We start from the raw sequence: 55,874 nt of genomic DNA, 5'->3' as shown, positions 1-55,874 counted from the left end.
CCACTAACCCCGTATTGCATCCATAAGCCGGCGATCATGACTGCCGTTATTAACAATACTTCCACCAGGATCGAGATATACTTGGAAACAAGCAAATAAGTTCGGGGGACAGGAAGAACCAATAATTGATAAATCGAATGCTGCTTCCACTCGTCACGCCATGAAGAAAAGCAGTGCAGAAACGGAATAAGCAACACGGTGGCGAACACCATAATATTCAAAAACATAATGAAACCAAGCCCGTTCTCAGGAAGCTGCATTTGAAGGGGCAGTATGGCAACCGCCACATTCAGAAGAGCCATTGTCCCGAGCGTAACCCAAATCGTACTTCTTCGATTCCGTAAATCCGTTAGCACCAACCTTCTAAATGCGTGCATGATCGTACACCTCTTTCAAAATTTCCATTAATGACAAGTTTCTTTCAAGTTTTAATGTCTCTACATTACCGCTAAGTAGCAGTTTTCCTTCGTGAATAAACATTACCTCATCGAGCATGGCTTCCACTTCGGATAGCTCGTGCGTAGTTATGATGATGGTTTGACCCTCCTCCACAAAATCCTCCACAATCGCTTGAGCAATCTGCTGTCTCGCGAATGGATCGATTCCCGATAAAGGTTCGTCCAGGAACAAATATTTGGCTTGCCGGCTAAGCGCCAGCAACAGCTTCATCTTAGCTCGCGTCCCTTTGGACGCCTCTCGAATCGACGATTCGGGCAATAATTCGAAAAAATCAAGCAAGTGACGAGCCTTATTATCGTCCCAATCCCAATATATGTCTTTAATATATTGCATGGCGTCGGATAATTTCATCCATGGATACCATACATCCTCGTCGGGAAGGTAAGTTAGCATTCCCCTTGTAGACAAACACGGCGATTTACCGTCCATAGTAATTTTGCCTCGATCCAGATGGAGCAGTCCGACCATCGCTTTGAGCATCGTTGATTTGCCTGCGCCGTTCGTACCCAGCAATCCGACGATTCGCCCCTCCCCGGCGGAGAAGGATATACCGTCCAACGCTTTTTTACTTCCGAACGTCTTTACGGCATGTTCCACTCTGATCATTGAGATTCTCCCCTTTCATATACTTTTTCATCGTATCCAGAATCTCCTCATCCGATTTCCCGAAAGAACGAAGCATTTCGATGCTTTGGCTAACCGCGGCGTTCAACGTTTCTTCCCTTAATGCTTCCAAAATTTTCGTATCGCCGGTCATAAAGCTTCCCTGCCCTCTTACCGTTACAATCAATCTCATGTCCTCCATTTCCCTGTAGGCTCTCTGGATCGTATTCGGGTTGACCCCCAGTCTTTTGGAAAGCTCGCGCCGTGAGGGAATTTCCTGACCCGATTGATACGTTCCGTTGATGAACTTTATTTTGATGTCATCGATAATTTGGGTATAAATTGGTTCCTTCTGATTGAATTCCATCGCAGCCTCCACCAATCCCATTTCAGTGTTACTGTATTAATTAATTAATACAGTAACAACAACCAAATGCGAAGTCAATAGATATTTCAAAAAAGAACAAGCGCCACTCTCCTGACTCTAGGCTTTGGCCCAAACGGCTTTAGGCATCCATTCATGCACGATAATAAGGTTGAACTTGTAATAACGTAGTTGCAGTAACGATCATGAAGCAGGTTGCAACGAGCAGCCTGCTTCATGACAATAACAAATATGTAGGAGACCGTTAGATCTGATCCTTAGGGGCGGTTAACTGCGGATTATACTCTCCCTTGAACGTAAATGCATAGTCATTCGCAATGCGGACAAATCCGGATATCTTGCTCCATCTGTCTCTTCGAATAAGAGCCGATTGATTCTTATTGTCCTTATTTCCTTCAGCGACAAGCAGTTCATCCTCATCGCAGGCCAGCACAATGCCAATATGATCGTGAGATTGTTCGGATAACAGCTTTTCGTAGATGAGAATGTCACCTCTCTGAGGGGTGAAATCCTTATCTTGGCTGCTATGGAAGTATTGAATCTCTGGAAGCTGAGCCCATTCCTGCCAAGCCGCCACACCTGCGAATCGACATACTCCGATCGGATAGCGAATAGGGAGCTTGAAGCCAACTTGCCTGCAGCAATGGTACACGAAGGCAGCGCACCAACTATCCATCAGAACGATATAGATGTTAGAATCCGGCCAATACTGACATATTTCACGATACAACGGTTCAGCAGGAATGCCCACTATCCCTTTACTTGCAAGGCTTTCCGCCAAATCAGCTAGAGCTGCCCGCTTATCCTGAGGTTCACTTGCTGAGACGACCAGCTCCATCTCTTCTACGACCTCTACAAACTCCTCATCATACGGAATCGCCAATTCCGTCAAAACCCGTCTTAATCGATCTGTAGGATTCCTCAGCCTAACCTGCTGGTCCAAATTGTGAACGTATCCCTGAAGCAGTTCCGCATCCTTAATAAGCTCGTCGTACGGTCCATGGACACTACACTTATCACTATGATAAAAAATAGCACGTAACAGGGTTCTCTGTTCCTCTACAGAGAATATCCCCATATCCCTTAATATCGGTCTTACCGCTTCTGCCCCATTCTGGTCATGAAAGTCCTCAATTCCGGTAGTGAACAAGTAATAATCATGAAGCAAGCCAGCAATGGCGGCCATTTCCTGATCAAGCCCTCTCCTCTTGGCCAGCAAGGTCGCATAGCTGGATACGCCGTACAGGTGCACAATCGCGTCCCGCCTGATATCTGCATTGTTCAAGGCTAGCAGTTTTTCATCAACAACCATTCTAATACTTTCCAGTCTGCCGCGGTTATCCAAAGTATGAAGTTCATCTCACTTAGAATTGATTTCAGATAATTCCTGTATTACGATAGTAGCTTATGTGGATGACCAATTGGCAGGAAAAATCATCTATAATCATTCCCCCCCTCTGTTCGTTCACTTGGGAAAAACCCCGCAAGCGGCCGGTTCCTTGGTGGTTGAGTTAAGTTGTGCATAGATTTCCTTGTAAGCTGCTCTCAAGAGTTCTTACGGACACTGAATCCGTTATTCGTCCGTTTCACCCCTTTTAAAGGGTATTTGCGGACACAGAGGCCGTTATTCCCTTACAACTAGCTATTTTGCCGCTTTCCACGACAAATAGCGTCATCTGTGTCCGTTAGGTCTGTCTATACCTGCCTATTTCACAAAATAGCGACTCTCAGGTCCACAACGAATGTTTTACAACAAAAAAAACACCCGCTCCTTGTAGGGAGAATCGGGTGTTCGTTTTCACACTTTATGCGGCTATCCAGCATCAGCAGGATTAGTTCGCGTGTACTTCTGGCATTTCCTCTTCGAAGAACAGGTCGTCCAGCGAGCTGAGCGTACCGTCTTCCTCCACTTGATACACGGACATCTTCTCGCCGTTCACCGTCAATTCGATGAAGCAGCCCCAGCAATAAAATTGATGAGAGCCGATTTTGCCGATGTCTTTGGAGTTGCAATTCGGACATTTTAACATAAGATCACCTTATTTCACTGAAATGTTGGAATTTCTTGCAGTTGGGATTCGCAGTCGACGGCGACGATAATGGCATCTTCCCCGAACTTAGCACTGTCGGGAGCCGGAAGCCATTTGCGTCCGTCCTTCAAATCTGTCAGAAACCCTTCCGATAACTCATACCCTACTATCTTTTTGYCCCATTGTTCGCCAAAATAAACATCTTCCACCATTCCAAGTTTGTTACCACTCACGGTTATGATGGGCAATCCCTTGAGCTTGGTCGTACCGTACTCCAAATAGCTGAGCTCGATATCACTGTCTAGGCTGTCGACGGATTGTGCGTCCGGAACCGTAATGGCATCTGTTCCGAACGAAATGACATGTTCCCACTTGATATAGCGGGGAGCGGAGAACCAAGATTTCGTCTCCAAAAGCACACCTTCCAAGTTCCAATCGCGGTCGATCAAAAAGTCTTTGGCCGTCCCGATCTGCTTGCCGTTCTCAATCTCGATAACAGGCAGGCCTATGATGTCCTGTGCTTTGCGCAAAAGTTGATCCTCCTGAAACCATTACTTTCAACATACCTATATATTGTACGCCTTACGGATGTTTTATGCCGCAAAGCTAAAGTCATCCTGTTACTAATGAAACACTGATGAAACAGTTGAACATATAAGATTGAAGCTCCGGTTAAACCTATATACCTCCTTCCAAATTAGTTCACTTCCTAAAGCTTTCTATTTATTACGAACTCGCCGCAGGATGGTTCCAATTCGGCGGGAGGCTTCATCGATTTGTTGCAATTCGTTCACATTTCCGAAGCTGAACCGGATGGCGGAATGGGTCAGTTCGTCCAGTAACCCCATAGCCTGCAGTACGTGCGACACTTCCAGCGAGCCTGACGTACAGGCTGATCCACTAGCAGCAGCGATGCCATTCAGATCCAGATTCATCAGCATCGTATCGGTATCGACGCCTGGAAAGCTCACATTCACAATATGCGGCAATCGCTCGTTACAATTGCCGTTCACTACATAGTAGGACGAGCCAAGCTGCTCGGTCAGCCCCACCAACAATCGATCGCGCAGTTGCTCCAGATGGCTTACGTTCGCTGCACGGTTGGCTGTTGCCAGCTGTATCGCCTTCGCGAAGCCAACGACTCCGGGCACGTTCTCTGTTCCAGCTCGCCGCTTTCGCTCTTGAGACCCTCCATGTATAAGTGGAGTAATCGTATGGGCCTTGGAAACATAAAGTCCGCCCACACCCTTCGGTCCATATAGCTTATGAGCTGAGAAGCTCATAAGATCAACAGGCAGCTCCGTCAAGTTCAGATCAACCGCACCAAGAGCCTGCACCGCATCCACGTGGAATAATATACCGTGTTCGTGTGCCAATGCTCCAATTGCATGAATCGGTTGAATCGTCCCCACTTCGTTGTTCCCGTACATGACACTGATCAGGAATGTGTCCGGCCGAATCGCAGCTTGGACATCCTCCACCTGCACCTGTCCGGTACGGTCGACCGGCAAATAAGTAACGTCATACCCTGCCCGCTCCAATTGTTTGCAAGCATGAAGTACAGCATGATGTTCTGCTTGTGTTGTAATCATATGGCGTCTGTTGTTCGTGCCATATCGCTCGGCGGCGCCGAATATCGCCATATTGTCACTCTCGGTCCCACTACCTGTAAATATCCATTCCGCAGGAGAGCATCCTAATAATTGCGCAATCTCATCACGTGCCCGACTGATGGCAATCTTCGTCTCTCGACCGAATGCGTGCAGACTGGAAGGATTGCCATAATGGCGAGTGAAGTACGGAAGCATGACTTCCAATACGTCGGGATGAACCGGGGTTGTTGCTGCATGATCGAGATAAATAGTTTGCATGGCTGATTCTCGCCGTTCTATATGTAGAACATATAGTTATTGTTCCTACCTTCATCTTGAAACGAGATCAAGTTAGCCAAGGTAGTCGAGTCCAGCACGCCGGCAATGCTGTCCTTAATACGAATCCACAAATCCCGCTTCGCCGGATCGTCCTCTTCCGTGAAATCTACTGGACTAATCGGGCCTTCCAGTACACGGATAACGTCGCCGGAAGATATTTCCTCAGGCAACCGGGATAAGATGTAGCCGCCATAAGCGCCACGGATACTCTTAACAAGTCCTGCATTCCGCAGTGGAGCAATCAACTGCTCCAGGTAATGCTCAGAAAGCTGATGTTTCTCGGCAATGCTCTTCAGAGAGGTCGGACCTTCTCCATATTTGGAGGCCAACTCCATCATAATCGTCAGCCCGTATCTACCTTTTGTTGAAATTTTCAAAAAAGCACCTCATTTACAGTTAAAAGCAAGTAATCTATATGACTTTCATTGTGTCCAAATGGATACGAAGTTAAAAGATTAGAAGCATTATAAATTATTTATTTACATGTTAACATAGTTCTTTTCATTGTGTCATCCATATACTTGACAATCTCATGAAAAGTTTTTCAAAAATCCTATCGCATTAGGAGGAAAAAGCATCAAATGAGTAATTCGACCCACTGTTCCTTCGTTACAGGACCGAAATAAGGCGTCAAATCGACATTTTCCAACCATTCCCGGATCGCCGCTTCCTCGTACTTGAGGCCAACCAGCTTATCAGCAAACTCACCGGCATCGCTAATTCCGAAGAAATCCCCGTATATCGAAGCAATGGCAATTCGGCCCCCGACTACATTCAACCGGACATCGTATGTACCTGCTCCTTCAATTCGCTTCGTTCGTTGCACATTAAAGGAAGGGGAACGTCCATAATTCCAATCCCAACTGCGGTACCGTTCCTCGGCTAGCTTGGCTACTGCTTCCCAATCCGCTTCCGTCAACTTATATTCTTGCACTTCTGCACCTGCATATATCGAGTCCAGCAATCTGCTGCGGAATTCATTAATCGTCATCGGATGGGCCAAAAATTCAGAAATGTTCGCCACCCGGCTGCGGATCGACTTCACCCCTTTGGACTTCATCTTCTCCAAGTTAACATGCAAGGCCGAGACGACGTTCTCGATCTCTGAATCGAACATGAGCGTGCCGTGGGTGAACATACGCCCTTTTGTAGAATATTGCGCATTACCTGAGATTTTGCGCTCCCCGACTTGAATATCGTTACGACCGGTCAGCTCGGCCTCGACCCCCATTTGACGTAGTGCCTCTACAACAGGTTCGGTAAATTTACGATAGTTATGGAACGACTTCCCGTCATCATTCGTCAGGAAGCTGAAGTTCAAATTGCCCAAGTCATGGTACACCGCACCGCCGCCTGACAATCTCCGTACGACATGAATACCTTGTTCCTTGACATAGGTGGCGTTGATTTCCTCTGCTGTATTCTGATTTTTGCCAATAATAATGGAAGGTTCATTGATATAGAACAATAAATAATCTTCGTTGGCCGGAAGCCGTTTGAGGGCATACTCCTCCAATGCCAGGTTCAAGGTCGGATCGGTAATCCCGCGATTGTTGATGAATAGCATAGTTGTGTTCCCTCCAAGTAATAAGACATTCGACTGTACCAAAAGGATACCACAAAAATAAAAAATCACTCCTATCTCTTAAGCCAGACGTGTTGGACGAGCGATTTGTTCTGATTTGTGATAAAATATACTATTAAATTCAAGTAAGTACTTCCAAGAAAGAGGCGCAGTCCATGACAAACCATACCAACCTTACTCCAACCCATACCGGATCAGATCCGGATTCCATAGCAGACAACTCCAACACCCGAATCGTAGTAGGCATGTCAGGAGGAGTCGACTCTTCTGTCACCGCCCTTCTGCTCAAGCAGCAAGGTTACGATGTGATCGGGATTTTCATGAAAAATTGGGACGATACCGACGAGTTCGGCCATTGTACCGCCGAAGAAGATGCCGAGGATGTCAGAAGAGTTTGCAGCCAGATCGGCATTCCATTCTACACGGTTAATTTCGAGAAAGAGTACATGGATAAAGTGTTCTCCTACTTCCTAGACGAGTATACAAAAGGACGCACCCCCAACCCCGATGTGATGTGCAACCGTGAGATCAAATTCGGTGAATTTTTGCAAAAAGCGCTAACGCTAGGAGCCGATTATATGGCAACCGGCCATTATGCCAAGGTGGAACAGGTAGACGGTGAGTATCGACTGCTTCGCGGCGTGGATGCGGGCAAGGACCAGACGTATTTCTTGAACGCGCTCAATCAGCAGCAGCTGTCCAAGGCGATGTTCCCGATCGGGCATCTGCCCAAGGCTCAAGTACGTGAAATCGCGCTGGAAGCCGGCCTCGCAACAGCCAAGAAGAAGGATAGCACAGGTGTATGCTTTATCGGGGAGCGGAATTTCAAGGAATTCCTGAGCAGCTACTTGCCTGCCAAGTCAGGCGAGATGCGAGATCTGGACGGTACCGTGAAAGGCATGCACGACGGGCTTATGTATTACACGCTGGGGCAACGTCAAGGACTAGGCATCGGCGGTTCCGGCAGCGGCGAGCCTTGGTTCGTGGCGGGGAAAGATCTGGAACGCAACATCCTGTACGTCGTACAAGGAGAGAAGCACCCTAGCTTGTATTCCGTAAGCCTCTCGGCCACCGACTTGAACTGGATCAGTCCGGTTAGACCGAGTGATCCGTATCGCTGTACTGCGAAGTTCCGCTACCGTCAACCTGATCAAGGTGTAACTGTACAGTTCACAGGTAACTCTACATGCACAGTGACATTCGACAATCCGCAGAAGGCCGTTACTCCTGGTCAAGCTGTCGTGTTCTATGATGGCGACGTGTGCCTGGGTGGTGCAATCATCGATCAGGTGAAGCCTCTCGTGGACAGTAAGTTGACATAAGCGATAGAGAGCAAACAAGCAGGCTTGCTTCCCATGTGGGGACGCAAGCCTGCTTGTTATATAACCGATAATGCGTTAACCGCGGTCGATGATCTGGTCGCGGCGAGGGCCAACTGACACCCATCGGATCGTAACGCCGATCAACCGTTCGAGCTCGAGCACATATTGCTGTGCCGTTTGCGGAAGCTGCTCGAACGAACGAATGGCGGTGATGTCCGTCTTCCAGCCTGGCAGCGTGCGCAGGATCGGCTTGGCGCTGTCGAGCTTCGCGGACACCGGGAAGTCATCGGTCGAAACGCCGTCTACTTCGTAGGCGGTACAGACCGGGATGTCGTCCAAGTAGCCGAGGACGTCGAGATTGGTCAGCGCTACCTCGGTAGCGCCCTGCACGTGACAGCCGTAGCGGGTAGCTACCGCATCGAACCAGCCCATTCGCCGCGGCCGACCGGTCACGACGCCGAACTCGCCTGCATCTCCGCCTCGGCGGCGCAGTTCATCGGCGGCATCCCCGTCGATCTCGGTCACGAAGGGTCCAGCGCCAACGCAGCTGGAGTAGGCCTTCGTCACGGCGACGATGCGCGTGATCTCTCCTGGCGGCAAGCCTGCGCCGACTGCGGCGAATCCGGCGAGCGTCGATGACGACGTCGAGAACGGGTATATGCCGTGATCGGGGTCGCGCAAGGCGCCGAGCTGGCCTTCGGCGAGTATCAACTCGCCTCGCTTCAGCACGTCGCGCAGCAGCTTGGTCGTATCGCATACGTATGGAGCGATACGCTCGGCATCCTGCAGCAGCTGTCCGATCAACTCATCCACCGTGATCGGCGGCTTGCCGTACAGGTGCTGCAGCAGAACGTTTTTCGCTTCGAGCGCGGTTTCCAACCGGCCGCGCAGTCGCTGTTCGTTGTACAGATCGGCGACTTGTACGCCGATCTTCAAATATTTATCGGCATAGAAAGGGGCGATGCCTGTCTTCGTTGAACCGAACTGGCGAGCGCCGAGCCGCTCTTCCTCCAGTGCGTCAAACAACCGGTGATACGGAAGCACCAGCTGAGCCCGATCGGAGATGCGAATATCCGGAGCCGGTACACCTTTATCGAGCAGTTGCCCCAATTCTTTCAGAAAATCACCTGTATGGAAAGCGACTCCAGGTCCAATCACGTTCACAACTCCTGGTGCGAATACGCCAGAAGGCAATAAGTGCAACGCGAATTTCCCGTATTCGTTAATGATTGTGTGACCTGCATTGCTTCCGCCTTGGTAACGTATAACTACGTTTGATCCTCCGGCCAACACATCCGTCATCTTCCCTTTTCCTTCGTCTCCCCAGTTCGCTCCTACTATCGCCGTAACCGGCATGCGATCTACCCCTTTCCAAACTTGAACTATCCTTACAATTCCCATTATAATGACATTACTGACATAAATAAAATGAATCCTTTTCATATTCTATATAAATGAGGTTTATACCGTGATTGATAATCTGGAAAGTTATCGGGTGTTCTATGTGACTGCAGTATCTGGGAGCTTCACCAAAGCAGCGACGGAGCTGTTCATTACACAACCTGCGGTCAGCCATGCCATCAAGCAGTTGGAAACGAAAATAGGAAGTCCTTTGTTTCTAAGGACTCCTAAAGGGGTGAAACTGACTTCCGAGGGCGAAGTGCTTTATCGGTATATCGCGCAGGCGTACCATCTTATTGAAGCCGGGGAGAAAAAATTGGCTGAGATTCACTTGCTCCAGGAAGGAGAAATCCGGGTTGGTGCCGGGGATACCCTGTGTCGGTACTTTCTGCTGCCCCACTTGGAGGCGTTCCATCTGAAGTACCCTTCGATTCGATTCCAGGTCACGAATCGCACGACGCAGGAGACGGTGGCGCTGTTGAAGGAAGGCAAAATCGACTTCGGTATCGTCAACTTGCCCTTGCAGGTGGACGATCGCATGTTGGAGGTGCGAGAGAGTATTGAGTTGCAGGATTGCTTCGTAAGCGGAGCTGGTTTCGGCGGAGCTGATCTCGGTGGAGGTGAGGCCGGTGGAGCGTCTCCGCAGGCTGAAGCCCCGCTGACCTTCATCCAGCTGCAGCAATATCCGCTGCTCATGCTGGAGCGGGCAAGCAGTACGCGACGCTACATCGACCGGTTCGCCCAAGAGCAAGGCGTCGTGCTGAGCCCGGAGATTGAGCTCGGTAGTATAGAGCTGCTCGTCCAGTTCGCGCGGATCGGCCTCGGTCTGGCCTGCGTCATCCGCAACTTCGTGAGCGACGAGCTGCTTAGCGGTGTGCTGCGCGAGGTGCCGCTTAGCCCGCCGATTCCGCCCCGGCGCGTCGGCTTGATCACGCTTCGGGACGTTCCGCTGTCGGCGGCGGCGAGGCAATTTATGGGGATGCTGCCTTAGGCGGCTGTTGCCATAATTGGCGCGTGGCGCGAATATAGGCCGAATTAGTCAGGTTCTTGGGGCGGGTTGATTGCAGAGAGGGGAGCGTGAGGAATTAACGGATATTTTTTCCGCTAATGACAACATGATCGATCTTTCGAGAGAAATAGTGGAATATAATTCCGCTAATTCTCTACTTTCTCTATGAATTTGCGCATGATCATGAAATAGCGGAAAATTAATCCACTATTCAAGCTACAGAATTGGCTTATATTGAAATAGCCAGAAAAAACTTCCGTTATTTCTATTCCACTCCCCTAGCTTACTTACTCTCTCATTAACCACCATGCTAGTCCAACCATCATTACTGGAATCGGAAGAATGAAACATCATCTGCCGTCGTCTAACGACCGTCTGCCCTACTCACCCACATTTCGATCATCGCGCCGACGAAGCTGCTGGTTCTGCTTCATCTTCTCTTCCATCCCCTGCCCATTCGCCTCGAAGAATCGTTCTTCCTTCGCCGCATCAGGCAAATATTGCTGCGCCACATAATGACCAGGGTAATTATGCGGATACTTATAACCGACATGACCGAGCTGTGTCGCCCCCTTATAATGCGCATCACGCAGATGGAGCGGCACTTCAGCCGATTTGGTCCGCTCGAACGAATCGATTACCCGGGAAATAGCTATCGCCACCGAGTTCGATTTGGGGCTCTCCACGGCGAACAAGATCGCCTGGGCGATGTTGTACTTGGCCTCCGGCCAGCCGATCTTGCGGAACGCGTCCATCGCGGTCACCGCTTGCACCATCGCCTGCGGGTTCGCTAGGCCAATATCCTCGCTGCAAGCGACGATGAGCCGCCGCAGGAACACCATCGGGTCCATGCCGAGGTTCTCGACGGCATGGAGGAACCAGTACAGAGCGGCGTCGCTCGAGCCGCGCACGCTCTTGTGAAAGGCGGACAAGACGTCGTACTGCGTCGACTCGTCCGCCTTCACCGTAGGTCGCCGAATCGACTCCTCGGCGACCTCGAGCGTGATGCGGACCGTCCCGTCCGCATCGGGGGCCGTCGTCAGCGCGGCCAGCTCAAGCGCGTTCAACGCCCGGCGGATGTCACCGCCGGCCATCTGCGCGATGTGCGTGAGCGCCGCTTCCTCTGCCGCGAGCGGCAGGAAGCCGAGGCCGCGCTCGCGATCCTCGAGCGCCCGCCGCATGGCGGCGAGCGCGTGCTCGTGCGTCAGCGGCTGCAGCTGGAACAGCGTGGAGCGCGAGAGCAGGGCCCCGTTCACGTAGTGGAACGGGTTCTCGGTCGTCGCACCGATAAAGACGATAACGCCCTGCTCGACTGCCGGGAGCAGCGCGTCCTGCCGCGAGCTGTTGAAGCGGTGCACCTCGTCGAGAAACAGAATCGTTTTGCGCCCATACATCGCTTTCGTCTGCTTGGCCTGCTCGATTACTTCGCGTACATCTTTGACCGAAGCATCGACAGCATTCAACCGGACGAAATCCCCTTTGGTATGATGGGAAATAATCGTCGCCAGTGTCGTCTTTCCCGTTCCCGGCGGCCCGTAAAGCAGAATCGAAGACACTTGATCGGCYTCTATCGCCCTCCGAAGCAGCTTGCCAGGTCCAACGATGGACTCTTGACCGAAGTATTCCTCCAGCGTCCGTGGACGCATACGATCCGCCAACAGTTTACCGATAGGATTCGAAGATTCGTGATTGGAGAATAAGTCCATATCCATATTAAAATTCACCTCGTTGATATCCATAATGGCAGCCTTCTCGCTACCGCCCTCAATCCCTGCCTAATATCATACCCGCCTGGATGCAGGAAAGCCGTCACCTCTTGAGTGACAGCTCTCCTGTGGTTGCACATTGAAACAAACAAATTAGGCTTTAGACTTTTTCGCAGCTCGAGCGAGCAAATCTTTCACAGCCACACTGACCATAATAAGACCTGCCACAGGAGGAACGAAGGCATTGCTTGCAGGAGGCTGTTGAGCCTTGCGCCGATCAGGTGCATTCTCGGGAACAATTCGCTCCGTCACATCCACTCTCGGCTTCATCGGTTCCTCTGTCGAGTACACGACCTTAACCCCTTTATGGATGCCGTCCTTACGCAACTTCTGCCGGATAACCCGAGCAAGCGGGTCCATCTCCGTCTTGGAGATGTCTGCCACTTGAAACTTGGTCGGGTCCATCTTATTTGCCGCGCCCATGCAAGAAATGATCGGGATTTTACGCCGCAAACACTCTTTGATGATGTGGATTTTATACGTAACCGTGTCGGAAGCATCCAGCACATAGTCGATTGGGTAGGCAAATAGTTGCTCGTACGTTTCTTCGGTATAAAACATATTCAGCGCAATAGCGTCAATCTCAGGGTTCACCTGCTTGACCCTCTGCTCCATCAGATCGGCCTTGGACTGCCCGACGGTATGGAGGAACGCATGGACTTGACGATTAATATTCGTAATGTCCACAACGTCCTTGTCGATCAGGATGAGGCGGCCTACACCAGAGCGCGCCAGTGCTTCAGCAGCAATTGAGCCTACTCCACCCAACCCTAGCACAGCTACGGTACTGCCCTTCATCACTTCAATACCTTCAGGACCTATTGCTAATTCCGTTCTGGAAAATTGATGCAGCATACGTTCACCTTCTCCTCTTCATCCGTTCAATAGGGAGCCGTTACTAGGACTTGGCCGCAGGCTGCTTCAGGGCAAGGCGGATGGACAAATCTTCAAGCTGCTTCCCATCGACTTCGGATGGAGCATTCATAAGCAGATCCGTTGCACTGGCTGTCTTCGGGAACGCAATCGTCTCCCGCAGGTTGTTACGTCCAGCCATCAACATAACCAGACGGTCGAACCCATACGCGAAACCACCGTGCGGCGGAGTACCAAATTCGAAAGCGTCGAGCAGGAAGCCGAACTTCTCTTGAGCTTCTTCCTTGGAGAAGCCAAGCGCTGCGAACATCTTCTCTTGCATATCGCGTTGGAAAATCCGCATCGAACCTCCGCCCACTTCGTACCCGTTCAATACGAGGTCATAGGCTTGTGCACGGATTTGTCCCGGGTCAGTGTCGAAGTAGTGCACATCTTCGTCGTTCGGACGTGTGAACGGATGGTGTTCGGCTACATAACGCTTCGACTCATCATCATAGCTGAGCAGCGGGAAGTCGACGACCCACTCGAATTTGAACTCCTTCTCGTTGATCAGACCGAGATCGCGACCGATCTTCAGACGCAGGTTGCCCAACACATCGGCAACGACTTTCTTCGTGTCGGCCGAGAATAACAGCAGGTCGCCTTCCTCAGCGCCAAGACGAGCCTTGAGCGCTTCAATCTCCTGCTCATTGAAGAATTTCACAATCGGCCCCTTGAATTCGCCATCCTTCACTTGGATCCAGGCCAATCCTTTGGCACCATAACGTGCGGCGAAAGGTCCGAGGTCATCAATTTCCTTACGGCTCCACGTTCCACAGCCTTTGGCGTTCAACGCTTTCACTTGACCGCCTTTCTTGATCACGCTCGCGAACACCTGCACACCTGATTCGGCTACGATGTCGGATACATCTTCAAGCTCAAGGCCGAATCGCAGATCTGGCTTGTCGGAACCGTATTTGGCCATCGCATCTGCGTGACTGAGTCGTTGGAACGGACGCGGGATGTCGACTCCGAGCGTCTCTTTGAACAGTCGAACTACAAGCTCTTCCATCAGATCGAGCAGTTGATCGCGAGACAGGAACGACGTCTCAATGTCCACTTGTGTGAACTCAGGTTGACGGTCAGCACGCAGATCTTCGTCGCGGAAACAACGGGCGATTTGATAGTAACGTTCCAGTCCGCTCACCATGAGCAGTTGCTTGTAGATTTGTGGCGATTGCGGCAGGGCAAAGAACTCACCCGGATGAACACGGCTTGGTACCAGGTAGTCACGAGCGCCTTCCGGTGTACTCTTGGTCAGAATCGGCGTCTCGATATCAAGGAAGCCATTCTCGTCTAGGAAGTCGCGGAATACTTTGGCTGCTCTGGAGCGAAGCAAGAGTGTCTTCTGCATTTCCGGACGGCGCAGGTCGAGATAACGGTATTTCAAACGCAGCTGTTCGTCGATCTCAATGCCATCTTCGATGAAGAACGGAGGTGTCTTCGCAGCGTTCAAGATTTCAATCTCTTTCACTTGAACTTCGATTTCACCGGTTTGCAAGTTCGGGTTGAATGTAGCCGGGTCACGCTCCACGACTTGACCTTGAACGGCCAGTACGTACTCGCTGCGCGCTTTGTCAGCGATGTCCAGCGCTTGGCCAGAGAAATCCGGGTTGAACACGACTTGCACGATTCCGCTCCGGTCGCGAAGGTCGATGAACAATACGCCGCCTAAGTCACGACGAACTTGAACCCAACCGTTCAGGATAACCGTCTGACCGACGTGGGATTTGTCTAATTTACCGCAATGATGAGTTTTGAGTAGCATGATGATCCTCCTAAAGTTTGGTTAATTGTGTTGCTAATTGGTCCAGCTCCACTTGCTCTTGCTCGCCGTTCGCCATATTCTTGAGCGAGATGACGCCCTTTGCCAGCTCGTCATCCCCAAGAATGGCGACATAACGTGCGTTCATGCGGTCGGCCGATTTCATCTGCGCCTTCATCTTGCGCCCCTGATAATCTTTCTCCGCGGTCAAGCCTGCTGCCCGTAGTTGAAACAACAGCTTAGCTACGACAGCTTCCGCTTGCTCGCCCATACCAATCAAGTACGCATCCAACGGACGTCCCGCTGGGATATCCACACCCTGCGCTTCCAATACAAGAAGCACGCGCTCCATACCGAGCCCGAAACCGACGCCTGGCTGATCATCGCCGCCGATTTGTTCCACAAGCCCGTTGTAGCGACCTCCACCACTGATCGTGTCGATCGCACCGATGCCCGCACACTTGTATTCGAACGCTGTGTGTGTATAGTAATCGAGACCGCGTACCATTCTTGGATTGATCTCGTATTCCACACCCATGTCCGTCAAGTGCTGCTGTACCTTAGCGAAATGAACCGAGCACTCTTCGTCCAAATAATCCAGAATGGAAGGAGCGCCAACTCCGAACTGCTGGTCCTTCTTGCAGTCTAGAATACGCATTGGGTTACGATCATAACGCGACTGGCAGTCCTTGCACAGCTGTTCCTTCACCGGGGCAAAAAATTGCTGCAACTTCTCCCGATACACGGCTCGAACCGCTGGATTACCAACCGAATTGATTTCCACCCGCACGCCTTTCAAGCCAAGCTCCTTGTAGAACAAGTAACCCATGGCGACTACTTCGGCGTCCAGGCTCGGATCTGTCGAACCGAACGCTTCAATCCCGAACTGATGGAACTGCCGGTAGCGGCCAGCCTGTGGTTGCTCGTAACGGAACATCGGGCCGATGTAGTATAGCTTGGCTATGTCCGGCTCTCCGTATAGCTTGTTCTCCACGTAAGCGCGAACGACCCCCGCTGTCCCTTCTGGACGGAGCGACATGCTGCGATCGCCTTTGTCCAGAAATGTGTACATTTCCTTCTCGACAATATCGGTCGTCTCTCCGACACCCCGCTGATACAACTCCGTATTCTCGAAGATCGGAGAACGGATTTCCTTGTAGTTGAATCTGGCGCATATGTCACGCGCTTTATTCTCGATGTACTGCCACTTCTCTACGACGCCTGGCAGCAAATCCTGCGTCCCTTTTGGTTTCTGAATGCTCACTGTTCCCACCCTTTCTATCCCGAATCAAGCCTTCAAATCAAAAAATCCCCCATCCCTGACTACTGTCAGGGACGAGGGATTATGTAATCACCCGTGGTACCACCCAAATTCGCACCTGCAAGCTTTCACCCCGGCACGCTCTTCAATACGGTTAACGCCCGCCTACGCATAATGGCTAATGAATCGTTCCTTGTCTATGCAAGAATAATCGTTCACCATTTGTTCTCCGGGATGTCTTTCACTCAGTCATTGCCAGAAAGCTTGCAGCCTGGGCTTTCCTCTCTAGGGGCATGGGTCTGATCTACTTCTTCCCATCATTGAATCCGAACATATTAGTTAAGATTGTAATCTTGCCGAGCCACAAAGTCAAGGACAGCGGTGAAAAATGTGTTAAAATAGACTTAATAGTCCGTGTTAAGTGTGCTGGAGGTGAGTCGATGGAACTTGTAGGCGTTTGCGTGAAGTGCAGGTCCGAAGTATTTTGTAGGGACGGATTTCTCGACGGAATTGTCGATCACGGAAACTTATTCTGTCATGATTGTTTCCAGCACTTGAAGCAATCAACCCCCGATATGAACCAATCAGTTATCCCAGCCGATCCTTCTCAACCCGGGAATCAATCCTCAGAATCGTAACTCCATAACTCTATAATTCCAAGAAAATAACCTGCGGCATAGCCGCAGGTTGTCAAGTGAATCTATATTTTAAAAGGGGGTCGAGATTTAGTATAGCCGCCCAATATTAAGCCAGAATGAAAATAAGATTACAATTTCATTACAATGCTGAAAGCGGTTTATCCAAGCTTCAATTTACGATCCAACCACGCATACGCGGCTTGGCGTGCGTACGATGGAAATGAGTGCGCGCCCACACCCACCAAGGATATGTAGGCATCCGGCTCAAGACGTCCAAACCCAACTGGTGGTCGTATATCATCTTCCCCATCATCGACCATTCCGGATAACGTTCCTGAAACGGCGCCGTTTGGTACGCTTGCTTGCCTTCATAGATGCGCTCACCCGCGCTCAGAACATCCGGTGCTAGTACAACATAGCCGCGTTTGGCAAGCTCCCAACCGAACTTCAAATCCTCTCTACCAGACAAGCCGACAACTTCGTCCTTCCCCTGCGATACGGTCTGATGCAGGGCCATGATGTCAGGTACGATAGCACCCGCTGTCTGAATATCCGGACGAACGAGCATATACGCCGGTACACGATCGCCGTCCCAGCTCGCATACTCGAGCTTCTGCAGTACAATGCCATCCAGTTCCTGCTTATCTAGCAGTGTAACTTGCGGCACGATCCGTTCCGGGAACGGACCAAGCGCTTGTTCAACCGATGCACGAATCGATTGCGATCTCTGCGCCCATCTTGCCTTCTTTTCCACTAACGGTGCATCCTTGTCCAAGCCTTCCAACAAATCAAACAGTTGAATCGGTTCCCCAGTTGTACTCAACGTATAAGCCATCTCTGCATCCTCCTCTATCTCGTCAACAACAATGGACTCGTATACTTCTTACTATAAGCAATTTGACGGAAGCAGGATAGCATTAAATAACCGGTCTCTTACATGTATGAACATGAATAAAAATAAACAGCCTTCCTGGCTCAAGAGCACAAGAAGGCTGTTTATCCTACGGCTTCACTTTGCTTTTCACGTCACGTACCATCATGTACGTATCACCGTTGTTCAACTTCGCCTTGTCGGCGATACCGTCCACGGTTTCCTTCTTCAGGTAACCCTTTGTCTGCAGCTCTTGCACCGCTTGAGCTGCTGTAGGGTTCAAGCCGAGTACCTTCGCTATAGTCAGCGCTGCCTGATCGAGCGTAAGCGCCGCCTTAGCAGGGTCCTGTACCGATGCCAGTGCAGGAGTCGCATCGCCGGACAGCTTAAGTACCCGCTTCACGCCCTGCATCAGATTAACCATCCGCTGCGGATTGGACGCAGGCTCCATATTGAAGCCGCTATTGTCATAACCGCCGATCACAAGTCCCATGCTGACGACAGTCTTCAGCCCTTCATAGGCCTTATGCTGCATGAATGCTTGCGCCTTAGGCGTATAAGCTTTCAAATCCATACCTTGCTTGTTCAGCATATCCTGTAGCTCCACAATCTGCTCCTTCGAGGCAGACAGTTGACGGAACGTCACCTTCTTGTCGATAACGAGTTTTGCTGCTGCGCCAGCCGCTTCACCCGTAGCCATCCCGACAGGGATGACCCGTGCGCTTCCGTGCGGCAGCGTATCGAAGCTGGCCGAGCGGCCGACGACGAGCAAGCCATCGACCTTCTGGGGCACGATACTGCGGAACGGAACCGCATACTTCTGCGGATGGCTCATGACAGCCCCATTATCGGTCGGTGAGATACGCTGGATATCGACGGAGTAGGAACCTAGTGCAACGCGGTCCCACTGATCCTTGTTCTCCATCACGTCAACCATCGTCAACCGATACTCCCCTTGCATATGCCGGGTTTCCCGCACATATAGCTCGGGCGCAGTACCATCCAGCTCAAGACCGGCGAATTCCGGATATAGCTTCTTCATATGCTCCACCACGTAAGGCAACTCTTTCTTCCCGATCTCGAACGCTTCGGCACGGGATTTCGCATCTAGACCATCGATCCCGAAGATCTGCAGCGCATTGATCAGTAAAGTCTCATCGTTCTGACGACCGATATTCAATCCGCGCATCTTGACGCGCTCTTTGTTCTGAGCGGGGTATTGCTGCATTTCCCCGTATCCCCACGCGCTCAACTCGTTCGCATCCGTACCATCGTTTCCGTCATTCTTCAGATGCTTCTTCACCTGTTCCCATACGGCCGGTGTTACGTTCTTCAGTCGGAATACGAGTGTAACCGCCATCCGCGCTTCCTTGTCGCCCAAGTCTTCCCGGCCAATTGTGAACGGTACGCCTGCAGCAGCAGCGAGATCAGCATCCTGAGTAGCATCGATGATTGTCTTAGCCTTGACGGTCATCTTGCTGCCGTCGGCTTTCGTAATCGCGATACCAGTCATTTGCTTCATGCCACCCGAGCTGTCCTCCGTAATCGGATCCATAGCTTTGGCTTTCATATATAAGTCAATATTTTTTTCGTTTTTTACCATTTTATTGAACGCATTGGCAGCTGTAATCACATCAAAGGAATCGCCCTCGACTTGCTTATACCATTCCGAGAACAGCCCTTTGTTCAAAATATCATCCTTGCCTCCAGGCAATATACCCTTCTTGTCCGAATCGTAATTGTGATCCAAACTGTTCAGCCATCCTATGGTCATAAGTCCACCTAGAATCTCGCGATCGCGTCCGTCGACCAACAACGTCTTCAACCCATTACGCGAAGCGGAAACAGCGGCCACGATGCCTTCCGGGTCCGTTCCGACGACGATGACATCATACTGGTCCTTGGGTTGCTTCACCCATTCAACCTTCTCCAGCACCTTGGGATCGCCTACCGTCTGCTTGTCCGATGTCAGGTAGAAGAACGCCCATACCCCGATTAACGCGGCAATCAATACTAATCCTGCAAATAAAAGTACGTTGTTTCTGTATTCCTTGCTCATGCGACGTTTTGCTGCCATCTCACCCATCCTAATCGTAAAAAAATACGTAACAAGTCCGACTTACCACTAAGTCGACCCCTTGAAGTGTACCATATTCCGGGTCAAAAATGAATAAAACGTCTGCTACGGCAGACTTTTACCTATTTCATCTCAATCGAATCCGCCAACGCTCATCGTGATTTCAAGTAATTGGTTCGTATTCCTCGATCATCCTACGTCCATCCGTTTGCATCCACTTCTCGATTTCCATCTTCAAGCCCTGCTAGGGTAATGCCTGCAACCGTTCCAAGGCTTCCTCCGATGCCAGTTCTTCTAGCGAAAGACCTGCTATTGTCCTTATTGCTGCATAGAGATCATGTGAATGTTCACTCGTACGATCGAACGTTTCCAGATGGTGTGCTGCGAGTCGTATCACCTGTTGCAAAATACGAAAGGCCCCGTGAGACAAAGGCGGTTCGCCTAGATAATTCGTCATCCTGCCTCCTGCGCGGTAATCTCCACTATTCTCTAGTCCAATAAACCGCAGAAACCAGTCCGCTCGATAACTACCGATTGCCGCCTTGATCCCGGCATAGTCGGCTATGAATTCATCTAGCATTCGATTCTGCATGGACCCAAGGACTCGCGACGTATAATAGTGCGCACATTCGTGCTCTCTGCGAATAACTAGCGACTTGTTGCGCCAATCCGCATCCTCCAATCCAATGTCCTTGGCCGGAACCGCACTGTACGGTCCGTCGTTAAGCAATATAAACCGATCGCGATACAACTGCGTTCGCGGAATAAGGCTGCGAAACTCTTCCTTCCATGCAGCTTCGTCCGCCTGGCGCCCCTTGTGACTGTGGTACGGGTCTAGGTTCGTTGCGCATTGTGAACGCTTGCACCAGCTTGACGAAATCGTCCCGGTAGCGGCTGATCAGGATTGGTATCGTTCCAGCAGGAGTCGGATACAACTGCAACGTGAGCAGATCTGGTCGGTCAAGGTGGAGGAGTTCTGAGTTCCATTCAGGTAAAGGCAATATGCCTTTGAGCGTAGCGGACCTGTATGATTCATCACCACTGATTCCCTCGCGGATTGGGAATTGCAGTTGCACGAGCTTCTCCTGAAGTACAGGAAACAAGCCTCTCGACTCAGCCTCTTTTGCGTAACTTCGCCAAGCTTGGACAAAGGGCTCGTCGGCAAGGGGCAACGTTTGCCCATCCGATAACGAGAATCGGAACCGATTCTCGTTGTACGCGAGCAACTCTTCTGTTTCTGCCTCGTTCGCTCCTAGCGAATGGAGGACATGTGCTCTTAGGCTATTGGTTTCCATTTACGCTCCTTCCTCCTACCCATTGGGTCAGACAAGTTTGCAGAGAAATTCTTGATCTGAAATTGGCTTATCACTCCATCAAGACTATAAATTTATTTTAAAGTATTGTTGCTTTATCTGCGTTAAAGTTTAGTTAAAGCTTGACTAAATCTTTGATTAAGAATCCATGGATGATGGGGGCTAAGACGGCCGCTCCAAGTGAAAAAGGACCCCTACGCTTTACCCCACAAAGTGAAGATCAGCTCTGAAGATAACGCCGAGTACTTTGTGGGGCCCCCGAGAGCTCAAACATCTTGTTTGAACCTCCTTGATTGTATAAGGGATTTTGCGGTATGGAGGTTCAAGCCAAAACTCGCTGGGGTCCTCTTTTTCACTTTCCACTCCTCTTGTCCACAGTTAATCGACAGCCTCATTATGTCCGCAATGCCCCCAAAAACTGTAGTTTTACTCGAAAGAAGACCCATGCACTATGCATGGGCCTCTGAATTTCTAAATATAAGTTCGATTAAGGGTAAAAAGTACTGGCCGGGGTCGTACTCGGGCACCAGCGCGAAAAGCGCAGGAACCGGAAAAGGGCATCCTTCGCCCGCTCTGTGCCGATGTAGAACAACGCCTCAGCGGCATGGGCTCGGACGTACCGGTTCTCGTCGTCGAGCGCCGTTTCCAACGCCGGAACGGCATCATCGGCTGCGGCGCCGAGCATCGTTAGCGCAAGTCCGGCCATAAACCGGACTTGCGTGCTCTCATCCTGCAGGCTGCCGGCCAAGGCTGCCGTGCAAGCTACGGCCGGCGTCCCGATGCGCCCCAGCGCATCGACGGTCTCCGAGCGCACGCGTTCTGACTCGTGCGCACGCAGCTGGCGCGCAAGCGCAGGCACGGCGGCTGCCGCCGCCTCTCGCAGCTCGCCAAGGGCGAAGGCCGCTAGCGCGGCCGCATCTTCCTGGCCGCTGTCCAGCGCCGCCAGCAGCCCTTCGACCGCCGACGCGCCGGCGGCGGTCAAGCCGTACGCGGCCGCGCGCGACGCGGGCCGCGAGCCTTGCTGCAGCGCGCTGAGCAGCGCTGCTCTTGCAGGCGCGCCGCCTAGGCGCGCCAACCCGTAGGCGGCGTTCAGCGCCGCCGGCTCGTATCCGCCCTCTAGCGCTTGCGCGAGGGCGGTGACGGTGGCGTCGTAAGCCGCCGACGCCTCGGTGACGCCCGACAGCGCCAGTCGGTCGGCCGCCCACGTGCGCACGCGCACGTCATCGCTTTGGAGCTGCGCGATCAGCTCCTGCACTGCGCCTGCCTGCTCACTCATACTCGCCTGCTCCTGCACTCCACTAGCAGCTGCAACCAGATCACTCGCCCGCACATCCCCTGATCGGCCAGACAGCCAGTTCCAAGTGTCGCGCCAGATCACTTCGTGCGAATGGATCGAGGGTGACAAGGTGGCCGGAGTGGTCCATTCCGATTGTTGATTGTCCCAGCTTGGCGCTGTTGGTGCTTGGGTGCGCATAAATTCGAATTTGAGCATGAAGCGTTCTCGACCTAGCAAATTGGCCGTAGAACGATGCCAGATGTCGTATTGAATCAGTGCGAATGTCCCGGCAGCGCCCGCCGCTGTTGCTTCCTCTGGATTATCATCCGCTGCGAACGTGCGGCTTTCATGATATTGCGACCCTGGCATCACACCAGTCGGCCCAAGCTCTAGCGGTGTATCCTGCGGGAAGTACATAATCATAGCCCACCAAGGTCGATGATTACGCATCCGCTTATATCCCCAATAGCTGTCCTTATGCCAATTGCCGGGTTTCGGCGAATGATTGTAATGTCCATGCCGGTGGGCATGCATCATATACCCGGTTCCGAGAACACTGGTCAAGGCCCCGGTTATAACCGGATTGTCGAAGACGGTCTTAAGCTCCCTAATGCGGGGGAACAAGTTGTTACCGGGGTTCCCTTCGCTCTTGTATACCTCGCTCAAGCTGCTATACAGTTGATCGTGAAATTGTTTGGAAAAGTCGGTGTTCAGAATAAGGAACCCTTCCGTAATGAATTGACTCATCTGTTCGTCTGTCAGTAACTGTTTATTACCCGTCATTGTGCTTACCCTCCATGTTTTGCCCCATATAAGGTTCCGGGGACCCCAGACTAGAATAGGTTTCATCCAACAGGATGTTATCTATTAGTTTAAAGACTGGACATGGAAATCAAAATGGAAGAAGCTTACCTCAATTTGCACAAAACTAACCTCTAATGCGCGAATAGCTACACAATAGTTACAGCTATCACAAATCTATTACTCACTCAGGGATCTCCTCTTTCCTAAGCGACCCAGCCCGTTCGACGTATCGTGAGAAACGCTCTTTCTTCCGCCCATTCTGCTGGTAATCCGTAATCAATCCGGACACCAGTTCGAACAATTCGGCCTCTTGCACACCCTCTTTCCACAACCGTCCGACTGAAGCTTTGAGTGATTTCCCCTCTCCACCTAAGTAAATGTCGAAACCTACCTTCATCTTCACGATACCTATATCTTTGAACAGCGGTTCACTAGTTGCATTCGCACAGCCAGCGTACCCAATCTTCAGAGGATTCGGAACAACCAGTCCAGCCACAAGCTCATTCAGCTTCATTGCTGTTGCTAGTCCAGCCTCCTCTGCACCTCTGCAGAAATTGCAAGCAATCAGATTTTTGGAGAAAAACCCAGCCGGATACACTTCCAATCCCACTGAAAGCAGCTCCTGTTTCACTTCTTCCGCCTGTGCCTCTTCCACTTCGATATACAGCTGCTTGAACGTTGTGAACTCTACTTTGTCCTCTTCCCCAAGAACAGACTCTATCGCCTTCAACTGTTCCCCTGTGAACAAACTCCCTCCCACACTAATCCTCGGCGCAACCGCTAGCTTCATCCTTGTTCCTCCCCTGCCCTATTTGGCTTTCCTATTCCTCTCCTAAAGTTAACATTGCTACCCCCGACGGGATCAAAAGTATGAATCAATCACAAATATATGATAGTAGTACAGGAATAACGGAAATGTGAAACTTACAACAGCTTTGCCAACGCCTTCCTTCAGGGCCATTAACGCGGAATTTCCGCACTACAGCTGCCCCAGCTCCTCGCCCCAATTAAGGAACCTTCACGACAAAAGGCACAATGAACGTCTGCCCGTTTTGCTGAAACTGACCCCAAATCTTATACACGCCGCTCGCGGGAAACTTCGTCATGAACTTCGCATCCGGCCCTTTGGCCTTCTCCTCGGTCGGGTGCACATGCAAGTATTGCTCGGCATCCGCGCTTAAGATCACCACATGCCCAACGGCTCCCAAGTACGGCTGCAAATCGGTTACAGGCTGTTTCGTCTTCTCGTCCACGATATGGAATGTCAGATTAACGTCCATCCCAGCCATCAAATGGTCGTAAGACAAGGTGACGGTTTTGCCATTCACGGTTCTCGTTAACTGACTGTCTGGAGTGATGGCCGTCGCTGGTTGTGCAGCTCCTTCGACTTTAATCCAGTTGCTCTTCGTAGTTGCCGAGCCGCCGGTCGGCACATAGTCGGCGAACAGCTTATATTCGCCGCCTGCTGGGAATTGCGTATCGATCTCGAACAAGCCTTTCGCCTTATATTCCGGATGAATATGGTCGAAGTAGGATAGATCCTTGCTAACGACAATGAGATGCATCTTCTTTTCATGATTCAGATCGAAGTTGTTAATCGCGTTGCCCTTCTCATCCTGGATCGTCACGGACACTTTCGTACTCACCTTCGCTTGCGGCTTATCGTTCGATAGCTTCCAGACTGCCTTGGTCGTGTCGGGCTTTTCGGCCTTGGCGCCTGTGGCTTCCCCGTGCCCGCCATGTCCATTCGTACTGCTCCCACCTGACTTCGAGCACGCTGCCACCAAAACTAAGCTGAACACTAGCAGTAACACCCATAATCGTTTCATCGTTTCGTCCTCCAGGGTTAAAGTTTGATGCGCTGCAGACGGAGCGCGTTCAATACAACGGATACCGAGCTGAGTGCCATCGCTGCTCCAGCCAGCCAAGGCGCAAGAAATCCGACAGCCGCGATCGGAATACCGATCATATTATAGGCCAGCGCCCAGAACAAATTTTGTTTAATGTTGAGCATCGTCTTCTTGCTCATGAAGATGGCATCCGGGATACTGTTCAGATCACCGCGCATCAAGGTGACATCGGCGGCTTCCATCGCCACGTCCGTGCCAGTACCGATGGCCATCCCGATGTCAGCTGTTGCTAGTGCCGGGGCATCATTGATGCCGTCACCGACCATGGCAACATGCTGCCCGTTACCTTGCAATCGCCGCACTTCCTCAGCCTTGCCTTCCGGCAATACTTCCGCCAGCACCTCGTCGATGCCTGCTTCTGCTGCGATAGCACGAGCCGTCCGTGCATTATCACCGGTCATCATCACGACCTGCAGCCCCATGGCCCGTAGACGGGACACCGCTTGTTTCGATGTTTCCTTCAATGTGTCAGCTACAGCCACTACTGCCGCCAGCTTCCCGTTAACCGCTGCAAGCATCGCGGTCTTACCTTGCTCTTCCAACCGATTCATGTCCGCCTCAACACTAGCTGCGAGCGCAACATCGTAACGGGCCATCAGCTTTCTCGTTCCAACAAGAAGCTCGTTCCCTTGCACGACTGCTTTGACACCGAATCCAGGTATGGCTTCGAATGATTCCGTTGACGGCAATTCAATTTCCCGATCCCGCACACCGGCCACGATCGCTTCCGCCAAAGGATGCTCCGAATTACGTTCAGCCGCACCGATCCAAGCTAGCAGTTCGGCTTCGTTCCATTGTGCCTCTACTACGATGTCTGTCAATTCTGGCTTGCCTTTGGTCACTGTACCCGTCTTGTCCAATACGATGGTCTTGATCCGGTGTGTAGCCTCCAGATGTTCACCGCCCTTGAACAATATGCCGAGCTCCGCTGACCGCCCCGACCCGGCCATAATCGATGTTGGCGTAGCTAGTCCAAGCGCACAAGGGCAAGCGATGACCAGCACAGCAATTGCCTTCTCCAGTGCTCCTGCGAAATTGCCAGAATCGACGGCGAAATACCAGATGAGGAACGTTACAATCGCAATCCCTACAACGATCGGTACGAATATACCCGAGATCACATCGGCAATGCGCTGAATTGGCGCCTTCGACCCCTGTGCTTCCTCCACGACTTTAATAATTTGCGCCAAGGCGGTATCCTTCCCTACCTTCGTTGCTCGAATCCACAGAACGCCGTACTTGTTCAACGTTGCCCCGATTACCGAGTCGCCTGCGCTTTTGGAAACCGGAATACTTTCGCCCGTAAGCATCGATTCGTCTACAGAGGAGCTGCCCTCCACAACCTCACCATCGACCGGTATTTTCTCACCTGGCTTCACAACGACGATATCTCCAGCGATTACATCCTCTACTCGCACTTGCAGCTCCTGACCTTCACGGATGACTAGTGCGGTTTTGGCTTGCAAGCCCATTAGCGTCTTGATCGCTTCCGAAGAACGCCCTTTCGCCAATGCCTCGAACAGCTTGCCCATCAGAATCAACGTAATCAGAACGGAGCTTGTTTCGTAATACATATCGACTTGATGCATATGCCCGCCCACTGACTCCAGCGTTAAATACAAGCTGTAGAAGTAAGCAGCCGACGTTCCAAGAGCTACAAGGACATCCATATTAGCGCTGCCGTTACGGAGTGCCTTATATGCTCCCACATAGAAAGGCCAGCCGATGATGAATTGTACAGGAGTAGCCAGTACTAGCTGAAACCATGGGTTCATGAACAGCCCAGGCACCCAAATCCAGGACGTAAACGAGAAGTGCCCTACCATCGCCCACAATAGCGGGAATGATAATATCGCGGAAATCAGCAGCTTCATCTTATGTTTCTGAATATCCTTACGTCGGGTTTCGGCTTGGTTAACCCCTTTATCCTTACGTGCAGCCTTATACCCCAACTGCTCGACCTTGCGAATCAAATCTTCAATCGTCACTTGCCCTGGCTTATATTCCACATGCGCCGATTCCAGTGCCAGATTCACACTTGCGAGCGACACGCCGTCCAGCTTGTTCAGCCCTTTCTCAATCCGAGTGGCGCATGCGGCGCAAGTCATCCCAGTAATAATCAGTGTTGTTTCTTCGGGCTGGTTGGTCATTTCGTTCTTCATCTTGCTCACCTCATTCTTGTTGATACAATACCCCCATAGGGTATATAAATAGTTGTAAAAAAGGGAGCCCCATACCGGCGACTCCCACGCGCACCGTTACACTACGTCGTACCCTTGATCCTCGATTGCATCCTTGATCGCCTGCAGCGATACAGACGATTCATCAAACTCTACGGAAACTTTCTTGCTTGCCAGATCAACCTTGGCTGATGCGCCCAAATTACGGACCGCACCTTCAACCGAGTTCACGCAATGTCCGCAGGACATGCCTTCCACTTTCAAATCGATGTTTTGCATAATAATATGCCTCCTATTCGTTATCTCATTAATTTATTAACCGTGACCATGAGCTCATTTATAATATCCTTGTCCCCGGCTTGAATTTTCTCAACTACACAAGACTTCATATGTCCTTCGAGCAATAACTTCCCGACTCCGTTCAAAGCTGACTGAATTGCAGCGATCTGGTTCAACACATCGTCGCAGTAAGTATCCTTCTCAATAAGCCCTTTCACGCCTCTGATCTGTCCTTCGATACGGTTGAGCCGAGTAACCAGATTCGCCTTCAGCTTATCCGAATGGTGACTCTTCCTCTCCCCGCCTTCAGTGGCGCAGCAATCCTGATCTTGATCGTGCAAGTTACCTGTATGATCCATACCGTTATCACCTCTTAGAGATCAATGTACTATACCCCTAGTGGGTATGTCAACCTCTGATAATTACTATACCCCCATACCGTATATTTGTCAAGAGAGAAAAAGCCACAATGGGCTTTTGAATGTTATTTTGTTCAATCTAAGGCTCGTATCATGCTCGGTTGAACAGCTCTCGATATTCGGTTGGCGACAATCCTGCGTGCTTTTTGAACAGGCGGGAGAAATAATATAGCTCCATCCCGACCGAACGTGCTGCATCGGAAATCGGAAGATCCGTTTCGGCCAGCAACAGCTGCATCGCTTTTTCCATCTTCAGATGATTGATGTATTGAATGGGTGACATTCCGACCAACTCATGAAAATGACGGATGAAATAGTTCGGGTGAAAATGGACCAATTCTGCCAAATCTGGAACTGATATCGGCTCGTCCAAATGATTCTCGATGTAATTCAACACGGTCTGCAAATGCTGGATCCGATGCTGTCCGTTCATCATCCGGTTACCGCCGTATGCGGCGAACGCGCCCTCCAGATAAAGCGCAATAATCTCAAGCAATACGGACTTCTGATGGATAATGGCCGTGAAATGCTCACTTTCATAATGCATCTTCAGTTGCTTGAATAGGTCGATCAGACGCTCAGGATCATCCGGTGTAATGAAGATGGGCAACCCGAGTAGTAGAAACAAATCCCGGTTTCCGATCTTTGCGTTAAAATGGCACCAGTGCTTGCCGAAGGCGTTGTTCTCCTCAGTTGCATAGTACGACTGCTTCACGCCGGAAGGCATGACGAACAGCTGCCCAGGCTGCGGATAATAGGCGGTTCCGTCGATTTCTAGACAGCCAGCCCCTTCTACGATGTAATAGAACCGGCAAAAATCCGGAACGAAGTCAAATTGTCGCCACTTCATATTCACTTTCGTATAGGCCGCCACGGATAAGGACACTTGCACATTGGCAATTACATTCCGCAAATGCGCCCACGAGGGGCTCGACTTGGTCATTGAGATTCCCCTTTAATAGTCACGGTCACATGGCCCCGCTAACCATACCATTGTATATCCGATTCCCTAAAGCTCACGTCCAACCGACTTCCATCTATCCACGCACTGGTTGACCATAAGCCTCATTCAACAACCTCAGCTTCTTGTCTAAATATTCCTTGTAGGCCTGATTGTAGATCGCCGGATCTTTCGGATTCGGGAAACGCTCCAGCTTTTGATGCTCGCCTCCCTCGGAATCGGTCTCCTTAGGGAACAGTATTTTACTGACGGCGCCGCAGCCGATCCCGACGATCGTCTGCCGTTCCTCCATCATCACAATGTTGTACAAGCTCTCGCGGCCTTCCAGGGAATAGCCGACATTTTCGAGATTGCCCAGCATGTTCTTTTGTCTATACAAGTAATAAGGCACATAGCTGTTCTCGTCCATAAATTGCTTCGCCATCTTCATCATATCACCAATCTCGTCACGCTCCGCTACCTCGTACTGATCGCGGTTCTTGGTCATCTTCGAGGCCCGTTTGAACGATAGCGTATGCACGGTCAGCGACTCAGGCAGCAGCCTCGCCGTCTCGTCCAGCGTATGCTGGAATTCAGTGATACCCTCATTCGGCAGGCCAATGATCAGGTCCATGTTAATATTGTCCATACCCATCTCACGTGACAGGATGAATTTCTCGACGGTTTCGTCGACTGTATGATGGCGGCCAATCTTGTCCAGGGTAAGCTGGGTGAAGCTCTGCGGATTGATGCTAATCCGGTCTACGTTCCACTTGCGCATGACGCGCAGCTTATCTGGCGTAATCGTATCCGGCCGGCCGGCTTCTACCGTCAGCTCCCGCAACTTATCCATCGCTGGAAAAGACTCCTGAATCGTGACGAACAACGCGTCCATTTCTTCGGCGGTAATACTCGTTGGCGTTCCGCCTCCCCAATAGATCGTCGTGATCCCGAGACCTGCTTGCTTCAGCCAAGTGCCGGTTTCGCGGATTTCGTGGTGAAGCCCGTCTAGGAAAGAGTTGACCGAACCTTTGTTATCCCGAATGTCGTAGGCCGGGAATGTGCAATATGCACACTTCGTCGGGCAGAACGGAATGCCGATGTATATGCTCACCTCTTGATTCATCTCGAACAGATCGGGAATGACCTTGAGCTGCCTTTCCGCAATATCTGCGAGTAGAACGGCTTTCRCATCTGTCAGCAAATATTCGTCCTGCAGCAATCGGATGCTCTGTTCCCGGCCGTGCTTCTTAAGAAGGTTATGCATGAGCTTGGTCGGGCGTACGCCTGTGAGAACCCCCCATGTCTGCTCCTGGCCGGTCGCATCTTCCAACACCCTTAACAGGGCTGAAAGAATGGTCCGCTTTATCTCGCGAGCCTGGTTATCGGAGCTATGAGTGCGCAGCTTGCGGGACTCGACATGCGTGAAGCGTATTGTGTCAGCAGTAGGGTCGTTCCCATCAGAAAGCGCTTCGAGTGTGACCCGAGCTATAGCCGCTGTTACGAATCCGTCAACTTGATCATGAAGCCCATCGGCATATGAGGAACTACTTTCTGCGGTAATGTTCCCCGCTCCAGCTCCACTCACGCCCCAATCTCGTTCGAGCCCAATCGTCATTCGCCACTCCGGTGTACTTGCTGCATTCGCTTCAGCATTCTCATCATCAGATCGGGTTACATCAACATCATCACCCGCATACACCAGCTCCACATCTTCAAAAAACAACTTCCATGTATGAAAAATGTCCATCCGGTATCCATCAAACCCGACTTGAACGATTTCTGCTTTCATTTCAAGTTACCTCCACCCATTGTTGCTTCTATGCTTCAGTTTAACACAGCCGCGTCTTAGTAAAAACCGTTCCGGGAACACAAATGAAAATCCCCCTCCGGGGAAGGAAGGGGATTCGGAATCGCACAACCTGACTGATTAGCGCACGGGCCTGCGTGGCGACTGCTTCACCATGGCCGAACCGGACGCCCACTCCTGAGCGCTTTCCATGGCGAAGGAGGCGCCGTGCATGCCGAATGATTCGTAGGCATCGTTCTGTAGCAGGCGATTTTCCGCTTGAAGCAATGTCGTTTCTTTCTTCGATTGACGCATGATCGGTTACTCCTTGACTACTGTCGTGGATACACGAAACTAATGCGTTTAGTATCGCCAGAAAACGAACGTAATATGCTTACTTGCTATCCACCACCAGCGTCACAGGTCCCCAGTTGACCAGCTCGACATCCATCATGGCGCCGAAGCGCCCCGTCTGCACATCTACTCCGTGTTCCCGCAGCATGCCATTAAACTGTTCATACAGGGGCTCCGCTTGATCCGGACGTGCAGCAGCCATGAAATTCGGTCGCTTGCCTTTGCGCACATCTCCATACAGAGTGAACTGCGACACAGACAGCACTTGACCACCCACGTCCAGCAGCGATAAGTTCATCTTCCCATCTGCATCTTCGAAGATACGCAATCCTGCTATCTTGTCGGCCAAGTAACGTGCATCCTGCTCCGTATCCTCGTGCGTCACCCCTACAAGCAGGACGAGCCCGCTTTCTATGCGGCCCACGACCTCGCCCTCTACCGTAACCTTCGCCTCTTTGCTTCTCTGTAGTACAACCCTCATTTTGTGTCTCTACTCCCTTGCTACTCGAAATCCTTAATACAGAGTGGGCTTGTTCGCCCCATTCTATTCTTCTCTCACCTTACCAACGCGAAAAGGATCTGCCCACAGTGGCGGAGTAAGAGAAGCGGTGACGAGATGACTTTTGTATGTGAGTTTCAACTGATGAAATATCTTAGTAAAAAAAAGTAAACTCAGATACAACGGAATCCGTGCCGATTCTCTTGCGGAGCCTCTTCCATGCCGAAGCTTCTGCTACCCTTGCATGATACGTTGCACCGAATACACGTCCTTGACGCGCTTTATCTTCTCCACAACGGACTGCAAGTGATCGATATGCTTAATCAGAATCGTCATATGAACAATCGCCATCTTGTTCTTGTCTGAGCGCCCCGAGACAGCGGAGATGACGGTCTTGCTCTCCGACACAGCCTGCAGCACCTCATTCAGGAAGGCGCGGCGGTCATGCCCGGTAATCTCGATCTCTACATGGTAGTTAGATTCAACGGACATCTCCCACTCCACATCGATCATACGGTTGAGATCGTCCTCATCACCTGTAGGAATGTTCGTACAGTTGCTTCGATGAACGGACACTCCGCGTCCACGCGTGATGTAACCGATAATATCGTCACCCGGGACTGGGTTGCAACAGCGGGCAAAGCGGACCAATAGATTGTCCATACCCTTCACGCGTACCCCATGTGTAGGACGGGATTTACGCTCAGGCGAAGGTGCCTTCATATCTCTAACCTCAGACGTTAACTCCAGTGGATATAACGTCTCCTCCGCTTCCTTGCGCATCTTCTCGGTCAGTTTCGTGCAGATTTGCGCCGCCGTTATCCCGCCGAAGCCAACTGCGGACATCATGTCCTCAATATCGTTGAAGTTGTATTTTTTACAAGCTTCCTGGAGCTTCTCTTCTGTCATCAAGGTCGATGGGTCTACGCCGAGTCGCTTCAGTTCGCGTTCGATCAGTTCCTTGCCTTTCTGCTCATTCTCTTCACGGCGTTCTTTTTTGAACCACTGTTTGATCTTGCTGCGAGCATGTGATGATTGTGCAATTTTGACCCAATCCTGACTCGGGCCATACGAATGCTTGGAAGTCAGAATCTCCACAATATCGCCAGTGCTAAGCTTGAAATCAAGGGGAACAATGCGCCCGTTGACCTTCGCTCCAACCGTTCGATTCCCGATCTCTGTATGGATGCGGTAGGCAAAATCAAGCGGAACAGACCCGGCAGGCAATTCAATAACTTCTCCCTTCGGCGTAAACACGAACACCAGATCAGAGAAGAAGTCCATCTTCAGCGATTCCATAAATTCCGAGGCATTGCTCGTCTCCTGCTGAAGCTCCAGAATCTCACGGAACCAGTTCATCTTGTCGCCGAACGTCCCCGACGGTACAAGCGTGCCTTCCTTATACGCCCAATGCGCGGCAATCCCGAACTCGGACGTCCGATGCATGTCCCATGTGCGAATCTGCACCTCCAGCGGTTCCCCGCTCGGCCCAACCACGGTCGTATGCAACGACTGGTACATATTCGCCTTCGGCATCGCGATATAGTCCTTGAATCGTCCTGGCATCGGCTTCCACAACGTATGAATAATTCCGAGCGTAGCATAGCAATCCTTAATATTATCGACAATAACCCGAATAGCAAGCAGATCGAGAATTTCGTTAAACTGCTTGTTTCGGGTTGTCATTTTTTTATAAATGCTGTAGATATGCTTGGGCCGTCCGGAAATATCGCCTTCAATGCCCATTTCGCCGAGCTTGTGGCCGATATTCTCAATAATCTCTTCTATATATTGCTCGCGTTCGGTCCGCTTCTTCTGCATCAAGTTCACGATCCGATAATACTGCTGAGGGTTCAGGAAACGGAGTGCAATATCTTCCATCTCCCACTTGATTGCCGAAATACCCAACCGATGTGCAATGGGGACAAATATTTCCAACGTCTCATGAGCAATGCGTCGCTGACTTTCCTCAGATTGGAACTTCAACGTTCGCATATTGTGCAGTCTATCGGCCAGCTTGATCAGAATGACGCGAATATCTTGAGCCATGGCAACGAACATTTTGCGATAATTTTCGTTTTGCTGCTCTTCCTTGGACTTGAACTGGATTTTCTCCAGCTTGGTTAAGCCGTCCACCAGCATCGCGCACGTCTTGCCGAAATGCTGCTCCACAGCTCCGAGCGATACGGTTGTATCCTCGACCACATCGTGCAGCAACGCAGCAATAATAGACGTCACGTCCATCTGCATGTTAACAAGAATGTCGGCTACCGCCAACGGATGAAGAATATAGGGCTCTCCCGATTTGCGCACTTGCCCGTGATGGGCCTTATCGGCGAATTCGTAAGCTTCTTCGATTCGTTTGAGGTCGCTCTCCTTGAGGTATGCGGCGGCCCGTTCAAGTAACTGCTCAATGCCCATCATTTAACCCTTTCTATTTATGAAAATATGGCTCCACACGTCGCGCATCGTTTCCTATCATTATGCCTGTCTATGGGCATGGCRTCAACTGTCGAGCCTATTCCAACCGTTTTTGCAACCTCAATCGTTATATGGATGCCCTAGATTGTATCCAGACGAGGTGGTGCATGGCTCAGAATATGGATGTGTACACCAAAAGAGAGCCCAAACGGGCTCTCCATGTGCATATGTCGCGAGATTGAATTAGTTGTCTTTATTCTTTTCCACAATCGCGTATGTGCTATTGCCAGCATGCTTGATGATCGCTGTTGTTACACCGTTATTCTCCTCGAATTTGGCTGAGACGTTCTTCATATCCCCTTGCTTCCGTTCGAAGTCTATTGCTTTCGTATGCTTGGACAAGGACCCTGTCCATGAAAGTGTAAAGGTTACATCCTTCTTGCCGATATCTTCAAGTACCATCGTCTTGTTCGCTGCTCGGGCGGATAAGCTGACTTCATAAGCATCACTGATCATCGAGCTTCCATTTGCTTCAGCAATAGCCTGCAGTGCCGCGGCCTCTGCTCCTGTCTTCCTCTCAAGTGTGAGCACGAACTGCACATCTGCTGCCTGTACACCTAATTGTTTGGCAACCGCCTTCAGGTCGATGGAATCGGTCGGCATCTGGAAAGAAGCTGCTCCCGCTTTGACCGTCAACAGCGCTCCCTTCTTCTTTCCTACTACCACCTCATCTAACGCTTGGGCTGGAATTGAGACGATCGAGACTTCTTGCTGACCATTCACTTCTACTATAAGCTCCTGTCCATCTTTGCCTTGCGATCCCAACAACGCAGCGGCTTTCCGGACCGTCTCTGCATCGATCGATACTTTCACAGCCGAATGTCCATTCTCTACTGTAGATTCAATAGCTGACGGTGGCATCATAATGCCATTCTCCGTTGGCGTAGGCAGCGGCACACTAATGGTCAGGTCGATCGTTGCCGACTTGCCGCCAAAATCTGCTCGGATTGTCGTTTGACCAGCTCGAATCGCCTGGACGCTGCCATTAGCATTCACAGACGCCACCGCAGTATTACTGTTCGAGAGAACCGCTGCTGATGTAACGTCAATTTTGCTCGAATTATCATAAGTGGCTTCCACCTTCAGCTGTGTACTTCCACCGACTGTTAACGACCCATTCGAACTGCTGATGGCTAAGCCTACAAGCTTAGGAGCCGTATACGTAAGTTGAATCGTCTTTTCATTGGTCTTTTTACCGTCTACATAAACCGTGAATGTAATCGAATTCAAGCCTTCTTGCAAAGGTACATGGCCGGTGAAATCCCCGTTCACATCTACTGTCGCTGCAATTCCATTCAACTTCACTTCTCTCGAAGAACCAGCTCCCATTAGCTTCACATTGCCGGTGATAACAGGATCTGCTGTGTTGAGCGTCTTCCCGTTATACTTATTGAAACCGGAGAGTGCAGCAGAACGGATATCGTCACCGATGCTATATGTGTTAGCAAGCAGTTGACGCTTCGTTCTAACCCCGCTATCATCGAGTGCCGAGACGACCATTCCGCCAGCAGGTATCGTACTGTTATTATCTTGAGGCACACTCCAATTCCATGTCGATGCCTGTACTTTGTTGATGACCGCAGTTACTTTGCCGGTATGATCTGCCACGACTTCTACTCCGAATTTGTTCGTTCCGGTAGACGTACCGAATTGTTCGTTGTATACGTTCATGTCGCCAAGATTACGATTGATGTTATAATAGCTTGCCTCTAAGAAAGACTGCGCGTCTCCGGGTTTGCTAATCCCGATTTGATAATCCTTCACGTAATCCTCGTTGTCAATGGATGCCTTTATAACCGGCCAGTTGGCTAGCGAAGCATCGAACAGCATCAGCCCGTTCGAACTACCCATAGCGGTTTGGAAAATCTCCTTCTGCAGCGCTGGAGCTTGAAGGTCCGCCAAAGCCATTCCGGCATACAGCGGTACTTCACCATTGGTCACGATCGAATCGATTGTGAGGTACCTTTGAATATCTTTCGTCGTGCTGTAATACGTTCCAACCATCAGGAAGTCCAAGTAGCTAATATACCCGGTTTTATAATACTCCGGCGTGTATATCGATTCGGTCGGGAACCCTAGTCGGCTGTCATACCGGAAGTCTTTACTGCCCCAATGCACCCCGTTCAAATAGTACGACTCGTACCATGCTCCGACATAGGCAGACGTTTGTATCGTTTTGTGCTTGGTAGCTTCATATGCATCAACTAGATCATGCGTATCTTTCACAAAGCTCTCTATCGTGCCGGAGCGGAACTCCCACCAGTCCTGAATGAGCGGCCCGTCTGTGCGTTTACCGTTGCTGTTGTAGGTGAAAATATCAGCTGGCCAGTTGTTCAATTGCTTCCCGCGTGCTTGCAGGAACGATTGGAATTTGGCTTTGGTCACATTGCTGAAATCAGCCGTTTCGTTGTCATAGCGACCGCGGTCTAGAATGATGCCGTCGACGTCATAGTTTTTCAACACTTCTTCGAACGTTTTCAATTGGTAGTCGCGAACTTGATCATTCGCCGGGTTGACGAACAGCACGAGTGCTCCGTTGGCGCTGCCGGCCAGCCCATTGATCCCGTATTGACTCTCTCTAAGACGCTTGATTTGACCGTTGTCTTCGGGGCGGTACACTTGCTCCTCCCAGTCCAGATGCTGATCGATCACAGCAAAATCTTTTACCGCAATCGAGCCTTCAGCAAACACATTAAACGCCGCATGCAGCTTCAACCCTAACGCGTGGCTGTGAGTAATGAACTCCTCCAGCAAATCGAGATTCGGATTGGACCCGCTTCGGATCGGAGATGTCATTTCGCTCACATAAGGACGCTGGGTCAACTCATTCTTCTTGTAGGAGACGAAGCCTTCAACACCCTTGACGTCAAATGCTATATCCGTAACTCCGGCATCCTTCGCATTACGCAGGAAGTCCAGCACACTTTGACTCGATTGCAGCTTGCGGGCATTTGACGCCTGATCCACCCACAGAATAATCTGCTTCTCGCTTGGAAGTGTCGGACGGCTGTAAACGATAATGGTCTTTTTGTCCCGCTGCACGTTATCCTTCCAAATACTAATATCGATATAATTAGCACCTGCAGACAACTGCTTAACACTACTAAACGTACCGTCTGGTTGTATGGCAACCGATTGACCGTCGATTTTTACAGATACTCCGGTGGCATTTGACACTTTGCCAGACAACGTCGTTGTCATCTCAGTTATCGTATACATCGGCATGTTGTCCATCTGTAATCGCGGAATACCGCCTAGTCCAGTCATCACATCTGAGACAGATACGACATTCCCATTTTTCCGCAGCTTGGCGATGTCGCCGACCTTGAACTTCGTGGCTAGAAACTTCTTGATGTCGTTGTTCGCATAACTGCTGTCTTGAGCCATGACTACATATCCGCCCTGGGGAATTTCCAAGTCAGTTGGCCCGATCCAGCTTGGCGTACCGCCATTGATGGCAGGGTTGACCATCTTCGTTACATGACCTGTAGCGTCTACCTGAATCGCAACATTATATTGTGGAATTTGAATCATCGGGGCGAATTCAGTCGTGTAAAGGGCGAATATATCGCTGATTCCGGCTACATCCTTATCAATGTAGTTGATTTTTTTCTTCGGCCCTTCCACAACAATTGAGATATCGAGCGGAGGCGCTTCTAACTCGATCACATCTCCTGTTGACGGCTGATAGACAAGCATGACCGTTTGCTCTTGAAGCAGCGTCGCGTTTTTGAACAGCTTAACGGAAATGTTGTTCACACCTGCGACCAGAGATACGGATTGGCTGAACGAACCATCCGCTTGCACGGTTGCATTAGACTCACCCACCTTCACCGTCAGGCCCGCATTGGGTGCATACTGCAAGACGTTCCCTACGATGTTATAGGTGGCCGTTGTTACAGTCGTGCCCGAGAGGGTTGTCAGCTTCAGTATTGGCTGGATGAAGTCGGATGGGACTACCGTTTGCCCACCTCGCTCCAGATGAATGGCAAGACTACCCAAGTCGAACAATGATGCTCTGTACTTGGGAGCCGTATTCCAGGAGGAATCGCTGGCAATGAGGACGTACCCGCCCTGGGGAATGTCGATATACTGATCGGCCTCCCACTGCGTACTCCCCGTCACCGGCAAAGACAATGGACCAACTACATCCGTAATTGTCCCTTGTGCGTTCACCTGGATCGCTACATTAAATTTTTTGACAAATACTTTGTCGGAGTAGGTTGTGTTGTTGGAAATGCCTACACCGCTCGTGTACAGCGCTACGTAATTGCTTTTCTGAGTAGGACTGTTCACGTTGAAATTCACATAGTCCACTTTCACCTGCTTGCTTCCGTCCTGGGATACGGCGTAGACAGCCTCAGTTACGGAGCTGCCTCCCTCCCCGGCTGCACTCGCCTTGGCACCAAAAGCAGGCATTAATGTGAACAATAAACAGACGACTAACAGTACATGCAGCTTGTACATCTTCTTTCTCATCAGTTCACCTTCCTTAATGGTTGAATGGACGTTCTATGCCATTATAGTTGGAAGCGGTTACAGGTTTAAGGGATAATGATGACCTGTTCTTGGATTATTATGACTTTTTGGTGCAGCGCGGCCGGAGCTGCGCAGGCGGAGCGGCATGAGGTGCAAGACGTTTTTTTCAGCTTGCACGGCTCGGCGAGGCGCCATCACGTGCTGCAAGACGATTTTTTCGGCTTGCACGGCTCGGCGGGGCTCATTCACGTGCTGCAATACGATTATTTCGGCTTGCACGGCTCGGCGAAGCTCCTTCACGTGCTGGAAGCCGATTTTTTCGGCTTGCACGGCTCGGCGGAGCTCCTTCACGCGCTGTAAGCCGATTTTTTCGGCTTGGACAGCATGATATATTCATCATTCCTCAAAGTACATAATCCCTTGCTCTATCTGTTAGAACATATTTGTGAAAGCGCAGATTACCCATTCCGATCGGACGGATTAGTTCTTTCCCAATTAATTGCTTCAAGACTTTTCGACCGGTATCATCCCCCAACCGCAGCCAGCTGCACACGTCGCTAATTCGGAACGGTCGATTCAATCGCATAGCCCGGCGTAACACTTCGTGCTCGTTTACAGTCAGCTCACAACCCGACGTCCCGGCAAATCGCCCTAGCTACTCGTACACCGAACGCCGACAGGCTTCCGGCCTCTTATCCATCTCATCCCAGGCAAACGGAACATATTTGTACCCATAACTCGCGATTGTCCGGATGCGCATACGCTCAAATGCAAATCGATCCCGGGTAATGTTCTCCGCATGGGCCACAAACCCTTCGCTTTCAAACGCTAACCAGAGAGGTTCATAAAACACATCAATGAAGATCCTCATCCCCGAGATACTCACCAGCTCGTACTCCAACGTCAACCCTTCAAACGATTTCAAAACGGGCCACAATATCGTGCCCAGCAGCTTTTTCTCCCCGGTCAAGTCTTTCTGCAATTGCTCCAACCGTTATCCACTCGCTGAACGCCGCTGCCGCTACAGAAATTTCTCATACTCCAGCTCAAACATCTCATTCATTCCATTCAACCTCCATTCAAATTGTAAAATCTCGTTAAAATAAAATGCATCTAGCCCTCTCCCCTATCCAAAGGTGTCATATGACGTTGGGCTTCAAGTAATAATGAGGAACTAATGGCTACATAAGTCACGTATTCCAGTCAACCCCCATTCAAATATAAAAAAAACAAAACGCCGTCAGCCCCCTAACCAAAGGGAACCAACGGCGTGTGCTTCACGCTGTTCTACTTCTCACTCACATACTCACCAACTCAATACTGCACCAACGACAAGATATCAATATCTCCCAACTTATCGCGTCCGTTCAAGTAGGACAGCTCAATCAGAAACGCTGCGCTGACCACCTCGCCACCCAACTGCTCAATCAACTTGATCGACGTCGAGATCGTCCCTCCGGTTGCGAGCAGATCATCCGCGATCAGTACGCGCTGCCCCGGTTGAATCGCATCCTTATGCATAGCGAGCTTATCTTTACCGTACTCCAAATCGTAACCGGCTTCCACCGTCTCACCTGGCAGCTTGCCGCTCTTGCGGATCGGAACGAAGCCAATCCCAAGTGCATACGCCAGCGGGGCTCCGACGACGAAGCCGCGGGCTTCAGGTCCGGCAATGATGTCGATACTCATAGACTTGTAATAGTCGGCCAACTGGTCGATAACTTGATGATACACTTGCCCATTGCTGAGCAGTGTCGTAATATCTTTGAAGCGAATGCCAGGCTGCGGAAAGTCGGGAATAACTCGAATATAATCTTTCAAATTCATAAGGAAACCTCCATCGCATACAGTTCAAGTCGTTTCATTCTTATCCACTCCGTTAGTTCCTGAGCCGAAGAGTATATCGTATATGACTCCATTCCAATCCGGTGTTGCCTCCACATATAGGATGGGGCCGAGTCCAGCTCCGTCTTACCTGGACTAGCAACAGTTCGGCATTGGTCACCCGAACGACCTATCAGAGAAAGCTCCTCAAACACAATTAGTATAAACCGAATCGTCGCCACTGACAAACCTGATTTCTTGCTGAGAAGCTCCAACATTCTAGCATCTTCAGCAAGCCAACTACCCATTTGCATCAAGTGCGTGTACACTTTCTTGAACGCATCGCGCCCAGGAAGCTTGTAGTCATCTGTATTCCAATCAGCGAAGACGGGATAGAACCGCTCCGCCGACCGAGTCGCCTCCAGCAAGGCCAGCAATGAAGTTTCCGCATCCGGCAGAGAATAGAGCACCAGGTCGGTGGCATCCGCGATCGGTACTTGAGCAGCGCTATCGTTCAATGGCACAGCCCCACTCCGTGCATCCCATCCGTACAAGCGCCAGCCTGTCGCTTCCAGCAAAGCACGATCGCGTGCCCAATGCAGGCTGCGCTCCACAATAATCGCCCGTTGCGGCTCTGCCAGCCGATTCATCTTGCCAACAGCTGCACGTCCGCTGTCCAATTCACCAAGCTTATGTGCGAGTCGGTTCACGCCGCGCCAGTCGAATACTTGCAACTGATCCACTCGCATGTCCTGAATGATGATCTGAGGTCGGCGTACACCGTTCCATTCATTGATGGACAGCTCTCCGATGACGTCCAACTGGGCAGTAGGTGAGATTAGCTCGGTCAGCGAGCCTCGACCGAAGCCAACCGCCTCTAAAGTACAAGCCGACTCCAGTGAGCTTTGTGCAAGCTGTAGCTTTAGATGCTGTTTGTCTTTCCCCATCGTTCGAATTTCCTGAACATCAAGGTGAGACAATTGAATTCTTGGTGCTGGATTGCCCATACCGAACGGGGCCAATGCCTCGATCTGACCGATGCTTTCTACTGAGATGTCTCCCAAGTTGAATTCGGCGTCCGCCTGAAGCATAGGAATGAAATCTTCTTCCTTCAGCCACTCATCAGCAAATCCATGAAGTCGCTCTCGGAAGGTATCGATCCATTCTTGACGCAACGTCATGCCAGCAGCTGCCTGATGTCCACCATAGTGTTCCAAGAGCTCCTGACAGCACGTCAACGCCTTGTGAATATCGTATCCTGCAATCGATCGAGCCGAACCCTTGGCCATTCCTGTCGCCTCATCGATACTTAGAACGACGACCGGGCGGTAAAACTTCTCCAACAGCCTTGCGGCCACGATCCCGATCACACCCGCATTCCAGCCTTCGCGGGCAAGGACGATGACATGGTGCCGAAGCGTTCCATGCTCCCAATACTGCTCCTCTTGAAGCATGTCGAGCGCCTCTGTAGTCATCTCTTCAACGATTCGCTGACGCTCCTTGTTCAATAGATCTAATTCTAGAGCCAGGCGCTCCGCTTCCTCGGCATCATCAGTCGTAAGCAGCCTCAAGGCGCCTCCTGCATGTTGCAGCCTTCCGCTAGCATTAATTCGTGGTGCGAGTGCGTAGCCAAGATGGGTCGAAGTGATCTCTTTGCCTGCAATCCCGCAAACCTTGAACAACGCCAGTATTCCGGGATAGCTGCTCTTCGAGAGCCTCTCCAATCCGAGCTTCACCAGATAACGATTCTCGCCTGTCAAGGGCATCAGATCGGCAACCGTTCCGATGGCAGCGAATTCAGACAATGTCTCTGGAATGTCACCGAGCAGTGCATGAGCGAGCTTCCAAGCGACCCCCACACCAGCCAAGCTTTTATTCGGATATGTACATCCGGGTTTCTTAGGATTAAGAATGGCAAAAGCCTCTGGCAACTGTTCGGGTGGTTCATGATGGTCGGTCACAATAACATCGATGCCGAGCTCTGTAGCATATTCGATCTGCTGAGTCGCGCTTATGCCTGTATCCACAGTAATGAGCAGTGTCACGCCCGCCATCTTCGCAGCGTCCAGAGCTTTCAAGTTCAACCCATAGCCTTCTAGCGTCCGATGAGGGATGTATGTATCGTAATCAGCCTCCAGCTGCTTCAACAAATGTGACATGAGTGCCGTGCTATTCACGCCATCCGCATCGTAATCGCCATAGACTCGAATCTTTTCTTTATCCTTAATCGCTCTTCGAATTCTAGTAACCGCATCATGCATCCCATCCAGCAGAAAAGGATCATATAAATGATCCTTTCCGCCGCTTAGGAATAAATCCGCCTGCTCCACCGTCGTCATCCCCCGGGCTACTAACAGCCTGGAGACAGCGGGGTGTAGCTTCAATTGTTGGGTTAATTGCTCAGCAGCCTGCCCATCGCAAGCTGCAGTTTCCCATCTTGCTCTCGAATGGAGCATTCTGACCCTCCTCAGTGCAGCAGGTTTGGATATTCCGGCTGATCTGACTCTACATTATTTTTGTAAGGATATCCCGGATCGTAAGGATTCACATGAATCATCACGTCGGAGACGTGGCTGAACCTGCGCAGCAACTGCTGCTTCACGACCTTGCCGATCTCATGGCCTTCCGCAACGGTAATCTTGGGATTCACACATATCTTAATATCTACGATAACATAATGGCCGTGTTCTCTTGCGCGCAGTTCGTTGACCGCGATAACCCCTTTGACCCGCTGAGCGGTGTCTAGCATATCTTCCGTCTCTTCCTTATGCAACACATGATCGATCGCGCTATGGATGGATTCCGATACTAGCCGATAACCCATACGTAGTACGAGCAACGCTACGAACAAGCCGGCGACCGGGTCAGCATAATACAACCAAGGCTGGCCGATATAATCTCCTAGCCAGGCCCCTCCGACCCCAAGAAACACGGCGAAAGAAGAAAGCACGTCCGTACGATGATCCCATGCGCTTGCGATAAGAGCTTGACTCGATAGACGGCGTCCCATACGGAGGCTGTATTGGAACAACGCCTCCTTGACCACAATCGCGACCCCAATGGCGACTAGCGCGAACAATTTCGGGCTCGAGTCTACTCCACTGAATATGGATTTAGCCGAAGTCAGCCCGATCTCCAACCCTACGAGCAGGAGCAGGACCGACACTATGATCGCGGCGACCGATTGGGCTTTCCCATGACCATAAGGATGATCTTCATCCGCAGGCTTGTTCGCCGTCTTCAATCCGATCAAGACTGCGATCGATCCAGCCACATCGGAAGCGGAGCTAGCAGCATCGGCTAACAATGCTTTACTTCCCGACAACCAGCCGACAATCCCTTTTAATACGGCTAGAAAAATATTGCCGACAATGCCTAACCAAGCAGCAAAGTAAGCTTTTTCAAACCGCTGCTCTGTCATGTTGACACCCCTTGAACCATTGTAGTCGACTCTCGGCAAGCCGCAGACTGCCTTAAGACTGCTTGGCTACCGCTACTTTCTTAGATTTCATCGATTTGCGTTTCAGCAAGAACCACATTGGGGTTGCTAGGCAAATGGATGAATATACACCGCTCGTCAATCCAATAATCTTCGCAAGTGCAAACAACTTGATTGATTCGCTTCCGAAGATGAACAAACATAGTGCCGCTATGAGTACGGTAATAACCGTATTGATGGAACGGCCCATCGTCTGCCAAATACTTTTGTTGACCAAATCGGCCAAATCTTCATCCGTCCGCAGCTTGGTGAAGCGAATGTTCTCGCGAATCCGGTCCAGAATAACGATCTTATCGTTAATGGAATACCCGATCGTCGTCAGAATCGCCGCTACGAATGGTAAATCGACTTCGAAGCGGAAGATCGAGAATATCGCGATAACGAAGAACGCGTCGTACAAGATCGTAATAATCGCCGAAACCGCAAACCGCCATTCGAAGCGGATTGTGACATATAAGCAAATTCCCAAGCTCGCAATGACGACGGCAATTAGCGCTTTTTTACCCATTTCTCGGGCCATATCTGGCGTAACCGTATTAATTTCTGTGGAAACAGCTGGGCCATACGCCTTCGTATACACTTCCGTTACTTTCTTAAGATCGGCTTCGCTCAGAATTTGATCATAGCGAACGGATACCCGGTCACCTTTATCCCCGCCCACCGTACGAATCGAAGGCACGAATCCGGCTTCGTCGAACAGTTTGTCGGCCTCAGCTTGTGTAATCGTCTTGCCAACGGAAATATCCATTGATGTCCCTGACTTGAAATCGACGCCATAGTGTAGGTTGAACATAAGCAGCATGGCAATACCAATAACGGTAATTATCGCCGAAAGGCTGAAGAAGATGTTCCGGTGCTTGATAAAGTCATAACGTTTCTTGTAGTCCTTAAAGTACACGAATCTCATCCTCCTTCACGCCGTAGTAGCTTGGTTTCTTGAAAATATTAGAGCGTATCAGCAAGTGGATGAGCAAGCGTGATAGGAATACGTTAGTCAATATACTGATGACAATACTTACCATCATAGTTAATGCAAAGCCGCGTATTGCACCGTTCCCGATGTAGTATAGTACGACTCCGGCGATTAGGTTCGTAATGTTAGCATCCATAATAGTACGGAAGGAATGCTTCGAACCGGCCTTCAAGGACGACAGCAGACTTTTCCCGCTGCGAATCTCTTCCTTGATCCGCTCGTACATGATGATATTGGCGTCGACGGCCATCCCGATCCCGAGCACGAGGGCAGCGATACCAGGTAGTGTGATCGTCGCGTTCATCAAATTAAATACGAGCAGCACAGCCCAAGTGTACGTAATTAATGTAACCGAGGCTACTAAGCCTGGAATGCGATAGAACAGGATCATAAAGATCAAGATGAGTACAGACCCGATAATCGCGGCCTTCACCGTTTGGTTCAACGATTGTTCACCAAGCGACGCTCCGACCGATTGGGTATACTTCTCCGTCAGCTTGAGCGGCAAGGCGCCTAAGTTGATCGTGTCCTTGATCTTCTTCGCTTCTTCGTACGTATAGTTGCCTGATATGGTTGCACTATCCGTTAACACGGATTGAATAATTGGAGCAGACAGTTCTTCTTCATCCAAATAGATGGCGAGTGGCTTGCCAAGTAGCTTCTCAGTCACTTGCTTGAACTTGTCGGCTTCCTTGATCTTGATATGAATTTCCGGCTGATTCGTCTGCCCGAAGCCGATCTCTGCTCCGCCCTCGACGAAATCACTTCCTACAAGTTCTTTCGTGCCGTCTGGTCCACGGAATGTCAGTTCAGCCGGTTTCTTCAACAGCTGTCGAACTTCCTCCTGATTCTCCACCCCAGCTAGTCTGGCGCGAATCCGGTTGCTGCCTTCCGTCGTTACTTCAGGCTCAGCAACGCCGCTTGTATTGGCCCGCTTCTCCAAGCTCTTCGCCGTTTGAACCAGGGAATCATGACTAATCACTTTCCCAGGCTCAGTAGGCTCTGCCTCATACAAGATTTCGAATCCGCCTTTCAAGTCCAGTCCCAAATGCAAATTTTTCAACAAGTAAGGGCTTGTCCCTCCAATAACGCCAAACGCAATTACCACGATAAGCAGAAATGTAACGAGTCTCTTTACATCCATCTAAGCGAACTCCCTTCGATACTCAATATTCCTATTATAGCGATCCACAAAATTCGAGTCAATTTGACACACTTACAAGGATAAACGCCTAACGGCGTCCTTTGACGCCGTGCGTTTACCGAGACGATGAACAATCAGCGAAGTTAATCATTCTGAATCGTCAAAAAAAAGAACCCAATTCTCAAAATTGGGCTCCTTTATAAATGCTGAGCGTCATCCAATTCATTAGTGTAGTGACCTTCAAAGACAAAATATCGTTGACCATCTTATGAAGCAAGGGATTCCCCTGCTTGATGTATTTATCGCTGACGCAGTTCCAAACGTCCTGCCCAGTGACGCTGTCATAGCCCAACATCCGGAACTCATCTGCCTTACTGTCACATAAATCCCGAATCGTCTTGTTCATCTCATCATCCGCATCTGGCAGCAGAGCCTTCTTATTCCCGTCCGTAAGCACTACGCAACCCCCCTTCATTTCCAACTCTTACTACTAAGTATTCGCTGGATGTTGGCTGTTTCCTGCCCTAAGCTAACTCGTTCCAGCAAAAAACATTGCATGAGCTTGGACATCCTTCGCATAGTCATAACTATACTCCAAACATGATAGTAAACTATGTAGCTGAAGCCGCCATGGAAGGAAGAACCCCACTTGAAGAAACAATCGTTTATCCAAGGGACTCTCATACTACTCGCTGCAGGAATTGTTAATCGGCTTCTAGGCTTCATTCCGCGCATTACGTTGCCACGTGTAATCGGGGCAGAGGGTGTAGGCTTGTACCAGATGGGCTACCCCTTCATGATCGTCGTCATCACCTTGATTACAGGCGGGATTCCTCTCGCGGTTGCCAAGCTTGTAGCCGAAGCCGATTCAGAAGGCAATGTGAAGCGTATCCGTCGAATCATCTCGACTTCACTCACAATAACTGTTAGCTTAAGCGTATTCTTCAACGTATTATGCATCGTAGCTGCTCCATGGGTGACGACGCGGCTGCTGACTGACCCCCGGGTATACGATACGTTTATCAGCATGAGTCCAATTCTTCCAATTGTTGCCGTCTCTTCCGTGTTTCGTGGTTACTTCCAAGGCCGACAGAACATGATTCCTTCGGCCGTCTCACAAATTGTAGAGACAGTCGTCCGGATCGTTGCTATGTTGACGTTCGCCTACTTGCTATTGCCCTACGGTATCGAGAAAGCAGCAGCCGGCGCCATGATCGGTGTTGTGATTGGCGAACTGGGCGGTATGGCTGTTCTTCTGCTCCACCATCGCCGCAATCCGATTCGTTCTACCATCCGGACGTGGGTCACCTCCGTTCAAGATAGTCGGTTCAGCTCAGAGTTTCGACGGATCATCTCCATCTCCATACCCGTGACGGGGAGCAGGCTCGTTGGGTCGACCTCTTATTTGCTCGAGTCGATTATGATCGCACAAAGCCTGGCTCTGGCTGGAATCGCCACAGGCGCGGCAACAGCGCAATATGGCATACTTCAGGGCATGGTCATTCCAATTCTGCTGCTTCCAGGCGCGCTTACTTATTCACTTGCGGTGTCGCTTATTCCTTCCTTATCGGAAGCTGCTGCCAAAAACGACATCAAGACCATCCACAAGCGACTACATCAGTCGCTTAAGCTGGCCTTGGTCACCGGTGCTCCTTTTGCTGTCATTATGTACATGCTGGCAGAACCGATCTGTTACTACATGTATGGTAATATCGAAGCGGCGCGCATGTTGAAGATGATGGCTCCGGTCGCGCTGTTCATTTACTTCCAGGGTCCGTTGCAAGCCACCTTGCAGGCACTCGATCGTCCTGGAACGGCTCTGCTTAATACCTTCATCGGGGCAGCTGTTAAGCTCTCCCTGATCGTATGGCTCGCTTCCAAACCCCAATGGGGCATCTTGGGCGCCGTAATTGCCATCAATGCGAACATCATCCTCGTCACCCTGCTTCATTGGAATAGTGTCGCTCGGCATGTCAAGTTCCGGATGGATGGTGTCCTTTTCTTCAAAGCAGGAATCGGCATGCTCATTATGGCGGCCTGCTGTCACATCGCCATGTACATGCCCTGGACAGATCAGACTTTCCTGAAGTTCATCACTTCCTGCATCGCGGGAGCAATCGTGTATAGCGCGACTGTGATCCTATTCGGGATGGTGGATCGAGAAGACGTTGGGCGTATTCCTTGGCTCGGTAAATTTTTTAGATAATCCCACAAAGTGACACTGGCCTTCGAAGTTGATTCCTATTACTTTGCGTGGACCCCATTTGAAACCGCTGAATAGGGTCCCGCTACTTTATTTGCGCTTCATATTCAAATACAGCCTGCCCTTATCATCGATGGAGCAGAAAAAAACGTTCTTGAAGTCCATGACCCCTTTTTCCTGCAACTGATTTTTCAGCCAAAACCTTGTCTTGCCTAGTTTYTCTAGATTATGCTCCTGCACTTTCCCGTCCATGATCAACGGCAGCGGCAAGCCTTCATAGTAATATTGAACTTGCCTTTGACCCTTCCCGGGATCAACTGGTGTTTTTTTTATTTTTTCAATAACGCTTAGCTTTCCTGAAGTTTCCAATATGGCAAATTCAACGTCCGCCACGTTCCCCACTTTGTTCTCCCTTAATTGCTGGAGCAGATCATCCAATGTGTACCTCTGCTTCTTCATCTCTTCGCGATTCAGTTCACCCTTCTCGATTAAGTAGCTGGGCTTTCCATCGAACATCCGACGAACCATCTGTGATTTCAAGGCAAGAAAAGCTATTCCAATCTGAATCAGCATCAATGTAATCATAGGTAGCAGCCCATGCATGATCGGCATTTCTGTATCTTCAATAATGAATACGGCAATCTCCGCTATCATTATCGAAATGACCAGGTCGAACACCGACAACTTGCCGATCTCGCGCTTCCCCATAATACGTAACGTCAAGAAGACGACAAAGTAAATCAGTACTGTCCGCAGTAATATCGTCCAAGAATCTATCGCGTGCAACCAAGCTCCCCCCGTTCATGTGGATTCTGGGTTCACTGGTATTCTGACCATGGGATTACTTGCTCATGCAAGATAGAGCTGTTCAATAATTGGCAGTCGCCCATGCGCATTACCTTGTACTATTTCGGCCAAGCCGCCCATACAATGAAATCATAACAACTGCACTCCGGATCTATATCCAACCAACCTTATTATGGAGGAGGTGTAAAAAAAGGATGAATACTTTTACAAAAGTTCCCCGGATTCGCATATCTTCACCACTTCTATCGGGACTGATCAATGCGACAATCTGCTTGCTGGCTGGCATGATTGTGCTCTCTCTGTTTCTGGCGTGGACGGATATGAAGGAACAATCTTTGTCTGTATGGGTCTATATCATTCATGCTTTAGCTTCGACTTTCGGCGGAATGGCGAGCGGGAAGAGAGCGGTTCGCAAAGGTTGGTACCACGGTGGACTGGCAGGACTCATCTATAGTGTCATCATTCTGCTGGCCGGATTTCTCGGATTTGACGCCTCAATGGATATGCAAACATTGGCAATGATTACGTTATCATTTGCTTGCGGTGCGCTTGGCGGCATGATTGGTGTCAACAGGAAGAAATAAAGTGTGTGCTTGAGCATTTCACTTCCCCTTCCCCTATGCTATAATAATTGAGGTTCAAGACTCAGACATTTTCCATTTTTAGGGGGAAGCACCATGTTTCTCATCCACTCGATGACCCAAGCTACCATAATGATTGCCATTTCCGTTTATATTTTATTGTTTTTTACAATGAAGAGAAGCCCACTCGCTCCATTTCATGCTGCCGGAGTTTTTGTTCAGGAACTGTTTACTTCACGTAAATACTTGTTTCATTTCTGCGCAGTCCTATTGGTCCTGTTCTTCAACAAAGTCGAGCTATATATTGAGCAGCATATGCAGCATCACAGCGATTTCACACCATCCATCTTCAAACTGGAGGGACAGTTCGTATCCATCTTCCAGAAGTTATTCGAGAATACGATACTGACCTATTTCTTAAGTTACTATTATGTTGTGATCTTCACTGCTTTAATGGTCGTTTCCATCTTTCTATACACGTTTCAGAAAAATAAGAAGCTTTTCTATGCGCTTTGTTATGCCATTATGTTGAACTATATGATTGCGATTCCGTTCTATTTGTTTTTCCCGGTGACCGAGGTACATGCTTTCAACCCGAATGTGAGGTTCCTGATGTTGGATGCGTTCCCTACGTTCGAATCCGAATACCGACCCTTATCGGGACTCGACAACTGCTTTCCTAGTCTTCACACTTCGCTGTCGGTCACATTGGCGATATTGGCAAGACGGTCGAGCTATCGATTCTGGAGAATATTCGTACCGATCAGTGCCGCCATMGTTATTTTCTCCATCTTCTATCTGGGCATACACTGGTTGACGGACATGTGCGGTGGTTTGGTTCTCGGTTTGTTAGCTTCCAAGCTGGCGTTGCGCTTAGCGGAAGGTCGTCAACTCATGGGCCAAATGAATGTAGAGCACAGTTTGAAATTGAAGAAACGCGATATGCAATAAGAGATTCTAAGGAGGACTTTGCCGCTTGGGGGCAAAGTCCTTTTTTGGTTGTGCTCGGGGCGCGGGGCACCCGGCTCGGCCTGTAACACGGATTTTCCGCGTTATTCGCTCTGCGGGGCGCCAGGCTTGGCAAGGGTTCGGTTCTTGTGGCTGTCGATTCATCGTGAACACAGGAGTGGAAAGTGAAAAAGAGGACCCTGGCGAGTTTTTGGCTTGAACCTCCYACCRCTGRATCCCTTATAYAATCARTGAGGTTCAAACAAGATGTYTGAAACCCGGGGYCCCCGCAAAGTACTCGGCGTTATCTACAGAGCTAGTCTTCACTTTGTGGGGTAAAGCCTAGGGTCCTTTTTCACTTGGAACKGCCGTTTTCGCCTCCATCAACAATGAATTGACAGCCACTTCTTCCGCATTATTCGCTCCTGCAGCGCCCACCATGCCAAACGTCGCTCAAACGCAAAACGCGTACAACCAATGGCTGTACGCGCTCCGTCAACTATGTATTCGGCAAGCTGAATTACTTGCTCTCTACTACCGGGCTCGATTGCGTAACGGCATTGATAGCCGAACGGTCGAACGTCAACTTCGTAGCATCATTCACGCGAAGCACGATCACATCGTCGGTGATCTCAACAATCGTTCCATGCATTCCGCCAATCGTCGTTACCTTATCCCCTTTTTTGAGCTGACTCAGCATCGATGTACGGGTTTTGGCTCTCTTTTGTTGCGGACRAATGAGCAGGAAATACAAAACAGCGAACATAAGAATAAACGGTAAAAAAGTCATCAGGCTGGAAAGGCCTGAAGTCGCAGTCTCTCCTTCAGCAAGATACCACATGTCGTTCCCTCCCTTGTTTGGATACTTAGATTAGCACCCAAATTCCGTATGAAAATGAGTTCAGAATTTGGGTTAGAAGCCCTTGTCGTTCTCATTCATTCCGTAACGCTCGAAAAACTCATCGCGGAAATCCAGAAGACGATCTTCCATGATCGCACGTCTTACCCCCTGCATCAAATTAAGCAAGAAGCTGAGGTTGTGGTACGTGGTTAGACGGATTCCGAACGTCTCGTCCGCCTTGATCAAGTGTCGGATGTAAGCCCTGGAATAGTGGGTACACGTATAGCAGCTGCAATTCGGATCAAGCGGACCGAAATCGCGGGCATACTTCGCATTGCGAACGACTAATCGCCCATTGCTCGTCATGCATGTCCCATTGCGGGCAATGCGAGTAGGAAGCACGCAGTCGAACATATCAATACCGCGAATAGCTCCTTCTAGCAGCGCATCCGGAGAACCTACCCCCATCAAGTAGCGAGGTTTATTCTGAGGAAGCAGTGGCACGGTGCACTCCAGCATGTCATACATGAGTGGTTTCGATTCGCCCACACTAAGTCCACCAATAGCATACCCCGGGAAATCAAGTGAAGTCAACTCCGTAGCGCTTTGCTTGCGCAAATCGGCATGCATGCCCCCTTGTATGATCGCGAATAACCCCTGATCGTGTGGACGGCCGTGTGCGGCCAAGCAACGTTCGGCCCATCGTGATGTGCGCTCCAGCGATTTCTTCACATAGTCATATTCCGCAGGATAGGGAGGACACTCGTCGAACGCCATTATAATATCTGCACCCAAAGCATTCTGAATGTCCATGGCGGTTTCCGGCGATAGAAACAGCTTATCTCCATTCAGATGATTGCGGAAATGTACACCTTCTTCGGTAATCTTGCGTAATTCACTTAAGCTGAACACTTGGAAGCCGCCGCTATCGGTCAAGATGGGACGATCCCAATTCATAAATTTGTGCAGCCCTCCGGCTTCCTTCACAATGTCATGACCAGGTCGCAGGAACAGATGATACGTGTTGCTTAAGATGATATGGGCGTCCATCTGCTTCAATTCTTCTGGACTAATCGTCTTCACTGTCGCTTGTGTACCAACAGGCATGAAGGCTGGTGTCTCGATAATTCCATGTGGAGTGTGTACTCGACCCAGTCGTGCGCCGGATTGCTTACACGTCTTGATTGCTTCATAAGTTATAGCCATCCTACAAAATTCCCTTCCATCCTATCTTTTATTCGTATATAAACATGGCGTCGCCGAAGCTGAAGAAGCGGTATTCCTGTTCAATCGCTTCCTTGTAGGCCTGCATGACTGGATCTCGGCCAGCTAAGGCACTGACCAGCATGACAAGCGTTGACTTCGGCAAGTGAAAATTAGTGAGCAGAGCATTAACGAGATTGAACGAGTAACCCGGATATATGAAGATGTCCGACCAACCCTCGCAAGCTACAACGGGTCCATCCCCGATACGTTGACCGATCGTCTCCAGCGTTCGTGCTGAGGTTGTGCCGACCGCAACGATTCTACCACCTTCTTGGCGGGTCCGGTTAAGCAGGTCTGCAGTCTCCTGCCCGATCCGATAATACTCGGCATGCATGGCGTGCTCTTCAACCCGTTCGGCGGATACCGGACGAAAAGTCCCCAGTCCTACATGAAGCGTCAGAAATGCCAAATTGACACCTTTCTCAGTCAGCGCCTGCAACAAATCGGGTGTGAAGTGAAGCCCCGCAGTCGGTGCAGCGGCTGAGCCCTCATGCTTGGCATATACGGTCTGGTATCGTTCCCGGTCACTCAGCTGTTCCTTAATGTAGGGGGGAAGCGGCATTTGACCAAGTCGATCCAATATTTCTTGGAAGATACCTGTGAAGTGGAAACGAACGGTCCGCATCCCCATCTCTCCCTCGTCTTCGATCTCCCCGGAGAGATCATCTCCGAAGCGAACGACAGCCCCTGTATGCATTCGCTTGCCAGGACGAACGAGCGCTTCCCAACGTACCGCATCCAGTTGCTTCAGCAGCAGCACTTCCACCTTGGCCCCTGTATCGGGTTTCACTCCGAAGAGACGCGCAGGAATTACCCTAGTATCATTCAGAACGAGCGTATCTCCTGCGTGCATATAATCGATGAATTGTTCGAATCGTTGATGCTTGAYCTGTCCAGTCGCTTTATTCAGCGTCAATAGCCGAGACGACGTGCGTTCTGCGAGTGGCGTCTGAGCGATCAATCGTTCCGGAAGATCGAAATCAAACCAATTGACTTCCATAATTAGCTTCAGTCCTTACTTATAGTGACTCCACTGTAATAGTATTGCAGGATATATCGGTAGTCATACCCGGTTTCTGCCAGTCCTCTAGCACCCCACTGTGACATCCCGAGACCATGGCCGAAGCCATTACCCATAATGCGGAATTGCGGGTCCTGTGTAGCTAGTCGAACAGAGCCTGCTCCGTTCATTACATATACGTTACCGTTGCCGAGTGCCTTAGGAGCAGCCGACTGACTTCCCGTCAGTGCATAGACAGTTCCTTGCGACTGCGGGAGCTGCCGCTGCTTGCCGTCAGCACCTACAATCGTCATCTTGGCGGTCTCTTCAATCTGGAAAAGCGTGCTAGGCGCACCCATGAGTGCTGTGCGGAAATTGTCCGACTTCGCCAGCGTAACCGGCTTGCCGTTCACCTTGAGTTCCACAACTCTGCCCGATGGTCCCCACTTGGAAGCTTCCAGGGTTGTGAGCGGACCTACTACCTTGGGGGACACCGTCGTGTTGATGGACTCGAGCAGCTTGGACGCCGTATACGGCCCCCGAATCCAGGCATATTCCGAAGACTCCTTATCTTGGCCAATGACCGTCAGTTTGTCGCCTTTGTTCACCTTGGCGATAGCCTCATTCTTGATGTTGTCGACGAACGGGGCCGGACGAATGGCGACACCCGCTTCATTCACTTCCACAATCGGCAGYCCGGCAGCCGACTTCTTCCCTGTGTCGGAAGCATAGTCCGAACGAATATAACCGGCTGTGCCATCCTGAAGTACAACCCTGTACCAATTCAGCTTGCTCGCTGCAGCAACCTCGTCGGGGCTGCTTTTGACCGAGACATAATCGATTGGCTGTCCCCATACTTCAACCGCATCGCCCGTCATTCCACCAGCATTGGAATAATAATACGGCAAGATCGGAGCTCCCTTGTACAGCAAGATTTCCCCCGCCGTCGCCTGAATGGCAGCAGCAATTGCATCACCCTCGACACTTGTACCGTAATAAGCCTGATCGGAAGTAGAATCGGAAATATGCGCGATCTGATACTTCAGTCCTTGCTTGATGGCAAACGTTCTGGCTGCTACAGCTTGTGCTTTCAAAGCTTCGGCCGGCCACTTGTTGTTCATCTCTGCGCCTACGACTGACGCGATGTACTGCTCGAAAGGCAGCTCGTTCACGACCGCGAGACTATCGTTGAATTCACTTAGTTCCAGGCTACCTCGATACTTCCGCTTACTTCGCTCATCCACTTGAATGGTGGCGCCGCTCTTGGATGTAATCCATAATTTTAACCCGGAATCGCTGCTTCCCAAGCTATAATGCTCGGCTCCGCGAGCTATCGTAACGCCGGTCAAGCCTGACGTCACTTCCTCCCGTTTCATCAAATACGGTTGGGTCCGATCAGCCGTCTGAAGGACGATGCCAAACTTGGCGGCTTGCTGCTTCACAACGTTGAGCTGAACCTCATCTGCAGCTTCTCCCACCCATACCGCATAAACCGGTTTGCCCGCCTGTTGTTGAATCGTTAAGAAGGCATCCAGCCCGTTCTGCAGTAAGGAATCGACCAGCGGCTTAGCTTCCGCTTCCGATGCGAATGTGCCAGCCGCGCCGTGGAGCGGCCCCATCACTGCAGGTGTGATTCCTTTCAGCAAAGGAGCCAGCGTTGCGTTGCTCAGTATTCGTTGCTTCGCTTCATTCGCAGCCTGATTATCATCATATGTACCTGCATATACCCGATACACTACCTTACCAAGCTTCGTCGATTTGAACACGAACGGCTTGTCCTGCGTCGCTTGTATCGCCTTAGCCAAGGTGTCAGCCGCCGTGTAATCCTGAGTTTCCGTCAGAAAAACCTTATAGCGGTCTAGGCTCGCTCTTACTGTAACACCGGGCGCAGTAGACAACCAATTGGTAATCGCCGCAGGCTGTCTCAGCCCGATATCCAGTCCATTGTCGGATGATAAAGTAACTGCAGGTACAACCACTCTATATGTTTTTCCTGAATCGATGAATAAAGCTACACGGATTTGGTCCAGCTTCGGTACGGCTGCATAGC

General features: G+C 50.5%; 46 protein-coding genes, 1 pseudogene and 1 other annotated feature. Of the genes and pseudogenes, 6 read left to right on the top strand and 41 right to left on the bottom strand.

Going from position 1 to position 55,874, the window contains the following annotated elements:
• The 9 genes from AC1DWB_RS17615 to AC1DWB_RS17575 all read right to left on the bottom strand — a co-directional run.
• Window positions 1–377: ABC transporter permease (locus AC1DWB_RS17615; RefSeq protein ID WP_477542387.1), on the bottom strand; the 377-nt coding region annotated here is incomplete at its 3' end.
• Window positions 364–1,065, bottom strand: a complete 702-nt coding sequence (locus AC1DWB_RS17610; RefSeq protein WP_477542386.1) for an ABC transporter ATP-binding protein — start codon at window positions 1,063–1,065, stop codon at window positions 364–366. The genes AC1DWB_RS17615 and AC1DWB_RS17610, both read right to left, overlap by 14 nt.
• The gene (locus tag AC1DWB_RS17605; RefSeq protein WP_477542385.1) at window positions 1,025–1,429 is read right to left on the bottom strand and encodes a GntR family transcriptional regulator; all 405 of its coding nucleotides are present in this window, start codon (window positions 1,427–1,429) and stop codon (window positions 1,025–1,027) included. The genes AC1DWB_RS17610 and AC1DWB_RS17605 overlap by 41 nt, the downstream gene beginning before the upstream one ends.
• Before the next feature lie 262 nt (window positions 1,430–1,691).
• Window positions 1,692–2,759, bottom strand: coding sequence for a CHAP domain-containing protein (locus tag AC1DWB_RS17600; RefSeq protein ID WP_477542384.1), 1,068 nt, complete (start codon window positions 2,757–2,759; stop codon window positions 1,692–1,694).
• A 520-nt stretch (window positions 2,760–3,279) separates the two neighbouring features.
• The gene (locus AC1DWB_RS17595; RefSeq protein ID WP_405460454.1) at window positions 3,280–3,477 is read right to left on the bottom strand and encodes a hypothetical protein; all 198 of its coding nucleotides are present in this window, start codon (window positions 3,475–3,477) and stop codon (window positions 3,280–3,282) included.
• A gap of 14 nt (window positions 3,478–3,491) precedes the next feature.
• Window positions 3,492–4,007, bottom strand: a complete 516-nt coding sequence (locus AC1DWB_RS17590; RefSeq protein ID WP_477542383.1) for a PRC-barrel domain-containing protein — start codon at window positions 4,005–4,007, stop codon at window positions 3,492–3,494.
• A 189-nt stretch (window positions 4,008–4,196) separates the two neighbouring features.
• A complete protein-coding gene (locus AC1DWB_RS17585; protein ID WP_477542382.1) occupies window positions 4,197–5,348 on the bottom strand; it encodes a cysteine desulfurase family protein in 1,152 nt (383 codons plus the stop codon).
• A 17-nt stretch (window positions 5,349–5,365) separates the two neighbouring features.
• Window positions 5,366–5,785: a cysteine metabolism transcriptional regulator CymR gene (cymR, locus tag AC1DWB_RS17580; protein WP_477542381.1), complete on the bottom strand. Its 420-nt coding sequence runs from the start codon at window positions 5,783–5,785 to the stop codon at window positions 5,366–5,368.
• A 200-nt stretch (window positions 5,786–5,985) separates the two neighbouring features.
• Complete coding sequence (locus tag AC1DWB_RS17575) at window positions 5,986–6,975, bottom strand: lipoate--protein ligase (protein WP_477542380.1); 990 nt, start codon at window positions 6,973–6,975, stop codon at window positions 5,986–5,988.
• 173 nt (window positions 6,976–7,148) lie between these two features.
• Between AC1DWB_RS17575 and mnmA the strand changes: the two genes are divergently transcribed.
• Window positions 7,149–8,315 (top strand): tRNA 2-thiouridine(34) synthase MnmA, encoded by a 1,167-nt coding sequence (gene mnmA, locus AC1DWB_RS17570; RefSeq protein WP_477542379.1) that lies wholly within the window; start codon window positions 7,149–7,151, stop codon window positions 8,313–8,315.
• Window positions 8,316–8,390: 75 nt separating this feature from the next.
• On the opposite strand, the gene AC1DWB_RS17565 is transcribed toward mnmA, so the two are convergent.
• Window positions 8,391–9,671: an adenylosuccinate synthase gene (locus tag AC1DWB_RS17565; protein WP_477542378.1), complete on the bottom strand. Its 1,281-nt coding sequence runs from the start codon at window positions 9,669–9,671 to the stop codon at window positions 8,391–8,393.
• Window positions 9,672–9,783: 112 nt separating this feature from the next.
• On the opposite strand from AC1DWB_RS17565, the gene AC1DWB_RS17560 reads away from it, so the two are divergent.
• Window positions 9,784–10,707: a LysR family transcriptional regulator gene (locus tag AC1DWB_RS17560; protein WP_477542377.1), complete on the top strand. Its 924-nt coding sequence runs from the start codon at window positions 9,784–9,786 to the stop codon at window positions 10,705–10,707.
• A gap of 398 nt (window positions 10,708–11,105) precedes the next feature.
• Here the strand turns inward: AC1DWB_RS17560 and AC1DWB_RS17555 are convergent, their stop codons facing one another.
• The 19 genes and pseudogenes from AC1DWB_RS17555 to AC1DWB_RS17465 all read right to left on the bottom strand — a co-directional run bounded on the left by AC1DWB_RS17555 (window position 11,106) and on the right by AC1DWB_RS17465 (window position 38,738).
• Window positions 11,106–12,431 carry a replication-associated recombination protein A gene (locus AC1DWB_RS17555; RefSeq protein ID WP_477542390.1) on the bottom strand — a complete coding sequence of 442 codons (1,326 nt, stop codon included), beginning with the start codon at window positions 12,429–12,431 and terminating at the stop codon, window positions 11,106–11,108.
• Between the two features lie 153 nt (window positions 12,432–12,584).
• A complete protein-coding gene (locus tag AC1DWB_RS17550) occupies window positions 12,585–13,346 on the bottom strand; it encodes a tRNA threonylcarbamoyladenosine dehydratase (protein ID WP_477542376.1) in 762 nt (253 codons plus the stop codon).
• 43 nt (window positions 13,347–13,389) lie between these two features.
• On the bottom strand, window positions 13,390–15,171 hold the full coding sequence (aspS, locus tag AC1DWB_RS17545; RefSeq protein ID WP_477542375.1) for an aspartate--tRNA ligase: 1,782 nt from the start codon (window positions 15,169–15,171) through the stop codon (window positions 13,390–13,392).
• Between the two features lie 10 nt (window positions 15,172–15,181).
• Complete coding sequence (gene hisS, locus AC1DWB_RS17540) at window positions 15,182–16,432, bottom strand: histidine--tRNA ligase (protein WP_477542374.1); 1,251 nt, start codon at window positions 16,430–16,432, stop codon at window positions 15,182–15,184.
• 64 nt (window positions 16,433–16,496) lie between these two features.
• Window positions 16,497–16,759: a binding site (T-box leader), on the bottom strand.
• Between the two features lie 477 nt (window positions 16,760–17,236).
• Window positions 17,237–17,902, bottom strand: a complete 666-nt coding sequence (locus AC1DWB_RS17535) for a dienelactone hydrolase family protein (RefSeq protein ID WP_477542373.1) — start codon at window positions 17,900–17,902, stop codon at window positions 17,237–17,239.
• A gap of 166 nt (window positions 17,903–18,068) precedes the next feature.
• On the bottom strand, window positions 18,069–20,015 hold the full coding sequence (locus AC1DWB_RS17530; protein WP_477542372.1) for an FAD-dependent oxidoreductase: 1,947 nt from the start codon (window positions 20,013–20,015) through the stop codon (window positions 18,069–18,071).
• Window positions 20,016–20,259: 244 nt separating this feature from the next.
• Window positions 20,260–21,310 (bottom strand): annotated as a pseudogene (locus tag AC1DWB_RS17525) (DUF7005 family protein).
• A gap of 505 nt (window positions 21,311–21,815) precedes the next feature.
• Window positions 21,816–23,387: a HEAT repeat domain-containing protein gene (locus AC1DWB_RS17520; protein WP_477542371.1), complete on the bottom strand. Its 1,572-nt coding sequence runs from the start codon at window positions 23,385–23,387 to the stop codon at window positions 21,816–21,818.
• Between the two features lie 202 nt (window positions 23,388–23,589).
• Window positions 23,590–24,198: a nitrite reductase gene (locus tag AC1DWB_RS17515; RefSeq protein ID WP_477542370.1), complete on the bottom strand. Its 609-nt coding sequence runs from the start codon at window positions 24,196–24,198 to the stop codon at window positions 23,590–23,592.
• A gap of 217 nt (window positions 24,199–24,415) precedes the next feature.
• Window positions 24,416–25,237 (bottom strand): hypothetical protein, encoded by an 822-nt coding sequence (locus AC1DWB_RS17510; RefSeq protein ID WP_477542369.1) that lies wholly within the window; start codon window positions 25,235–25,237, stop codon window positions 24,416–24,418.
• Between the two features lie 17 nt (window positions 25,238–25,254).
• Window positions 25,255–27,480 carry a heavy metal translocating P-type ATPase gene (locus tag AC1DWB_RS17505; protein ID WP_477542368.1) on the bottom strand — a complete coding sequence of 742 codons (2,226 nt, stop codon included), beginning with the start codon at window positions 27,478–27,480 and terminating at the stop codon, window positions 25,255–25,257.
• A gap of 96 nt (window positions 27,481–27,576) precedes the next feature.
• Window positions 27,577–27,777 carry a copper chaperone CopZ gene (copZ, locus tag AC1DWB_RS17500; RefSeq protein WP_477542367.1) on the bottom strand — a complete coding sequence of 67 codons (201 nt, stop codon included), beginning with the start codon at window positions 27,775–27,777 and terminating at the stop codon, window positions 27,577–27,579.
• Between the two features lie 20 nt (window positions 27,778–27,797).
• Window positions 27,798–28,136, bottom strand: a complete 339-nt coding sequence (locus AC1DWB_RS17495) for a metal-sensitive transcriptional regulator (RefSeq protein ID WP_477542366.1) — start codon at window positions 28,134–28,136, stop codon at window positions 27,798–27,800.
• Window positions 28,137–28,287: 151 nt separating this feature from the next.
• Complete coding sequence (locus tag AC1DWB_RS17490) at window positions 28,288–29,139, bottom strand: AraC family transcriptional regulator (RefSeq protein WP_477542365.1); 852 nt, start codon at window positions 29,137–29,139, stop codon at window positions 28,288–28,290.
• 94 nt (window positions 29,140–29,233) lie between these two features.
• A complete protein-coding gene (locus AC1DWB_RS17485) occupies window positions 29,234–30,928 on the bottom strand; it encodes a coproporphyrinogen III oxidase (RefSeq protein WP_477542364.1) in 1,695 nt (564 codons plus the stop codon).
• 138 nt (window positions 30,929–31,066) lie between these two features.
• The gene (locus tag AC1DWB_RS17480; RefSeq protein WP_477542363.1) at window positions 31,067–31,240 is read right to left on the bottom strand and encodes a hypothetical protein; all 174 of its coding nucleotides are present in this window, start codon (window positions 31,238–31,240) and stop codon (window positions 31,067–31,069) included.
• Window positions 31,241–31,319: 79 nt separating this feature from the next.
• A complete protein-coding gene (gene dtd / locus AC1DWB_RS17475; RefSeq protein WP_477542362.1) occupies window positions 31,320–31,760 on the bottom strand; it encodes a D-aminoacyl-tRNA deacylase in 441 nt (146 codons plus the stop codon).
• A gap of 252 nt (window positions 31,761–32,012) precedes the next feature.
• Complete coding sequence (locus AC1DWB_RS17470; protein ID WP_477542389.1) at window positions 32,013–34,199, bottom strand: RelA/SpoT family protein; 2,187 nt, start codon at window positions 34,197–34,199, stop codon at window positions 32,013–32,015.
• Between the two features lie 243 nt (window positions 34,200–34,442).
• On the bottom strand, window positions 34,443–38,738 hold the full coding sequence (locus tag AC1DWB_RS17465; RefSeq protein ID WP_477542361.1) for a family 10 glycosylhydrolase: 4,296 nt from the start codon (window positions 38,736–38,738) through the stop codon (window positions 34,443–34,445).
• A 75-nt stretch (window positions 38,739–38,813) separates the two neighbouring features.
• On the opposite strand from AC1DWB_RS17465, the gene AC1DWB_RS17460 reads away from it, so the two are divergent.
• Complete coding sequence (locus tag AC1DWB_RS17460; protein ID WP_477542360.1) at window positions 38,814–39,098, top strand: hypothetical protein; 285 nt, start codon at window positions 38,814–38,816, stop codon at window positions 39,096–39,098.
• Window positions 39,099–39,393: 295 nt separating this feature from the next.
• Here AC1DWB_RS17460 and AC1DWB_RS17455 read toward each other — a convergent pair whose 3' ends face one another.
• The 7 genes from AC1DWB_RS17455 to AC1DWB_RS17425 all read right to left on the bottom strand — a co-directional run bounded on the left by AC1DWB_RS17455 (window position 39,394) and on the right by AC1DWB_RS17425 (window position 46,635).
• A complete protein-coding gene (locus AC1DWB_RS17455; RefSeq protein WP_477542359.1) occupies window positions 39,394–39,729 on the bottom strand; it encodes a hypothetical protein in 336 nt (111 codons plus the stop codon).
• 323 nt (window positions 39,730–40,052) lie between these two features.
• Window positions 40,053–40,565: an adenine phosphoribosyltransferase gene (locus AC1DWB_RS17450; RefSeq protein WP_477542358.1), complete on the bottom strand. Its 513-nt coding sequence runs from the start codon at window positions 40,563–40,565 to the stop codon at window positions 40,053–40,055.
• Window positions 40,562–43,018: a single-stranded-DNA-specific exonuclease RecJ gene (recJ, locus tag AC1DWB_RS17445; protein WP_477542357.1), complete on the bottom strand. Its 2,457-nt coding sequence runs from the start codon at window positions 43,016–43,018 to the stop codon at window positions 40,562–40,564. Before recJ ends, AC1DWB_RS17450 begins: the two co-directional genes overlap by 4 nt.
• 11 nt (window positions 43,019–43,029) lie before the next feature.
• Window positions 43,030–43,983: a cation diffusion facilitator family transporter gene (locus AC1DWB_RS17440; RefSeq protein WP_477542356.1), complete on the bottom strand. Its 954-nt coding sequence runs from the start codon at window positions 43,981–43,983 to the stop codon at window positions 43,030–43,032.
• 52 nt (window positions 43,984–44,035) lie between these two features.
• Entirely contained in the window at window positions 44,036–44,959 is a 924-nt protein-coding gene (gene secF / locus AC1DWB_RS17435) for a protein translocase subunit SecF (protein ID WP_477542355.1), read from the bottom strand.
• Window positions 44,949–46,178, bottom strand: coding sequence for a protein translocase subunit SecD (gene secD / locus AC1DWB_RS17430; protein WP_477542354.1), 1,230 nt, complete (start codon window positions 46,176–46,178; stop codon window positions 44,949–44,951). Before secD ends, secF begins: the two co-directional genes overlap by 11 nt.
• A gap of 181 nt (window positions 46,179–46,359) precedes the next feature.
• On the bottom strand, window positions 46,360–46,635 hold the full coding sequence (locus tag AC1DWB_RS17425; RefSeq protein WP_477542353.1) for a post-transcriptional regulator: 276 nt from the start codon (window positions 46,633–46,635) through the stop codon (window positions 46,360–46,362).
• A gap of 192 nt (window positions 46,636–46,827) precedes the next feature.
• On the opposite strand from AC1DWB_RS17425, the gene spoVB reads away from it, so the two are divergent.
• Window positions 46,828–48,384, top strand: a complete 1,557-nt coding sequence (gene spoVB / locus AC1DWB_RS17420; RefSeq protein ID WP_477542352.1) for a stage V sporulation protein B — start codon at window positions 46,828–46,830, stop codon at window positions 48,382–48,384.
• 87 nt (window positions 48,385–48,471) lie between these two features.
• Here the strand turns inward: spoVB and AC1DWB_RS17415 are convergent, their stop codons facing one another.
• Window positions 48,472–49,158, bottom strand: a complete 687-nt coding sequence (locus AC1DWB_RS17415; RefSeq protein ID WP_477542388.1) for a DUF421 domain-containing protein — start codon at window positions 49,156–49,158, stop codon at window positions 48,472–48,474.
• A gap of 224 nt (window positions 49,159–49,382) precedes the next feature.
• Here AC1DWB_RS17415 and AC1DWB_RS17410 point away from each other — a divergent pair, with 224 nt between their 5' ends.
• Complete coding sequence (locus AC1DWB_RS17410; RefSeq protein ID WP_477542351.1) at window positions 49,383–49,772, top strand: TIGR04086 family membrane protein; 390 nt, start codon at window positions 49,383–49,385, stop codon at window positions 49,770–49,772.
• A 93-nt stretch (window positions 49,773–49,865) separates the two neighbouring features.
• A complete protein-coding gene (locus AC1DWB_RS17405) occupies window positions 49,866–50,720 on the top strand; it encodes a phosphatase PAP2 family protein (RefSeq protein WP_477542350.1) in 855 nt (284 codons plus the stop codon).
• Between the two features lie 517 nt (window positions 50,721–51,237).
• Here AC1DWB_RS17405 and yajC read toward each other — a convergent pair.
• The 4 genes from yajC to AC1DWB_RS17385 all read right to left on the bottom strand — a co-directional run.
• Entirely contained in the window at window positions 51,238–51,558 is a 321-nt protein-coding gene (gene yajC, locus AC1DWB_RS17400) for a preprotein translocase subunit YajC (protein WP_477542349.1), read from the bottom strand.
• Window positions 51,559–51,630: 72 nt separating this feature from the next.
• Window positions 51,631–52,764 (bottom strand): tRNA guanosine(34) transglycosylase Tgt, encoded by a 1,134-nt coding sequence (gene tgt, locus AC1DWB_RS17395; protein WP_477542348.1) that lies wholly within the window; start codon window positions 52,762–52,764, stop codon window positions 51,631–51,633.
• Between the two features lie 28 nt (window positions 52,765–52,792).
• Entirely contained in the window at window positions 52,793–53,824 is a 1,032-nt protein-coding gene (gene queA / locus AC1DWB_RS17390) for a tRNA preQ1(34) S-adenosylmethionine ribosyltransferase-isomerase QueA (protein ID WP_477542347.1), read from the bottom strand.
• 8 nt (window positions 53,825–53,832) lie between these two features.
• Window positions 53,833–55,874: SpoIID/LytB domain-containing protein (locus AC1DWB_RS17385; RefSeq protein ID WP_477542346.1), on the bottom strand; the 2,042-nt coding region annotated here is incomplete at its 5' end.

This window comes from Paenibacillus sp. P4_E11 (assembly GCF_056401635.1).
The sequence above is the reverse complement of the archived record's forward strand: the minus strand, read 5'-3'. Positions and strand labels throughout refer to the sequence as shown.

What these genes read in the sequence shown, in the direction of transcription:
- AC1DWB_RS17610 (WP_477542386.1), bottom strand. Translation starts at nt 1,065, where the DNA reads ATGATCAGAGTGGAACATGCCGTAAAGACGTTCGGAAGTAAAAAAGCG.
- AC1DWB_RS17605 (WP_477542385.1), bottom strand. Translation starts at nt 1,429, where the DNA reads ATGGAATTCAATCAGAAGGAACCAATTTATACCCAAATTATCGATGAC.
- AC1DWB_RS17600 (WP_477542384.1), bottom strand. Translation starts at nt 2,759, where the DNA reads ATGGTTGTTGATGAAAAACTGCTAGCCTTGAACAATGCAGATATCAGG.
- AC1DWB_RS17595 (WP_405460454.1), bottom strand. Translation starts at nt 3,477, where the DNA reads ATGTTAAAATGTCCGAATTGCAACTCCAAAGACATCGGCAAAATCGGC.
- AC1DWB_RS17585 (WP_477542382.1), bottom strand. Translation starts at nt 5,348, where the DNA reads ATGCAAACTATTTATCTCGATCATGCAGCAACAACCCCGGTTCATCCC.
- AC1DWB_RS17575 (WP_477542380.1), bottom strand. Translation starts at nt 6,975, where the DNA reads ATGCTATTCATCAACAATCGCGGGATTACCGATCCGACCTTGAACCTG.
- mnmA (WP_477542379.1), top strand. Translation starts at nt 7,149, where the DNA reads ATGACAAACCATACCAACCTTACTCCAACCCATACCGGATCAGATCCG.
- AC1DWB_RS17565 (WP_477542378.1), bottom strand. Translation starts at nt 9,671, where the DNA reads ATGCCGGTTACGGCGATAGTAGGAGCGAACTGGGGAGACGAAGGAAAA.
- AC1DWB_RS17550 (WP_477542376.1), bottom strand. Translation starts at nt 13,346, where the DNA reads ATGCTGCATCAATTTTCCAGAACGGAATTAGCAATAGGTCCTGAAGGT.
- aspS (WP_477542375.1), bottom strand. Translation starts at nt 15,171, where the DNA reads ATGCTACTCAAAACTCATCATTGCGGTAAATTAGACAAATCCCACGTC.
- AC1DWB_RS17535 (WP_477542373.1), bottom strand. Translation starts at nt 17,902, where the DNA reads ATGGCTTATACGTTGAGTACAACTGGGGAACCGATTCAACTGTTTGAT.
- AC1DWB_RS17530 (WP_477542372.1), bottom strand. Translation starts at nt 20,015, where the DNA reads ATGGCAGCAAAACGTCGCATGAGCAAGGAATACAGAAACAACGTACTT.
- AC1DWB_RS17520 (WP_477542371.1), bottom strand. Translation starts at nt 23,387, where the DNA reads ATGACGGGTAATAAACAGTTACTGACAGACGAACAGATGAGTCAATTC.
- AC1DWB_RS17515 (WP_477542370.1), bottom strand. Translation starts at nt 24,198, where the DNA reads ATGAAGCTAGCGGTTGCGCCGAGGATTAGTGTGGGAGGGAGTTTGTTC.
- AC1DWB_RS17510 (WP_477542369.1), bottom strand. Translation starts at nt 25,237, where the DNA reads ATGAAACGATTATGGGTGTTACTGCTAGTGTTCAGCTTAGTTTTGGTG.
- AC1DWB_RS17505 (WP_477542368.1), bottom strand. Translation starts at nt 27,480, where the DNA reads ATGAAGAACGAAATGACCAACCAGCCCGAAGAAACAACACTGATTATT.
- copZ (WP_477542367.1), bottom strand. Translation starts at nt 27,777, where the DNA reads ATGCAAAACATCGATTTGAAAGTGGAAGGCATGTCCTGCGGACATTGC.
- AC1DWB_RS17495 (WP_477542366.1), bottom strand. Translation starts at nt 28,136, where the DNA reads ATGGATCATACAGGTAACTTGCACGATCAAGATCAGGATTGCTGCGCC.
- AC1DWB_RS17490 (WP_477542365.1), bottom strand. Translation starts at nt 29,139, where the DNA reads ATGACCAAGTCGAGCCCCTCGTGGGCGCATTTGCGGAATGTAATTGCC.
- AC1DWB_RS17480 (WP_477542363.1), bottom strand. Translation starts at nt 31,240, where the DNA reads ATGCGTCAATCGAAGAAAGAAACGACATTGCTTCAAGCGGAAAATCGC.
- dtd (WP_477542362.1), bottom strand. Translation starts at nt 31,760, where the DNA reads ATGAGGGTTGTACTACAGAGAAGCAAAGAGGCGAAGGTTACGGTAGAG.
- AC1DWB_RS17470 (WP_477542389.1), bottom strand. Translation starts at nt 34,199, where the DNA reads ATGGGCATTGAGCAGTTACTTGAACGGGCCGCCGCATACCTCAAGGAG.
- AC1DWB_RS17465 (WP_477542361.1), bottom strand. Translation starts at nt 38,738, where the DNA reads ATGAGAAAGAAGATGTACAAGCTGCATGTACTGTTAGTCGTCTGTTTA.
- AC1DWB_RS17460 (WP_477542360.1), top strand. Translation starts at nt 38,814, where the DNA reads ATGATGACCTGTTCTTGGATTATTATGACTTTTTGGTGCAGCGCGGCC.
- AC1DWB_RS17450 (WP_477542358.1), bottom strand. Translation starts at nt 40,565, where the DNA reads ATGAATTTGAAAGATTATATTCGAGTTATTCCCGACTTTCCGCAGCCT.
- recJ (WP_477542357.1), bottom strand. Translation starts at nt 43,018, where the DNA reads ATGCTCCATTCGAGAGCAAGATGGGAAACTGCAGCTTGCGATGGGCAG.
- AC1DWB_RS17440 (WP_477542356.1), bottom strand. Translation starts at nt 43,983, where the DNA reads ATGACAGAGCAGCGGTTTGAAAAAGCTTACTTTGCTGCTTGGTTAGGC.
- secD (WP_477542354.1), bottom strand. Translation starts at nt 46,178, where the DNA reads ATGGATGTAAAGAGACTCGTTACATTTCTGCTTATCGTGGTAATTGCG.
- AC1DWB_RS17410 (WP_477542351.1), top strand. Translation starts at nt 49,383, where the DNA reads ATGAATACTTTTACAAAAGTTCCCCGGATTCGCATATCTTCACCACTT.
- tgt (WP_477542348.1), bottom strand. Translation starts at nt 52,764, where the DNA reads ATGGCTATAACTTATGAAGCAATCAAGACGTGTAAGCAATCCGGCGCA.